The 54773-nt window shown below is 68.3% G+C and carries 55 protein-coding genes and 1 tRNA gene (1 of these 56 running past the window's edge); 23 read left to right on the top strand and 33 right to left on the bottom strand.

Going from position 1 to position 54773, the window contains the following annotated elements:
• The 3 genes from B0E52_RS09270 to B0E52_RS09260 all read left to right on the top strand — a co-directional run.
• Nucleotides 1–547, top strand: the 3' portion of a protein-coding gene (locus B0E52_RS09270) for a transporter (RefSeq protein WP_077483548.1). The gene continues 242 nt to the left of window position 1, outside the view; only the last 547 of its 789 coding nucleotides appear in the window; its start codon lies off the left edge, out of view; its stop codon occupies nt 545–547.
• 91 nt (nt 548–638) lie between these two features.
• Entirely contained in the window at nt 639–1799 is a 1161-nt protein-coding gene (locus B0E52_RS09265; RefSeq protein ID WP_077483547.1) for a glycosyltransferase family 1 protein, read from the top strand.
• The gene (locus B0E52_RS09260; RefSeq protein ID WP_077483546.1) at nt 1768–2325 is read left to right on the top strand and encodes a phosphatase PAP2 family protein; all 558 of its coding nucleotides are present in this window, start codon (nt 1768–1770) and stop codon (nt 2323–2325) included. Before B0E52_RS09265 ends, B0E52_RS09260 begins: the two co-directional genes overlap by 32 nt.
• Before the next feature lie 278 nt (nt 2326–2603).
• Here B0E52_RS09260 and accD read toward each other — a convergent pair whose 3' ends face one another.
• From accD to trpB, 3 genes are all read right to left on the bottom strand, one after another.
• On the bottom strand, nt 2604–3473 hold the full coding sequence (gene accD, locus B0E52_RS09255) for an acetyl-CoA carboxylase, carboxyltransferase subunit beta (protein ID WP_077483545.1): 870 nt from the start codon (nt 3471–3473) through the stop codon (nt 2604–2606).
• An 85-nt stretch (nt 3474–3558) separates the two neighbouring features.
• Nucleotides 3559–4359 carry a tryptophan synthase subunit alpha gene (gene trpA, locus B0E52_RS09250; RefSeq protein WP_077483544.1) on the bottom strand — a complete coding sequence of 267 codons (801 nt, stop codon included), beginning with the start codon at nt 4357–4359 and terminating at the stop codon, nt 3559–3561.
• Nucleotides 4356–5567, bottom strand: a complete 1212-nt coding sequence (gene trpB, locus B0E52_RS09245) for a tryptophan synthase subunit beta (RefSeq protein ID WP_077483543.1) — start codon at nt 5565–5567, stop codon at nt 4356–4358. Before trpB ends, trpA begins: the two co-directional genes overlap by 4 nt.
• Before the next feature lie 103 nt (nt 5568–5670).
• Between trpB and B0E52_RS09240 the strand changes: the two genes are divergently transcribed.
• Nucleotides 5671–6567: a LysR family transcriptional regulator gene (locus tag B0E52_RS09240; protein ID WP_077483542.1), complete on the top strand. Its 897-nt coding sequence runs from the start codon at nt 5671–5673 to the stop codon at nt 6565–6567.
• Here the strand turns inward: B0E52_RS09240 and B0E52_RS09235 are convergent.
• The 11 genes from B0E52_RS09235 to prmB form a co-directional block, all read right to left on the bottom strand.
• Nucleotides 6558–7562: a cupin-like domain-containing protein gene (locus tag B0E52_RS09235; protein WP_077483541.1), complete on the bottom strand. Its 1005-nt coding sequence runs from the start codon at nt 7560–7562 to the stop codon at nt 6558–6560. The genes B0E52_RS09240 and B0E52_RS09235 overlap by 10 nt on opposite strands.
• Nucleotides 7559–8182, bottom strand: coding sequence for a phosphoribosylanthranilate isomerase (locus B0E52_RS09230; RefSeq protein ID WP_077483540.1), 624 nt, complete (start codon nt 8180–8182; stop codon nt 7559–7561). Before B0E52_RS09230 ends, B0E52_RS09235 begins: the two co-directional genes overlap by 4 nt.
• Nucleotides 8179–8949, bottom strand: coding sequence for a tRNA pseudouridine(38-40) synthase TruA (truA, locus tag B0E52_RS09225; RefSeq protein WP_077483539.1), 771 nt, complete (start codon nt 8947–8949; stop codon nt 8179–8181). Before truA ends, B0E52_RS09230 begins: the two co-directional genes overlap by 4 nt.
• A 262-nt stretch (nt 8950–9211) precedes the next feature.
• Nucleotides 9212–11509, bottom strand: coding sequence for a FimV/HubP family polar landmark protein (locus tag B0E52_RS09220; RefSeq protein ID WP_077483538.1), 2298 nt, complete (start codon nt 11507–11509; stop codon nt 9212–9214).
• A gap of 184 nt (nt 11510–11693) precedes the next feature.
• Nucleotides 11694–11990, bottom strand: coding sequence for a hypothetical protein (locus tag B0E52_RS09215; protein ID WP_077483537.1), 297 nt, complete (start codon nt 11988–11990; stop codon nt 11694–11696).
• Nucleotides 11987–13015, bottom strand: coding sequence for an aspartate-semialdehyde dehydrogenase (locus B0E52_RS09210; protein WP_077483536.1), 1029 nt, complete (start codon nt 13013–13015; stop codon nt 11987–11989). The genes B0E52_RS09215 and B0E52_RS09210 overlap by 4 nt, the downstream gene beginning before the upstream one ends.
• Nucleotides 13016–13030: 15 nt before the next feature.
• Nucleotides 13031–14062 (bottom strand): D-glycerate dehydrogenase, encoded by a 1032-nt coding sequence (locus tag B0E52_RS09205; protein WP_077483535.1) that lies wholly within the window; start codon nt 14060–14062, stop codon nt 13031–13033.
• Between the two features lie 3 nt (nt 14063–14065).
• Nucleotides 14066–14452, bottom strand: coding sequence for a hypothetical protein (locus B0E52_RS09200; protein WP_077483534.1), 387 nt, complete (start codon nt 14450–14452; stop codon nt 14066–14068).
• A 20-nt stretch (nt 14453–14472) separates the two neighbouring features.
• A complete protein-coding gene (gene aroC, locus B0E52_RS09195; RefSeq protein WP_077483533.1) occupies nt 14473–15561 on the bottom strand; it encodes a chorismate synthase in 1089 nt (362 codons plus the stop codon).
• A 60-nt stretch (nt 15562–15621) separates the two neighbouring features.
• Complete coding sequence (locus B0E52_RS09190; RefSeq protein WP_077483653.1) at nt 15622–16158, bottom strand: GNAT family protein; 537 nt, start codon at nt 16156–16158, stop codon at nt 15622–15624.
• Nucleotides 16159–16162: 4 nt separating this feature from the next.
• A complete protein-coding gene (gene prmB / locus B0E52_RS09185; protein ID WP_077483532.1) occupies nt 16163–17083 on the bottom strand; it encodes a 50S ribosomal protein L3 N(5)-glutamine methyltransferase in 921 nt (306 codons plus the stop codon).
• Between the two features lie 268 nt (nt 17084–17351).
• Between prmB and asd the strand changes: the two genes are divergently transcribed.
• Nucleotides 17352–18200, top strand: coding sequence for an archaetidylserine decarboxylase (asd, locus tag B0E52_RS09180; protein WP_077483531.1), 849 nt, complete (start codon nt 17352–17354; stop codon nt 18198–18200).
• A 103-nt stretch (nt 18201–18303) separates the two neighbouring features.
• A complete protein-coding gene (locus tag B0E52_RS09175; protein WP_077483530.1) occupies nt 18304–18741 on the top strand; it encodes a hypothetical protein in 438 nt (145 codons plus the stop codon).
• Between the two features lie 23 nt (nt 18742–18764).
• Here B0E52_RS09175 and B0E52_RS09170 read toward each other — a convergent pair whose 3' ends face one another.
• A complete protein-coding gene (locus B0E52_RS09170) occupies nt 18765–20234 on the bottom strand; it encodes a transglycosylase SLT domain-containing protein (RefSeq protein WP_077483529.1) in 1470 nt (489 codons plus the stop codon).
• A gap of 117 nt (nt 20235–20351) precedes the next feature.
• Between B0E52_RS09170 and B0E52_RS09165 the strand changes: the two genes are divergently transcribed.
• From B0E52_RS09165 to greB, 4 genes are read left to right on the top strand one after another with little or no spacing between them, the layout of a single operon-like run.
• Entirely contained in the window at nt 20352–21854 is a 1503-nt protein-coding gene (locus B0E52_RS09165; RefSeq protein WP_077483528.1) for a helicase HerA-like domain-containing protein, read from the top strand.
• 31 nt (nt 21855–21885) lie between these two features.
• Nucleotides 21886–23133 (top strand): hypothetical protein, encoded by a 1248-nt coding sequence (locus B0E52_RS09160; protein WP_077483527.1) that lies wholly within the window; start codon nt 21886–21888, stop codon nt 23131–23133.
• Entirely contained in the window at nt 23130–23747 is a 618-nt protein-coding gene (locus B0E52_RS09155; protein WP_254426754.1) for a DUF998 domain-containing protein, read from the top strand. The genes B0E52_RS09160 and B0E52_RS09155 overlap by 4 nt, the downstream gene beginning before the upstream one ends.
• Nucleotides 23744–24247 (top strand): transcription elongation factor GreB, encoded by a 504-nt coding sequence (gene greB / locus B0E52_RS09150; protein ID WP_077483526.1) that lies wholly within the window; start codon nt 23744–23746, stop codon nt 24245–24247. The genes B0E52_RS09155 and greB overlap by 4 nt, the downstream gene beginning before the upstream one ends.
• A 7-nt stretch (nt 24248–24254) precedes the next feature.
• On the opposite strand, the gene B0E52_RS09145 is transcribed toward greB, so the two are convergent.
• From B0E52_RS09145 to rimO, 5 genes are all read right to left on the bottom strand, one after another.
• Complete coding sequence (locus B0E52_RS09145; protein WP_174575551.1) at nt 24255–25283, bottom strand: ADP-ribosylglycohydrolase family protein; 1029 nt, start codon at nt 25281–25283, stop codon at nt 24255–24257.
• Between the two features lie 168 nt (nt 25284–25451).
• On the bottom strand, nt 25452–25961 hold the full coding sequence (locus B0E52_RS09140) for an RDD family protein (RefSeq protein WP_077483525.1): 510 nt from the start codon (nt 25959–25961) through the stop codon (nt 25452–25454).
• 105 nt (nt 25962–26066) lie between these two features.
• A complete protein-coding gene (locus B0E52_RS09135; protein ID WP_077483524.1) occupies nt 26067–26450 on the bottom strand; it encodes a DUF202 domain-containing protein in 384 nt (127 codons plus the stop codon).
• Between the two features lie 56 nt (nt 26451–26506).
• The gene (locus tag B0E52_RS09130; protein ID WP_077483650.1) at nt 26507–27337 is read right to left on the bottom strand and encodes a DUF3025 domain-containing protein; all 831 of its coding nucleotides are present in this window, start codon (nt 27335–27337) and stop codon (nt 26507–26509) included.
• 94 nt (nt 27338–27431) lie between these two features.
• Nucleotides 27432–28799, bottom strand: a complete 1368-nt coding sequence (gene rimO / locus B0E52_RS09125; protein WP_077483523.1) for a 30S ribosomal protein S12 methylthiotransferase RimO — start codon at nt 28797–28799, stop codon at nt 27432–27434.
• 196 nt (nt 28800–28995) lie between these two features.
• Between rimO and B0E52_RS09120 the strand changes: the two genes are divergently transcribed.
• Together B0E52_RS09120 and B0E52_RS09115 are read left to right on the top strand one after the other, a co-directional pair.
• Nucleotides 28996–29673 carry a dienelactone hydrolase family protein gene (locus B0E52_RS09120; protein ID WP_077483649.1) on the top strand — a complete coding sequence of 226 codons (678 nt, stop codon included), beginning with the start codon at nt 28996–28998 and terminating at the stop codon, nt 29671–29673.
• Nucleotides 29670–30095 (top strand): HIT family protein, encoded by a 426-nt coding sequence (locus tag B0E52_RS09115; RefSeq protein ID WP_077483522.1) that lies wholly within the window; start codon nt 29670–29672, stop codon nt 30093–30095. Before B0E52_RS09120 ends, B0E52_RS09115 begins: the two co-directional genes overlap by 4 nt.
• A gap of 135 nt (nt 30096–30230) precedes the next feature.
• On the opposite strand, the gene B0E52_RS09110 is transcribed toward B0E52_RS09115, so the two are convergent.
• The 4 genes from B0E52_RS09110 to apbC all read right to left on the bottom strand — a co-directional run bounded on the left by B0E52_RS09110 (nt 30231) and on the right by apbC (nt 33127).
• Entirely contained in the window at nt 30231–30740 is a 510-nt protein-coding gene (locus tag B0E52_RS09110) for a hypothetical protein (RefSeq protein ID WP_077483521.1), read from the bottom strand.
• 95 nt (nt 30741–30835) lie between these two features.
• The gene (dcd, locus tag B0E52_RS09105; protein WP_077483648.1) at nt 30836–31405 is read right to left on the bottom strand and encodes a dCTP deaminase; all 570 of its coding nucleotides are present in this window, start codon (nt 31403–31405) and stop codon (nt 30836–30838) included.
• A gap of 94 nt (nt 31406–31499) precedes the next feature.
• Complete coding sequence (locus B0E52_RS09100) at nt 31500–32036, bottom strand: NADPH-dependent FMN reductase (RefSeq protein ID WP_077483520.1); 537 nt, start codon at nt 32034–32036, stop codon at nt 31500–31502.
• Nucleotides 32033–33127 carry an iron-sulfur cluster carrier protein ApbC gene (gene apbC / locus B0E52_RS09095; protein ID WP_077483519.1) on the bottom strand — a complete coding sequence of 365 codons (1095 nt, stop codon included), beginning with the start codon at nt 33125–33127 and terminating at the stop codon, nt 32033–32035. The genes B0E52_RS09100 and apbC overlap by 4 nt, the downstream gene beginning before the upstream one ends.
• Nucleotides 33128–33278: 151 nt before the next feature.
• Here apbC and B0E52_RS09090 point away from each other — a divergent pair, with 151 nt between their 5' ends.
• Nucleotides 33279–33746 carry a DUF2147 domain-containing protein gene (locus B0E52_RS09090; protein ID WP_077483518.1) on the top strand — a complete coding sequence of 156 codons (468 nt, stop codon included), beginning with the start codon at nt 33279–33281 and terminating at the stop codon, nt 33744–33746.
• A 63-nt stretch (nt 33747–33809) separates the two neighbouring features.
• Here the strand turns inward: B0E52_RS09090 and B0E52_RS09085 are convergent, their stop codons facing one another.
• The 4 genes from B0E52_RS09085 to galA all read right to left on the bottom strand — a co-directional run bounded on the left by B0E52_RS09085 (nt 33810) and on the right by galA (nt 39016).
• The gene (locus B0E52_RS09085) at nt 33810–34622 is read right to left on the bottom strand and encodes a DeoR/GlpR family DNA-binding transcription regulator (protein ID WP_077483517.1); all 813 of its coding nucleotides are present in this window, start codon (nt 34620–34622) and stop codon (nt 33810–33812) included.
• Nucleotides 34619–35251 (bottom strand): HAD family phosphatase, encoded by a 633-nt coding sequence (locus B0E52_RS09080; protein ID WP_077483516.1) that lies wholly within the window; start codon nt 35249–35251, stop codon nt 34619–34621. Before B0E52_RS09080 ends, B0E52_RS09085 begins: the two co-directional genes overlap by 4 nt.
• Complete coding sequence (locus tag B0E52_RS09075) at nt 35248–36405, bottom strand: MFS transporter (protein WP_077483515.1); 1158 nt, start codon at nt 36403–36405, stop codon at nt 35248–35250. The genes B0E52_RS09080 and B0E52_RS09075 overlap by 4 nt, the downstream gene beginning before the upstream one ends.
• A gap of 184 nt (nt 36406–36589) precedes the next feature.
• Nucleotides 36590–39016 (bottom strand): beta-galactosidase GalA, encoded by a 2427-nt coding sequence (gene galA, locus B0E52_RS09070; RefSeq protein WP_217316675.1) that lies wholly within the window; start codon nt 39014–39016, stop codon nt 36590–36592.
• Here galA and metG point away from each other — a divergent pair.
• From metG to nth, 3 genes are all read left to right on the top strand, one after another.
• Entirely contained in the window at nt 39002–41383 is a 2382-nt protein-coding gene (gene metG / locus B0E52_RS09065) for a methionine--tRNA ligase (RefSeq protein ID WP_343124496.1), read from the top strand. The genes galA and metG overlap by 15 nt on opposite strands.
• 97 nt (nt 41384–41480) lie before the next feature.
• On the top strand, nt 41481–42083 hold the full coding sequence (locus B0E52_RS09060) for an RnfABCDGE type electron transport complex subunit B (protein WP_077483647.1): 603 nt from the start codon (nt 41481–41483) through the stop codon (nt 42081–42083).
• Nucleotides 42084–42216: 133 nt separating this feature from the next.
• On the top strand, nt 42217–42855 hold the full coding sequence (gene nth / locus B0E52_RS09055; protein WP_077483512.1) for an endonuclease III: 639 nt from the start codon (nt 42217–42219) through the stop codon (nt 42853–42855).
• Between the two features lie 221 nt (nt 42856–43076).
• On the opposite strand, the gene B0E52_RS09050 is transcribed toward nth, so the two are convergent.
• Complete coding sequence (locus B0E52_RS09050) at nt 43077–44375, bottom strand: porin (RefSeq protein ID WP_077483511.1); 1299 nt, start codon at nt 44373–44375, stop codon at nt 43077–43079.
• Between the two features lie 357 nt (nt 44376–44732).
• Between B0E52_RS09050 and rnt the strand changes: the two genes are divergently transcribed.
• The 6 genes from rnt (at nt 44733) to phoU (ending at nt 50271) form a co-directional block, all read left to right on the top strand.
• Nucleotides 44733–45392 carry a ribonuclease T gene (gene rnt, locus B0E52_RS09045; RefSeq protein WP_077483510.1) on the top strand — a complete coding sequence of 220 codons (660 nt, stop codon included), beginning with the start codon at nt 44733–44735 and terminating at the stop codon, nt 45390–45392.
• A gap of 137 nt (nt 45393–45529) precedes the next feature.
• Nucleotides 45530–46543, top strand: coding sequence for a phosphate ABC transporter substrate-binding protein PstS (gene pstS / locus B0E52_RS09040; protein ID WP_077483509.1), 1014 nt, complete (start codon nt 45530–45532; stop codon nt 46541–46543).
• Between the two features lie 160 nt (nt 46544–46703).
• Nucleotides 46704–47675, top strand: a complete 972-nt coding sequence (gene pstC / locus B0E52_RS09035; protein ID WP_077483508.1) for a phosphate ABC transporter permease subunit PstC — start codon at nt 46704–46706, stop codon at nt 47673–47675.
• Nucleotides 47675–48544, top strand: coding sequence for a phosphate ABC transporter permease PstA (gene pstA / locus B0E52_RS09030; RefSeq protein WP_077483507.1), 870 nt, complete (start codon nt 47675–47677; stop codon nt 48542–48544). Before pstC ends, pstA begins: the two co-directional genes overlap by 1 nt.
• Nucleotides 48537–49361, top strand: coding sequence for a phosphate ABC transporter ATP-binding protein PstB (gene pstB / locus B0E52_RS09025; protein WP_077483506.1), 825 nt, complete (start codon nt 48537–48539; stop codon nt 49359–49361). The genes pstA and pstB overlap by 8 nt, the downstream gene beginning before the upstream one ends.
• 178 nt (nt 49362–49539) lie before the next feature.
• Nucleotides 49540–50271 carry a phosphate signaling complex protein PhoU gene (phoU, locus tag B0E52_RS09020; RefSeq protein WP_077483505.1) on the top strand — a complete coding sequence of 244 codons (732 nt, stop codon included), beginning with the start codon at nt 49540–49542 and terminating at the stop codon, nt 50269–50271.
• A gap of 49 nt (nt 50272–50320) precedes the next feature.
• On the opposite strand, the gene sugE is transcribed toward phoU, so the two are convergent.
• The 4 genes from sugE to rnr form a co-directional block, all read right to left on the bottom strand.
• Nucleotides 50321–50644 carry a quaternary ammonium compound efflux SMR transporter SugE gene (gene sugE, locus B0E52_RS09015; protein ID WP_077483504.1) on the bottom strand — a complete coding sequence of 108 codons (324 nt, stop codon included), beginning with the start codon at nt 50642–50644 and terminating at the stop codon, nt 50321–50323.
• An 84-nt stretch (nt 50645–50728) separates the two neighbouring features.
• The gene (locus B0E52_RS09010; protein WP_077483503.1) at nt 50729–50995 is read right to left on the bottom strand and encodes a hypothetical protein; all 267 of its coding nucleotides are present in this window, start codon (nt 50993–50995) and stop codon (nt 50729–50731) included.
• A complete protein-coding gene (gene rlmB / locus B0E52_RS09005; protein ID WP_077483502.1) occupies nt 50992–51738 on the bottom strand; it encodes a 23S rRNA (guanosine(2251)-2'-O)-methyltransferase RlmB in 747 nt (248 codons plus the stop codon). Before rlmB ends, B0E52_RS09010 begins: the two co-directional genes overlap by 4 nt.
• The gene (gene rnr / locus B0E52_RS09000; RefSeq protein WP_254426756.1) at nt 51735–54185 is read right to left on the bottom strand and encodes a ribonuclease R; all 2451 of its coding nucleotides are present in this window, start codon (nt 54183–54185) and stop codon (nt 51735–51737) included. Before rnr ends, rlmB begins: the two co-directional genes overlap by 4 nt.
• 301 nt (nt 54186–54486) lie before the next feature.
• Here rnr and B0E52_RS08995 point away from each other — a divergent pair.
• Nucleotides 54487–54571 (top strand) — tRNA-Leu (locus tag B0E52_RS08995).
• The last annotated feature ends 202 nt before the right edge of the window (nt 54572–54773 follow it).

Here is a 54773-nt window from a genome sequence, read left to right as displayed (position 1 = left end):
GTTGCGCGTGGGCCTGGGCGGCCCGCTGGAACTGCAACTGGGCAGTTCGTGGAATCGCCTGCGCCAGAGTGGCGGGGGCACGGACCTTCACAGCGACGGCCGCGGCGACAGCACGCTGGGCGTGAAATTCGCCCTGCCCGCTACCGGCGCCTTCAGCTGGGGCCTGCTGGGCAGCGTGGAGTTCACCGACGGTGCGCGCGCGTTCCGCAATCCGCAGCGGCAATACCTGCTCGGCGCCGACTTCAACTGGCAATGGAACGCGCGCAACACCGCGGCGCTGTACCTGCAGGATGTGCGGGCCGGCGGCCGCGACAGCTCATTGCTGGCGTTGAACGAAGGCTACGCGCTCACGTCCACGCTGAACGTCTACGCCGAAGCGGCGCTGCTGCACGACGCCACGACGGGCCACGGCGGCCTGGCCGGTGCCGGCGTGGCCTGGCAGGCCACACCGCGCGTGCAACTGGACGCCAGCGCGCGTCATCGCCTGTCCGGCCATGCCGACGAATGGCAGGCCGGGCTCGGCGTATCGGTGTACTTCGGCCGCTGAGCCGGCCGCGTCATCGGCGCGTCATGCGGCCGCCACGCCCGCGCAAACCGGTGCCACGACACTGCAGGCAATCCACGCGAGGGCCGCCGTCATGCGCATCGGGATCGTCAGCGAAACCTGGCCACCGGAGATCAACGGCGTGGCGCTCACCGTGCACGGACTCGCCGCCGGGCTCGCCGCACGGGGCCATTCCATCGACGTGGTACGGCCGCGCCAGATGCGGCAAAGCGCTGCCGAGCCGGGCTTCGACACCTTGCTCACGCGCGGCGTGGCGCTGCCGCGCTACCCCGGCCTGCGTTTCGGGCTGCCGGCCGGCAAGGCCCTGCATGACCGCTGGACGCTGGAGCGTCCGGACGCGATCTACGTCGCCACCGAAGGCCCGCTGGGCTGGTCGGCGTTGCGCGTGGCCGGCGCGCTCGGCATCCCGGCAGCGACCGGCTTCCACACGCGCTTCGACAGCTACGCCGGCCACTACGGCTTGCGCTGGCTCACGCCGCTGGTGCGCGCTCACCTGCGCCGCTTCCATCGCCGCGCCGCCGCCACCCTGGTGCCCACCGATGCGTTGGCGCAGGAACTGGCCGAGCTGGGCGTGGACAATGCACGCCTGCTGCGCCGCGCAGTGGACACGCGCCTGTTCCATCCCGGCCGGCGCGATCCGGCGCTGCGCGCGCAATGGCGCGTAGTCGCCGGCACGCCGGTGATGCTGTACGTGGGCCGCGTCGCGCCGGAGAAGAACCTCGAACTGGCGGTAGAGGCCTTCCGCGCCGCACAGCAAAACTTGCCAAGCATGCGCTACGTGTGGGTCGGCGACGGCCCGGCGCGCGCCGCGCTGCAGGCCGCGCATCCGGACTTCATCTTCGCCGGCGTGCAGCGCGGCGAGGCACTGGCGCGGTACATCGCCAGCGCGGACCTCTTCCCCTTCCCCAGCCTCAGCGAGACCTTCGGCAACGTGATCCTGGAGGCGCTGGCCTGCGGCCTGCCGGTGGTGGCCTACCGCGAAGGCGCGGCGCGCGACCACCTGCGTAGCAACTACAACGGCTACTGCATCGCCACCGGCGAAGCGGCCGCCTTCGTCGAGGCGACGATCAGGCTGGCGGGCAACCCCGGCCTGATCCGCCACATGGGCCGGGCCGCGCACGAGAGCATGGCGCGGCTGTCGCCGGAAATGGTGATACGCGAATTCGAAACCCTGCTGCGCGAACTGGCCGAGGAGCGCGACCATGGGCACGCTACCGTCGGCATCCATGCTTAGAAGCCTCGCCTTCGATCGCCGCGTGTGCGTGGCGGCGAACCGCTGGGGCGAGCGGCGCGCGGTGGGCGTGTTCTTCGGTGCGATCAGCCGGCTCGGCAACGGCCTGTTCTGGTATGCGCTGATGCTGGCGCTGGTCGCGCTGGATGGCTGGCGCGGGCTGCTCGCCGCTGCGCACATGGCCGCCACCGGGCTGGCCGCCCTGCTGCTCTACCGCCTGCTGAAACAGCACACGCGTCGGCCGCGCCCGTTCCACACCTGCCCCGGCGTGATCGCGCACGTGCCCCCGCTGGACGAGTTCAGCTTTCCCTCCGGCCACACCTTGCAGGCGGTGGGCTTCACCGTGGTGGCACTGGCCTGGTATCCGCTGCTCGCGCCGCCGCTGCTGGCGTTCACCGCGCTGGTCGCCGCGTCGCGGGTGATCCTCGGTCTGCACTATCCCAGCGATGTGCTGGCCGCGGTCGGCATCGGTGGCGCGCTGGGCGCGCTGTCGCTGTGGCTGGTGCACGCCGTGTCCGCGTTCGCCTGAGCAACTCCTGCGCAACGCGTCGCGTGGTGTTGCGCGATCAGGCACTTGCGACACCTGTCCACAGGCTGTGCCCAGGCGCTTCCACAATCGCTGTGGAAAACGCGCAACGCACTGCGCAGAAATTCACCAATGCGTGCCAAGTGCCTGTCGCCAAAGCGGTGAATGCGGCTTGTCCACAGCTTTGTCCGGCAGGCATCCACACCGGCTGTGGAAAACACGGATGCGGAAACGACGATGCCGCCTCGCGGCGGCATCGTGCAACCAGCATCCGGCAAACCTCATGCCGCGCGCGGCGCCTTCTGCATCAGGTTGAGCAGGTCGGCCAGCTTGTCGCGCATCTCGCGGCGGTCGACGATCATGTCGATGGCACCGTGCTCGACCAGGAACTCGGAGCGCTGGAAGCCTTCGGGCAAGGTCTCGCGCACGGTCTGCTCGATCACGCGCGGGCCGGCAAAGCCGATCAGTGCCTTGGGCTCGCCGATGTTGATGTCGCCCAGCATGCCCATGCTGGCGGAAACGCCGCCGGTGGACGGGTTGGTCAGCACGCTGATGTAGGGCACGCCGGCATCGCGCAGCCTCGCCAGCACCGCCGAGGTCTTGGCCATCTGCATCAGCGAGTACAGGCCTTCCTGCATGCGCATGCCGCCGCTGGCGGCGAAGCACACCAGTGCGCTCTTCTCGGCCAGCGCGCGCTCGCCGGCGCGGGCGAACTTCTCGCCGCCCACCGAGCCCATCGAACCGCCGACGAAACCGAACTCGAACGCGGTGGCGACCAGCGGGCGGCCTTTCAGCTTGCCGCTCATCGCGACCAGCGAATCCTTCTCGCCGCTGGACTTCTGCGAGGCCACGATGCGGTCACGGTACTTCTTGGAGTCGCGGAACTTCAGCGGGTCGGTGGCCTCCATGCTGGGCCACAGTTCCTGCGTGGAACCCTCGTCGAGCAACGCGAGCAACCGGGTGCGGGCGCGGATGGCGTGATGGTGGCCGCACTTCGCGCAGACCATCAGGTTGCGCTCCAGCTCCGGCTTGTACAGCACCGAACCACAGCCCGCGCACTTCTCCCACACGCCCTCGGGCACCTTGCCCTTGCCGGCGGAAGCACCCTGCGTGTGCGTGCGCGGGGTCATGATTTTCTGCAACCAGTTCATAGCGGCGCCTCTGGTGAAGCGCGCATTCTAGCCGAGAACGAAGGGGCGCTCCGGACGCCGGCGTGTGGTGTCGCGCACCGTCCGATCAGCCGGCATCCAGCGCGCTGCGGATCGGCGCCAGGAAGCCCAGCACGCGATCCGCGACCTCGGTCGCCGACGCCACACCCTCCAGCCGCTCCACCAGCGCGCTGCCGATCACCACCGCATCGGCGAAGCCGGCGATGGCCTTCGCGCTACCGGCATCGCGCACGCCGAAGCCCACCGCCACCGGCGCGTTCGCATGGCTGCGGATATCGGCCACGCGTGCGGCGATGTCCGTCGTGCTCAAGCGTGCAGCGCCGGTGATGCCGGCGAAGGAGACGTAGTAGAGGAAGCCCTCGGCCGCCTTGCACAGATTCGCCAGGCGTTCCGGTGCCGTGGTCGGCGCGGCGAGCAGGATCTGCCGCAGCCCCGCGTCGCGCAGCGGCGCCAGCACCGCCGATTCCTCCAGCGGGCAGTCCACCAGCAGCACGCCGTCCACGCCGGCCTGCACGGCCTCTTCGCCGAAACGCACGTAGCCATGGATCTCGATCGGATTCAGATAGCCCATCAACACCACCGGCGTGTCCACATCGCGGCGGCGGAACTCGGCCACCCAGCCCAACACGTCGGCCAGGCCCACGCCTTTCGCGATCGCCCGCTCGCTGGCATGCTGGATCACCGGACCGTCGGCCATCGGATCGGAGAACGGCACGCCCAGTTCGATCAGGTCGGCACCGGACTCGACCAGCGCGTGCATCAGCGCCACGGCGTGCTCGGGCGCGGGATCGCCCGCGGTGACGAACGGAATCAGGCCGGTGCGGCCGGCGGACTTCAACGCGGCGAAGCGGCGGTCGATGCGGTTCATACCGTCACTCCTTCGCGCGCAGCAATCGTGTGCACATCCTTGTCGCCACGGCCGGAGAGGTTGCACAACACGATGCCGTCCTTCGGGTATTCGCGCGCCAGCTTGATCGCCTGCGCCACCGCGTGGCTGGATTCCAGCGCGGGCAGGATGCCCTCGGTGCGACACAGCAGGTGGAAGGCTGCCAGCGCCTCGTCGTCGGTGACGCCCACATATTCGGCACGGCCGGCGTCCTTGAGGAAGGCGTGCTCGGGGCCGACGCCGGGGTAGTCGAGGCCCGCCGAAATCGAGTGCGTCTCGGTGATCTGGCCGTCGTCGTCGCACAGCACGTAGGTGCGGTTGCCGTGCAGCACGCCGGGGCGCCCCGCGGCCAGCGAGGCCGCGTGATGACCGGTGGCGATGCCCTCACCCGCCGCCTCGGCGCCCACGATGCGCACGCCACGGTCGTTGAGGAAGGCATGGAACAGGCCCATCGCGTTGGAGCCGCCGCCCACGCAAGCGGTGAGCACGTCGGGCAGGCGGCCGTATTGATCGAGCAGTTGCGCGCGCGCCTCGCGACCCACGATGGCGTTGAAGTCGCGCACCATCAGCGGATAAGGGTGCGGGCCGGCCACGGTGCCGATGATGTAGAAGGTGTCGGCCACGTTGGTGACCCAGTCGCGCATCGCCTCGTTCAGCGCGTCCTTCAGCGTCTTCGAGCCGGAAGTCACCGGCACCACCTCGGCACCGAGCAGCTTCATGCGGTAGACGTTGATCTTCTGCCGCTCGATGTCCACCGCGCCCATGTAGACCACGCATTGCAGGCCCAGCCGCGCCGCGACGGTGGCGCTGGCCACGCCATGCTGGCCCGCGCCGGTCTCGGCGATGATGCGGGTCTTGCCCATGTGCCGCGCCACCAGCGCCTGGCCCACGGTGTTGTTGATCTTGTGCGCACCGGTGTGGTTCAGGTCCTCGCGCTTGAGCAGGATGCGCGCGCCGCCCACGTGCCGGGTCAGCCGTTCGGCGAAGTAGACCGGGCTGGGCCGGCCTACATAGTTCGTGAGGTCGCGGTCGAGCTCGGCGATGAAGGCCGGATCGTCGCGCAGGCGCAGGTAGGCCTCGGTGAGTTCGGCCAGTGGCGCCATCAGGGTCTCGGCCACGTAGCTGCCACCGAACTGGCCGAAGCGGCCTTGGGCGTCGGGAAAGGCGTGGAAATCCCGGATTTCTTGCATGACGATTCCAGCGAAAAAAGCGGCGACAGGCTCACACCTTAGTGCCGACCCTGCGTGCGGAAAAGCGAAAAGATCGCCACGAGACTTGAGCTAAACTCACAGCATGTCGGATCGTGACCTGCCCTCGCTGAATGCCTTGCGTGCCTTCGAGGCCGCTGCGCGGCTGGGCAGCATGAGCCTCGCCGCGCAGGAGCTGCACGTGACACACGGCGCGGTAAGCCGCCAGGTGCGCGCGCTGGAAGAGGCGCTGGGCCAGCCGCTGTTCGTGCGCCAGGGACGCGGCGTGGCGCTCACCGTGATCGGGCAACAATTGCGCGAACAATGCAGCATCGCGTTCGGACAGCTGCGCGAAGCGTGGCTGCAGCTGCGCCATGCCCGCGCTACTGCGGCCTTCGTGCTGGGCTGCTCCGGCAGCGTGCTGGCACGCTGGATGATTCCGCGGCTGGAACGCCTGCGCCACGAATTGCCCGCGCTGACTCTGCACCTCGCCGTGCAGGAGGAACCGGTCGCCGGGCATCTGGCCGACGTCGATGCCGCGCTGTTGCTGGCCGCGCCGCCTTGGCCCGTGGGCTGGCAGGTGCACGAACTGGCGCCGGAGCGCATCGGCCCGGTGCTCAGCCCGCGCTATCCCGGCGCCGAGCGCCTGCGCGAACTGCCCGCCAGCGCGCTGTGCGACGAGCCGCTGCTGCACACCGCCTCGCGCCCGCAAGCCTGGCCGGAGTGGGCGCGCGCGATGGAGTTGCCGCCCGAGTCGCTGCAGCAGACCCAGGCCCTGCCCCACCTCTATTTCCTGCTCGAAGCCGCCGCCGCCGGGCTGGGCGTGGCGATCGCGCCGCAGCCGCTGGTGGCCGACGACCTCGCCAGCGGCCGCCTGCTCGCGCCTTGGGGTTTCCGCGAGACTTCGGCGCGCTGGGTGCTGGCAAGTTCGCGGCACGCCGACGACAGCCGCATCACGGCGCTGGCCGCCTGGCTGCGCACGGAACTCTCGGATCAGAGATAGCGCCGGATGCGCTGGCGCAGCTGCTCCACCTGCTCGGGCGTCATGGAACCGAGCATGCCGCGGCGTTCTGCCGGAATGTGCGCGGCGGCATCGCCGTCGCCGAACACGTAATGGTCGAGCAGGTTCTTCCAGCCCGCCTTTTCGCCGGGCGTGAGCGCGCCGAAACCGAGGATGCAGTGGAACAGCGCGCCCAGCGCGAGATCCGAGGAACGGCCCGCCGCCGTGGTGGGCTGCCACCAGTAGTTCACCAGCGCGTTGAGCCGTTCCAGCGATTCGACGTGATGCCACCACATCGGCGGGATGTAGATCGCGTCGCCGGGATGCAGCTCCGCTACCTGCGCCGCGGCCAGCGCCAGCGGCAGGCGCGGATAGCGCGGGTCGTCCGGTCTATCCAGCCGGGCCATGCCGATCGCCGCGCCGGTGGGCGCGAAATCCAGCGGGCCGATGTACAGGTTCGGCAACTGCTCGGGCGGCAACAGCGTGAAACGCCGCGCGCCGCACACCACGCAGGCGATGTTGGAATAGGCGTCGAAGTGCGCCGGCGTGGTGACCCGGTTGCCGATCCACAGCCGCGGCTGCACGCTGGCATCGATGAACGGCAACGCGTGCTCCTCGCGGAAGCCCGGCAGGCAGGCGTCGATGAGCGCACTCTGGATCGCCAGCCCCGGCGCGTGTTCCTGCCGGCTGTACTGTGCCAGCCGCTGCAGTCCCTGGGTCAGCGTGACGCGGTGGTGCGCGTAGTTGAACGCACCGAGGTCAGGCGTGTAACCCACGATGCCGTCGTACTGCGGCGGAATCAGCAAGGTGTCCACCGGCGTGCCGTTGTCCAGTTCGGCCAGCCGCTGCGCGAATGCCGTGTCCGACTGCCGCGCCAACTGCACGACGGGCCAGTCGCGCGCCAGGCCACGGATCACCAGCGGGCGCTCGCGATCGACGAGGTCCGCCGCACCGAAGCTGCCGCTGTCCGCCGGGTATTCGTCGATGGCAGCGGTCACGGCGGGGCCTCCGCACGCACGGCGCGGACGAATGCCTCGAGCTTCGCCGCATCCTTGATGCCGGGCGCCGATTCCACGCCGCTGGCCACGTCCACCGCCCACGGCCGGGCCGCACGGATCGCCGCGCCCACGTTGCCCGCGTGCAGGCCGCCGGCGAGGATCACCGGCTGCGCGAGGTCGCGCGACAGCAGTGACCAGTCGAAGGCCTTGCCGCTGCCGCCGGCCTCGCCCGCAGCGTGGCCGTCCAGCAGCAATCCGGCGGCGCGCGGGTAATCGTGCAACCGCGGCAGTGCCCTTGCGCCCTCGCCCATCGCGATGGCCTTGAGGTAGCGCTGGCCGAACTGCGCGCACCAGTCGTCGGTTTCGCCGCCATGGAACTGCAGCAGGTCCGGCTGCACGGCCGCGACCATCTCAGCGACGAAGTCCGCCTCGTCGTCCATGAACAGCGCCACCGCGTCCACGAACGGCGGCAGCGCGTAACGGATCGCCTGCGCCTGTTCCAGCGACACCCGCCGTCTGCTGCGCGCGGTGAACACCAGGCCGATCGCGTCGGCGCCGAGGCGCGCGGCCAGCAGCGCATCCTCGACGCGGGTCATGCCGCAGCACTTGATGCGGGTCATGACTGGCTCACCTCGGCGGGCAGGCCCCAGTGCACCTCGTAGCGCGGGCCGATGAAAGTGAGCCCGGTCGATGGCGCGGTGGGCCCGGCCACTTCGCGATTGCGTCCCGCCAACAGTTCGGCCATCCATGCCATCGGTTGCTCGCCACGCCCCACCGGCAGCAGCGAACCCACGATGTTGCGCACCATGTGGTGCAGGAAGGCGTTCGCCTCGATCTCCACGATCACCTGCTCGCCCTCTCGACGCACGCCCACCGCCAGCACGCAGCGGCGCGGATGCGCGGCCTGGCAGGACACCGCGCGGAACGCGGAAAAGTCGTTCTCGCCCACGAGTGCCTGCGCAGCGGCATGCATGCGCGCGGCGTCCAGCGGCTGGCGCTCCCAGGTGACGTAACGTGCATCCAGCGCCGCGCGCATCGGCCGGTTGAGGATGGTGTAACGATAGCGCCGGCTGCGCGCGGAAAAGCGCGCGTGGAATTCGTCGGCCACCGGCTGCGCCCACAGCACCGCCACGCTGCGCGGCAGGTTGGAGGTAGCGCCCTGCAGCCAACCGCGCATCTCGCGCTCCACCGGCACATCGAAATGCACCACCTGGCAGCGGCCGTGCACGCCGGCATCGGTGCGTCCCGCGCAGGTCACCTCGACCGGCTGCGCAGCCACCTTCGACAGGGCAGCTTCCAGCGCGCCCTGCACCGTGTTCCCATGGCTCAGGCGCTGCCAGCCGAGGAAGTCGGTGCCGTCGTATTCGATGCCCAGGGCAATGCGCATGGATCAGGAGAATGCGGAAAGTGCGCAGCGTAGCAGGCATCTTCCTTGCGATCGTCCCTGATCGCGAAAATCAAATGGGCGGCCGTCCATGGCCACACTCCTCGAACCTTGCGATCGTCCTTGGTCGCGAAAAAATCGCCCGGAGCGATTTTTGACATCGCGCCAGCGATGGCCCGAAGGGAAACCGCCAAGGACGGTTGTCGCAAAATCAAACGGGCCGGCATGGCCGGCCCGTTCGGGATTCAAGCGTATGGCACGCCGATCAATGCAGATCGTCGAGCATGCGCTTGGCCACGTCGCGCTGCGTCTGGCTGCCCTCGTGCAGCACCTCTTCGAGCATGGCGCGGGCACCGTCCGGATCGCCCATGTCGAGGTAGGCGCGCGCCAGATCGAGCTTGGTGTCCGCCGGGTCGTCGCTGAACTCGCGCGGTTCGATGTCGTGACCGGCCGCCTGCACTTCCGGCTCATCGAAGTGCCAGTTCGACGCCGTCTCGCGCAATACCGTCGCATCCTCGTCGGCGGCGTGATGCGTCGCGGTCGGCTCGGCACCGTCGGTCCGCTTCGACGCCGATTCGTGCGCCGGCGTCAGGTCGAAGTTGAAGTTGTACTCGCTCACCTTCACCGGATTCGCGGGCAGCGGCGGCGGGCCGGCTGATGCGGGCGCGGACACCGGTGCGGCGACGGGTTCGGCGGCGTACCGGTCGATGTCGAAGCCATGGTGCGCCTCGACCTCGTCCGACGACAGGCTGTCGTGGCCGGCGAACAGCGGATGGCCGGGCACAAGGTCCTCGCCCATGTGCACCACGTCCTGCCACTCTTCCTGCTGCGGGTCGGTGACGTGGGCATGCATGGCCTCGGCGGCCGCCTCGAAGCGCTCGACGTCGCGGCGGCCGTAATACAGGCTCACCAGTTCCAGGTGCAGGCCGATGTCGTCGGGATGCTCGGCCAGCTGGTCGAGCAGCATGTTCTGGTCGACATCGTCGCCACCGTCGGCAGGCGCCGCATCGCCGAAGCGATCGGCCAGCGACGGCGCCAGCTTCGACGAGGCGGCCGCGGGCTTCGCCTTGCGGCGGCGGCCCAGCAGCGCGCCCAACAACAGCAGCACGATGACGGCGGCACCCAGCGCCTGCGCCCACAGCTGGGTATACCAGGGTTCCTCGCCGGCGACCGGTGCCGCCGGCTTGATGACCGTCGGCTTGATCGGCGTGGTGCTGGCCGGCGTGGCGGCCGGCTTGCTCGCGGCAGGAGCGGTCGACGCGGCGGCCGGCGCTTCCGCCTTGGCGGTCGAGGCCGCGGTGGCAGCCGCAGCCTCGCTGCCGGCAGCCGGGGCCGAGGCGGCGCTGGCCGGCTGTTCCGCCGGTTTCGATGCGTTCGCACCGGCCGCGGCGGCCGCCATCGAAACGCCCGCCGTGGCCGCATGCGCCGGCTCCGCCGGCTGGCCGGCGGCCTTGCGTGCCGCGGCCAACTTCTGCTGCAGCTCGGCGATCTCGTTGTCCTTGAGCGCCAGCAGACGTTCGTTCTTGCTGTTGATGTCGTTGAGGTCCTTCAGTCGCGACTTCAGGTCCTCGCCCTGCTGTTGCAGGTTGGCCATGGCTTCCTGGTTGCGCAGCAGGTCCTGGCGCAAGGCATTGCTCTTGTCCGATCCGGACGCCGTCGGGGCAGCCTTGCCGCCCTGCTTCGCGGGCACCAGGGCCAAGTGGTCGCCGGCGCTGGCCGCGGCCCCCGAGGGCGAACTGGACGTGGTGGCACGCGTGCCGGCGTCGGCCACGCTCACCGGCGAGCTGCTCACCGTGCCGCTGCGCCAGTCGCCGTTCTGGCGACGCACTTCCGCGGCGGCGGCGGCCACCGCGACCGCTTCGGCGGCGGCCTTGTCGGGAATGCGCAGCACTGCGCCGGCCTTCAGCGCATTGATGTTGTCGCGGTAGAACGCGTCGGGGTTGGCCTGCTTCAGAGCGAGCAGCATCTGGTTGAGGTCGACGCCGGCCGGCGCCGTCTGGTGGGCCACCACGGACAGGGTCTGGCCACGCTCGACCGGCCCGAAGCGGCCGTTGGCCACCTGCTCGCCCGAACCCGCGTGGGTGGCCTCGCGCGCAGCCGGCGCGGCAGCCGCCGAGCGGCCCGCGCGTGCGGACGGACGCGATGCGACCCGCGTCGGCGCGGAACTGTTGCCCGGCGGATCGAGCAGGATGGTGTACTCGCGCACGCTCTTGCCGCTGCCACCATGGATCTCGATCAGCAGGTCGAGGAAGGGGTCGTTGACTGCCGCATCGCTGGTGATGCGGATGACCTTGTGGCCGTTGCCGCCATCGACCACGTCGAAACGCAGCGGAATCGTGGGTCGCCCCCCGGCGACCCCGGCGCGTGCGAATTCCTCGCCCGACGCCAGCTGCACGTTGAGCTGCTGCAACTCGGCCGGCGTGGCCTTCTGCACCGGGATCTCCGCCAGCAGGGGCTGGCCCAGCGCCGACTTGACCTGGATCTGGCCCAGGTCCAGTGCCAGCGCATGGCCGCTGCCAAGGGCCAATGCCACCAGCAGCGGCAGTTTCAACGAACGATTCATCACGCGTTCCCCCGAACAAGCCGTGGCCTCTGGTGAGGCCGCCACGATGGCGGCGCTTCGCCCGACCGAGGCGCCACTTTAGTTAGATGCGGACGGATCAACAATAGCCGGATCGCAGACTTGCGACGTATTGCTGTCGCGCATTCCAGAACCTGCCGCGGGCCCGGCGGACGCTCGGCGACCCTCAGCGCCCCTTGCCGGCGGCCGCCCCGGACTGCTGCGCCGTCTGCAGCTGTCGCTGCAGTTCGGCGATTTCCGCGTCCTGCTGCTTGAGCCGCCCGGCGGCCACGCGACTGCCGGACTCCTGTGCGGCGACGTCGCGCTGCAGGCGCTGCACCTCGGCACGCTGCCGGGCCACCGCAGCCGTCTGCTTGCGTACGGCCTTGGAGGCGAGGGTGTCGGCGGACTGCTGCGCGCGCGCCCAAAGCGGCGTGACCGCCAGCGCCCCGGCCAGCGCCAGCCAGTACAGGCCGCGCCTCACAGGTAGTCCTCGATCAGCAGTTCGGCGATCTGCACCGCGTTCAGCGCCGCGCCCTTGCGGATGTTGTCCGACACCACCCACAGGTCGAGGCCATGTTCGTGCGAGATGTCCTCGCGGATGCGACCCACGAACACGGGGTCCTTGCCGGCCACGTCGCCCACCGGGGTGGGATAGCCGCCGGCTTTGCGCTCGTCCATCACCACCACGCCCTCGGCCTGCTCCAGCAGTTCGCGGGCCTGCTCCGCGGTGATCTTGTCGCGGGTCTCGATGTGCACCGCCTCGGAATGGCCGTAGAACACCGGCACGCGTACCGCGGTGGGGTTCACGGCGATGGACTCGTCCTCCAGGATCTTGCGCGTCTCCCACACCATCTTCATCTCTTCCTTGGTGTAGCCGTTGGGCTGGAAGTCGTCGATGTGCGGGATCACGTTGAACGCGATCTGCTTGGGGAACTTCTTCGACTCCACGTCCTGGAAGTTGAGCAGGGCCGCGGTCTGCTTGCCCAGCTCCTCCATGCCCGAACGACCCGCGCCGGAGACCGACTGGTAGGTAGCCACGTTGATGCGCTCGATGCCCACCGCACGATGGATCGGCGCCAGCACCACCAGCATGCCCATGGTCGAGCAGTTGGGGTTGGCGATGATGCCGCGGGTGGTGTATTGGGCGATGGCGTGCGGGTTCACCTCGCTGACCACCAGCGGGATGTCGTCCTGGTAGCGGAACTCGGAGGTGTTGTCGATCACCACCGCACCGGCGGCGGCCGCACGCGGCGCATGCACCCTGCTCACCGAACCGCCGGCCGAGAAGAAAGCGATGTCCACCCCGGCAAAATCGTAGGTGTCCAGCAACTTCACCGTCACCTGTTTGCCGCCGAACGAAACCTGGCTGCCGGCGGTGCGCTCGCTGGCCAGCGGCACCAGCTCGCTGACCGGGAAATTGCGCTCGGCGAGGATGGCGAGCAGGGTCTCGCCCACGGCGCCGGTGGCGCCGACCATCGCAACCTTGTAACTGCTCTTCTTGCTCATCGGGTGCGGCTCTACTCAGGTAAGTTTTGGGTGGATGGGGAAGATCACGCCGGCCGCGGCCAGCGCTTCGGGGTTCAACAGGTTCGGCGGGGGCCCTGCGTGCGGGCCGTGGCCGAAACACGCCAGCACATTGTCCACCGCCACCGCGGTCATCGCGCGGCGGGTATCGGTCGTGGCGCTGGCGATATGCGGGCTGAGCAGCACGTTGTCGAGCGCCAGCAGATCCGGATGCACCCGCGGCTCGCCCTCGAACACGTCCAGCCCGGCTGCGGCGAGGCGGCCTTCGCGCAGCGCAGCGGCCAGCGCTGCGTCGTCCACGATACCGCCGCGCGCCACGTTCACCAGCACCGCGGTGGGCTTCATATGCGCCAGCTCGGCGGCGCCGATGGCATGGCGGGTGGCCGGCGTCAGCGGCAGCACCAGCATGAGGCAGTCTGACTCGCGCAGCAGGGTGCCCTTGTCCACAAGGCGGGCGCGGCAATCGCGTTCGACGGCCTCGGGCAGGCGCGAGCGGTTGTGGTAGAGCACCGGCATGCCGAAGCCCTGCGCACGCCGCGCGATCGCCTGGCCGATGCGGCCCATGCCGAGGATGCCCAGCGTGCGGCCGCGCACGTCGGTGCCCAGCCAGCCCTTGAATTCGGTGGCGCGCCACTCGCCAGCGCGCAGCCAGCGCTCGGCGGCGCCCATGCGCCGCGACGCGCCCAGCAGCAGTGCCCAGGCGTAGTCGGCCACACTCTCGTTGAGCACGTCCGCGGTGTTGCTGGCGGCGATGCCGGCGGCGCCAAGCGCGGCGAGATCGAGGTTGTCGTAACCCACGCCAAGGTTGGCCACGATGCGCAGCCGCTTCGCGCCGGCCAGCTCGGCCGTGCCGACGCGCTCCTTCAGTCCCACGATGGCGGCATCGCAATCAGCCAGCTTCGCGGCCAACTCGGTCGGGCCGAACTTTGTCTCCTTCGGCTCGGCCGTCACCTCGAAATGCGGCTCCAACCGGGCGATCACGTCGTCGAAGGTGGGGCGCGAGACCCATACGCGCGGCCGTGTCGGCATCGGTCACGCCCCCGCCATCGTGCGGACGGCGGGATAGATCTCGTCGGCCATCCAGTAATAGGCCAAGGCCATCGCGAACAAGGTGCCGAACGTCCACAGCATCCAGCGCCGGCGGCGCCAGGTCGCCCGGTACGCTGAACACTGCATCGGCAAGTCGGCCAGGTAGGCCGCGCAGTAACAGGCATTGGCCAGCACCGCCAGCACGACCAAGGGCAGCACCGATTCGAACGTCAGCGCGCCGCGGAAATACGGCCATGCGGCAACGATCCATCCGACGACGACGACGGCCAGCAGCAGATTGAAGGCGATGCGGCGCGACTCCCAGTAACGGATCGCGTCGCTGAGGGCATCCCGCAACGGGGCGTGCTCAAGCTTCGACAATGTCACCATGACCCATCCTCCGGCTGCCTTCAGACGATGCGCGGCTGCATCACGCCCACGTCGCCGCACTGCGCGCGATGGCGCAAGGCATGGTCCACCAGCACCAGCGCCATCATCGCCTCCGCGATCGGCGTGGCGCGGATGCCGACGCAGGGGTCGTGGCGACCCTTGGTGACCACGTCCACCGCCTCGCCAGCCAGGTTCACGCTGCGGCCAGGGATCAGGATGCTGGACGTGGGCTTCAGCACGATCGAGGCGACCACCGCCTGCCCCGTGCTGATGCCGCCAAGGATGCCACCGGCATGATTGGACGTAAAGCCGTCCAAACGCATTTCGTCGCGATGCTCGCTGCCATGCTGAACCACGGCGGCGAAGCCGTCGCCGATCTCCACGCCCTTTACCGCGTTGATCGACATCAGCGCGCTGGCGAGATCTCCGTCCAGCTTGCCATAGACCGGCTCGCCCCAGCCCGGCGGCACGCCCTCCGCCACCACACTGACGCGCGCGCCCACCGAGTCGCCGGACTTGCGCAAGGCGTCCATGGCCTTTTCCAGCGCCGGCACCTGTTCGGTGCAGGGCCAGAAGAACGGGTTCTGCTCGACCGCCTCCCAATCGAAACCGGCCGGTGCGATGTCACCCAGCTGCGCCAGGTAGCCGCGCACGCGCACGCCGTGATGTTCGAGCAACCATTTCTTCGCGACTACCGCGGCGGCCACGCGCATGGTGGTTTCGCGCGCCGAGGAGCGCCCGCCGCCCCGCGGGTCGCGGATGCCGTATTTCTGCCAGTAGGTGTAGTCGGCATGGCCAGGACGGAAGGTCGAGGCGATGTCGCCGTAGTCCTTGCTGCGCTGGTCCGTGTTGCGGATCAAGAGCGCGATCGGCGTGCCGGTGGTCCTGCCCTCGTACACCCCGGAGAGGATCTCCACTTCGTCCGCCTCGCGTCGCTGCGACGTGTGGCGGCTCTTGCCGGTGGCGCGGCGATCGAGGTCGTGGCGGAATTCTTCCTCGCCGATCGGCAGGCCCGGCGGGCAGCCATCGATCACGCAGCCGATGGCCGGCCCGTGGCTTTCGCCGAAGGTGGTGACGGTGAAGAGCTTGCCAAAGGAGTTGCTGGACACGGGTTTGGACGTCCAAAGAAAACCGCTACAGCTTACCGCAATGCAGCAATCCCTGCGCCCTTACCCGGCGATGCCGGACCACTCGCTCGCCAGCAGCCCGAAAACGACATCGTCGACCCATGTGCCATGGAACCGCAGGCTTTCGCGGAAATGGGCCTCCTTGCGCATGCCGATCGCCTGCAGCAAGGCCATGCTCGGTGCGTTGCGTGGATCGACCGACGCATGCACGCGATGGATGCCCAGCTCGCCGAACAGCCAGCCGAACAGCGCATGCAGCGCCTCGCGGGCGTAACCGTTGCCTTGGGCAGCGGGCGCCAGCGTGATGCCGAATTCGGCTTGTGCGTCGGCAAGGCAGAAGCCGAGGTCACCGATCAACGCACCGTCGTCGCGATGGCGGATGGCGCGCTGCAACCACTGGCCTTGCGATGGCGCGGCCATCACCGACTGGTCCCTGATGAAACGCTCGACATCGGCCAGTACGGCCGGCCGCCAACCCTGGTAACGGCAAACCTCGGGATCGGCGCGATAGCGGAACAAGGCCTCGGCGTCGCCCTCCCGCAGCGCATCCAGCCGCAAGCGCGCCGTCGCCAGTTCCATGATCTCAGCGCCGCGCGGCCGCGGCGGCATGGATCGCCGCCTTGTGCTCGATCAGGTCGCGCCGCTCCAGCGCAAACACGCCCATCTGCCCCACCTTGAACTCGATCCAAACGAACGGCAATTCAGGCAGCAGCAGCGCCAGCGCGTGCTCGCTCTCGCCCACTTCGACGATCAGCAAGCCATCGTCGGTCAGCAGGCCGGCGGCCTCGTCGAGGATACGCAGGCAGATGTCCAGTCCGTCCGCGCCCGAGGTGAGGCCCAGCTTGGGCTCGTGCACGTACTCGCCGGGCAGCGCGGCGTACTCGTCCTCGGTGACGTAGGGCGGATTGGAGACGATCAGGTCGTACCTGCGCCCGCGCACACCCTCGAAGAGGTCGGACTTCACCGCCTCGACGCGCGACTCGACGTGCTGGAACACGATGTTCTCGCGCGCCAACGACAGCGCCTCGTCGCTGATGTCGACGATGTCGACCTGCCAGTCGGGGTTGTACTCGGCCATCGCGATGCCGATGCAGCCCGAGCCCGTGCACAGGTCGAGCGCGCGCTCCACGTGGCGCTCGTCCAGCCACGGCGCGAAGCCCGACTCGATCAGCTCGGCGATCGGCGAGCGCGGCACCAGGGCGCGGCGGTCGCTCTTGAACTTCAGGCCCGCGAACCAGGTTTCACCCACTAGGTAGGCCACCGGCAGGCGCTCGCTGACGCGGCGCTCGATCAGGGCAAGCACGTTCGCGCGCTCCTCGGTGGTGAGCCGGCCCGCGCCATAGGCCGGCGGGATGTCCGGCGGCAGGTGCAGGCTGGCCAGCACCAGGTGGGTAGCCTCGTCGATCGGGTTGTCGTGGCTGTGGCCGAAGGTCAGCCCGGCGGCCGAGAAGCGGCTGGCACCGTAGCGGATGAAGTCGATGATGGTGGCGAGTTCGGCGGTCACGGCGATTCGATGGCGGCAAGTTGGCCGGCGATTATAAGCCCCGGGAACCGACCCCGTTCACACCCGGATCGAGTCCGGGGTAGGCTCTGGGCGTAAGCCCGCAGGACCGACGCGGGGAGCCGCCAAGGAGGCCGCGCCTTGAGCAGCGAGGAAGTCGAAGGGCTCGTTGCGGAAGCGCCCCTTCGACTCCGCTTCGCCACGCTCAGGGCGAACGGCGCGCGCGGGAAGTTGGAGTGAATCGCTCCGGCAGCCCCGTATACTTCGCCGGATGACTTTCAAGATCCTGCTGCAATACATCCTTCCGCATCGCCTCCTGTCGCGCCTGGTCTACTGGGGCACGCGCTGGACTTTCGTGCCGTGGAAGAACTGGCTGATCGGCACCATCGTGCGCAACTACGGCGTGAACATGGCCGAGGCCGCGCAGCCCGATCCGCTGGCGTACCAGCACTTCAATGCCTTCTTCACCCGCAAGCTGAAGCCCGGCGCACGCACAGCCGATGCCGACCCGGCCGCCCTGCTCTCCCCCGCCGATGGCCGCATCAGCCAGGCTGGCCGGATCGTGGACGGGCGCATCTTCCAGGCCAAGGGGCAGGACTACAGCGCTGCCGAACTGCTGGGCAACGAGACCGCCGCCGCGCCCTACCGCAACGGCCGCTTCGTCACCGTCTACCTGTCGCCGCGCGACTACCACCGCGTGCACATGCCGCTGGCCGGCACGCTGAAGGAAACCGTGCACGTGCCGGGGCGCATCTTCAGCGTGGCGCCGTTCGCGGTGGCGGCGATCCCGCGGCTGTTCGCGCGCAATGAGCGGCTGGTCTGCCACTTCGAGGGCGAACACGGCCCGTTCGTAGTGGTGATGGTGGGCGCGATCCTGGTGTCCTCGGTGGCCACGGTGTGGGACGGGCTGGTGATCCCGCCCTACGCGCCCGCGATCCGGCGCAAGTCCTTTGCCGGCCAGAACGTCACGCTGGCGCGCTTCGCCGAGATGGCACGCTTCAACATGGGCTCCACCGTGATCGTGCTGTTGCCCGAAGGCACGGCCAAACTGGATGCGCTCGAACCGCAGCAGGCGGTGCAGGTGGGCCAGCGATTGGGGCAACTCGCGCGCACAAACTGACGCGAGACGTCATTTTGTGACGCATTGGGCGCCTCGTGCATTGGCCGCCCACTATCCTCCCGCCATTGCCGCACCTGTCGCGGTGTCAGGGGACGAGGATTCCATGCAGCTGCTCAGCCCGGCCATCGCCTTCCTCCGTGCACACCAGCTCACCCGCCAGTTGCGCGAGATCGAGCGCAGCGTGCGCGCCCTGCCCCAGCGCACCCGGGCCCAGCTGAGCCTGCTGACCCTGCGCGAGATCGGCCAGGCCTCGCGCAGCGAATTCCCGCACCTGTACGGCACGCCGCCGGAGGCGCGCTACCTGCCCTGGGGCCAAGGCACCGGGGCCGGCTACGAGCGGGCGCGCTCGGACAATCCCGAGGTGGCGCTGCGCGGCATCGCACTGTGGCTGGCGGTGGCCTACCACGAGACCAAGCACTCGCCGCAGGATCGCCTGCTGCCCCAGCACCGCCAGGTGCTGCAGCTGCTGGGCGAGTTGAAGCGCCTGCATCGCCCGGCCGACCCGGTCAAGGACTGGATGCGCGCCAGCGCCACCGCCTGATCGTCAGCCTCCGGGCGACGGCTTCAGCGGCACTCCGGCACCTTCAACTCCTGCCCCACCGAGATGTGGTGGTGGCGCAGGTGGTTCATCTCGGCGATCTCCTGCACGCTGGAGCAGCGCAGCTTGCGCACGATGCCGACCAGGGTGTCGCCGTGGCGCACCTTGTAGCGCCGGATCTTCGCAGGGCTCGGCGGTGGCGGCGGCGGCTCGGCCACCACCGGCGCGGCGGCATTGTGCAGGTCGGCGGCCAGGATCGGCCACGGCCCGTCCACGCAGCGCGCGGCATAGGAATGCTCCAGCAGCTTCGGCACCTGCAGCATCGCGCCCGCGGGCTGCTCCTGCTGCGGGTCCAGCCGCGGATTGAGGTTGCGCAAGGTGCGGAACCAGCCTTCCTCCATGCCGCCGGCCGAACCAAGGCAGACGGTGAGCTCGCTCAGCGAGGCCGGCCGCTTCAGCGTGATGCTGCCGGGCACGCCGTCGATCTTCGGGAAACGCAGGTTGTAGCTGTCCGGGTGCAGGAACAACCATGCCGCCGCCAGCACCGAAGGAACGTAATCGCGGGTCTCCTGCGATAGCTGGTCGTAGATGCGCGGGTCGTAGAAACTCACCGAGGTGTCCGGCCCCACCAGCCGCTTCATGCGTCCCTCGCCGCCGTTGTAGGCCGCCAGCGTCAGCTCCAGGTTGTCGTTGAACACCTTGAGCTGCTCGTTCATGTACTCGGCGTTCGCGCGCGCCGACGCGGCCGGATCGAAGCGCAGGTCGAAGCCGTTGTAATTGGTGAGGCCGAAACGCATGCCGGTGGCGTACATGAACTGCAGCGGGCCGGCCGCGCCGGAGCGCGACACCGCATGCACCTTGCCGCCGGATTCCTTGGCCATGATGCCGAACAACAGCGCCTCGGGCAGGTCGGCCTGCTTGTACTGCGGCCACATCTCGCTGCGCAGGTACTGGTAGTTGATCCAGGCATCGATCAGGTTCGGCCGCCACTGGGTCAGCCACATCTGCAGCGCGGCCTTCACCGCGCCGTTCATCGCGATCAGCTCGGAGAGCTTCTGGCCGTGCAGCAGGGTCACGCTGCGCTGCGCCTCGGGCAGGGCCGCGGCGCTGCGCTGGTCCAGCGCCATGCCGGTCTGCGGTTCGTCGTCGGGAGTCTCGTCGCCGATGAAGCTGCCGTCCTTGAGGCGCAACATGCGGTCGTAGGCGGAAAAGAAGCGTTGCGGGTCGCAACCGGCGGTGCTGCCGCACTGCACCGAGGCGCTCTTCAACGTGTCCAGCGCCTGTCCCAACGTCTGCTGTCCCGCCGCGTCGTTGCCGGCGCGGACCTGCTGCAGCGCGGTCTGGTAACCCTGGGTGGCCTGGTCGAGCCGGGTGTACAGCGCAGCCACCGTCGCTGGCGGTTTGCTGCCGCCCGTGCCCGCGCAGGCGGCCAGCAAGCCGAAGACCGCCGCCAGCGGCGCCAGGCGCAGGGATCGAACGACACGAGCAGACCGCATGAGCAAAACCATCCGACGAAAAGCGGACACCATAGCCCGCGCTGTCGGCAGACTCAATGAACCGGCGCGACGAACGCTCTGGCTACAATCACACCCGAATCCGACGAAGGGACTCCCATGACCGACATCCTGATCGGCCGCAATGACCACGCCAGCGTCGTGCTCGAACCGCGCTACGGCAACCGCCACGGCATGATCGCCGGCGCCACCGGCACCGGCAAATCCGTGTCGCTGATGGTGCTGGCCGAAGGCTATTCGAAGCTGGGCGTGCCCTGCTTCCTCGCCGACGCCAAGGGGGATCTTGCCGGCCTGGCGATGGCCGCGGGCGAGCCGGGCGACAAGCTCAAGGCGCGGTTTGCCAAGCTGCAGCTCGCCGACTGGAAGCCGCAGGCCAACCCGGTGATCTTCTGGGATCTCTACGGCAAGCTCGGTCACCCGGTGCGCGCCACGGTGAGCGAGATGGGGCCCGCCCTGCTCGGCCGGGTGCTGGAGTTGAACGACACCCAGCAAGGCGTGCTGGAGATCGTGTTCAAGCTGGCCGACGACAACGGCTGGCTGCTGCTGGACCTGGACGACCTGCGCGCCCTGCTCGCCTTCGCCGCCGAGAACAGCAAGGACATCTCCGCCCACTACGGCCTGATCAGCAAGACCAGCCTCGCCGCCGTGCAGCGCGCCCTGCTGCAGCTGGCGCAGGATGGCGCCAACGCTTTCTTCGGCGAGCCCGCGCTGGAACTGGCCGACCTGATGCGCCAGGACATGAGCGGCCGCGGTGTCATCAACATACTCGCCGCCGACCAGCTGATCCTGAAACCCCGGCTCTACTCCACCTTCCTGCTGTGGCTGCTGTCGGAGCTGTTCGAGCAGTTGCCCGAGGTGGGCGATCTCGACCAGCCGAAACTGGTGTTTTTCTTCGACGAGGCGCACCTGCTGTTCGACGATGCGCCGCCCGCGCTGCTGCAGCGCGTGGAGCAGGTGGTGCGGCTGATCCGCTCCAAGGGCGTGGGCGTGTACTTCTGCTCGCAGAACCCCGACGACGTGCCCGCGAACATCCTGGGCCAGCTAGGCAACCGCGTGCAGCACGCGCTGCGCGCGTTCACCCCGCGCGACCAGAAGGCGGTGAAGGCGGCGGCGCAGACCTTCGTGCCGAATCCGCCACTCGACGTCACCGCGGCGATCGGCCAGCTGGGCGTGGGCGAGGTGCTGGCCTCCACCCTGCGCGACGGCGGCGTGCCTTCGCCGGTGGAGCAGGTGCTGGTGACCTCGCCATGCTGCCGCATCGGCGCGATCGCCGACGCCGAACGCGCCACCGTGCGCCAGCGCTCGCCGGTGGGCGGCAAATACGACACCGCCGTCAACCGCGAATCCGCCGCCGAGATCCTCGCCAAACGCGCGGACGACAAGGCCGCCGATGCGAACGCCGTCGCCGCCGGAACGCCAGCGAAAGACGACAACGGCGACTCGGCCTGGGGCGGCGCCGTGCACGACGCGCTGTTCGGCACCAAGCGCCGCCAAGGCATGATCGAGACCATGGGCAAGCAGGTGGTGCGCACCATGGGCAACCAGTTGGGCCGGCAGATCCTGCGCGGCGTGCTGGGCGGCATCTTCGGCGGCAAACGCTGAGCGCCTGTCCAATGTCTCCGAGGACACGCCGATGCCACGTATAGAAGTGGTTCCTGCCGACACGCCGTTTGGCGAACGCCTGCAGTCCGGCTTCGGCTATCCGCTGCGCGGCGCCGGGCTGGCCACCTGCACCGCGCTGACGCTGGCGCACTACGCGGGCTTCCTGCCCGTCGTCGGCGCGCTGGCGAGCCTGCTGGTGTGGGCCGCCACCTGGCGCTACGCCGCCGACTGCCTGCTGCATACCGCCCACGGCTACGCCGACCCGCCGGATGTGGGCAGCGAGGGCAACGGCGCCAGTGGCTGGGGGCTCACCGCAATCCACCTGCTGCTGGTGGCGCTGTGCGTGCTGGCGGTGGTGTTCTTTCCGCGCGCGCTGTGGCCGGTGCTGGTGGTGGCCGCGCTGGCGCTGCCGGCGGTGGACATGTCGCTGGCCTTCGACGGCAACCTGGCGCTGGCGCTCAACCCGTTGAACTGGGTGCGTGTGGTCAACACCTTCGGCCCGGTCTATCTGGTGCCGGTGGCGATCAACCTGCTGCTCGGCCTGCTGATCGTGCTGGCCTCGCTAGGCTCGCACCTGCTGCCGCGCTTCCTCGCGCTGCCGCTGTTCGCCTTCGCCTGCACGTACCTGATCGTGCTGGCCTTCCACCTGATGGGCGCGCTGGTCCACCTGCATCACGAGCGCCTCGGCCTGGTGCCCGAGGCGCCGCGACTGGCCCAAGCCTCGGGTCAGGACGAGGACAGCCGCCTCGTCGACGAGGCGCGCGCGCGCGCCGCGAACGATCCGCTCGCCGCGCTGCACCAGCTGGCCGAGCGCCTGCGCCAGCACAACGCGCCGGCGCCGGTACACCAGCTCTACCGCGAGCTGCTGCGCCATCAGGGACTGCGCGACGACCTGCTGGTGCACGGCCAGATCTGGATCGCCGCGCTGATCGCGCAGAACGAGGCGCGCCGCGCGCTGGGCGTGCTGCAGGAGTGCTGCGGCATCGATCCCGCCTTCGTCCCCGACGATCCGCGCACCTGCGGCGAACTGGCCGACCTCGCCGCGCGGCTGGGCATGACGCGCCTCGCCATCCATCTCGGCCGCGGCTACCTCGCGCACTGGCCGCGCGACCGGCAGGCGCCGCATTACGGCCTGCTGGTCGCACGCCTGCTGGCCACGCAACCCGAGCGGCGTGCCGAAGCGATCGTCCTGCTGCAGAAGCTCGCCGCCGCCTGGCCCGACCACCCGCAGCGCGACGACATCGCCGCCCTGCAGCGGCAACTGGCGGGCACCGCATGAACACGCCCCGGATCGCCGCCGCGATCGCCCTCGCCGGCATGCTCGTCTTCCTCGCCACCGGCATCGCCGCGCAAGGCCTGCGCCCCGAGCTCGACTGGACGCGGGTGCCGAACAGCTACTACCTGATCGGCCCGTGGGGTGGCATGGTGCGCACGGGCTACTACGCGATGGCGCTCGCCCTCATACTGCTCGGCGTGGGCGCGTATCGAACGCTGTCACCCGCGACGCGCAGCGCGGCACCGCTGCTGCTGTTCGTGGCGGGCGGCATCGCACTGGCCGTCACCGCGCTCGCCCACACCGACACCTGGAACCGGCCACCCACGCTGCACGGCTATGTGCACGGCGTGGCGGCGCAGGCCGCGTTCCTGTGCACCGCCACCGCGATGCTGCTGCAAAGCTGGCGACTGCGCGGCGACGCCCACTGGCGAGGCTGGTTCCGTCCCGCCTTCGCCTGGGCCGCGATGTGCTTCGTGCTGCTGTGGGTGCAGGCGTTCTGGCGCGCGCTGCCGCGCGGGCTCAGCCAGAAGCTGTTGATCCTGCTGATTCTGGCCTGGCTGCTCGCCGCCGCGTGGCGGCTGCTGCGCGGCCCCGGCCGCGACGAGGCCGGCCCATGAGCCGCTGGCGCCCACCTGCTCCCCGCTCCACCGCGATCATCACTCGCGCCGGCTTCGAGAAACTCAAGGCGGAGCTGGATCACCTGTGGCACACCTTGCGCCCCGAAGTAGTGAAGGCGCTGGCCGCAGCAGCCGCCGAAGGCGATCGTTCCGAGAACGCGGAATACACCTACCGCAAGAAGCAGCTCGGCGAGATCGATCGCCGCGTACGCTACCTCAGCAAACGCATCCCCTCGCTCAAGGTGGCCGAAGGCGCGCCAGCCGACCGCGAGGCGGTGTTCTTCGGCGCCACCATCACGCTGGAAAACCTCGCCAGCGGCGAGGAAGTCCGCTACCACATCGTCGGCCCCGACGAGACCGACGCGAAGCTGGGCTGGATCAGCATCGATTCGCCGCTGGCCCGCGCGGTGCTGAAGAAGCGCCTCGACGACGAGTTCGAGGCGGAGCTGCCCGGCGGGCGCACGCGGTTCCTGATCGTGGACGTGCGCTACGCGGCGTGAGCCGCCGTTACCCGACCTGTTCCGCCAATGCCTTCGCCAGCGCCAGGTATTCCGCGCCTTTCTCCAGCCCCGCGATGAAACGCGGGGGAATCGCCTCCAACCCACCGATAGCGCCGCACAGCGCTCCGGTGAGCATGGCGCGCGCCTGGTTCTGGCCACCCGCGTTCACCGCGTTGAGCACGCCGAGCTCCACGTCACCCCGGAAACGCGCCGCGAGGTAATAGGCCGCCGGAAACTGGTGGTACACCGCGCACGGCAGGCCGTAGACCAGGCCCACCCTCGACGCGGGCTCGATCGCGACGCCGGGATCGTGCGCTGCCCGTGCGATGGACGACACCGTGAGCAAGGCATCGGGCGAGGCGAACTGTCCCGCGTGCAAGGGCGCCTCTGAACCTTGCGGCACGTCCAGCGCGCCACTGGTCACGGTATGGAACGGCAGGGCGCCGGACTTCACCATGCCCATCAGCCGACCGGACAAGTCACCGTCCAGCGGCACGCCGTTGGCCAGCTGCCCCAGCACCGCGGCAAACGCCAGCGTCATCGCGCCCACCGTGGGATCGCGTTGGGTCAGCGCCACGTTGCCGCTGACGTGCCGCGCCAGCTGCGCCGGCTCGCCCGCGTAGCGCAAGGCGATGGCCAGCACCCGCTCCGCTGCCTCGGTGTTGTCCGCCAGCCCCGCCACCTGTCCCCACGGCAGGCCGGCGCGGCGCTTGCGCCACGCCTCGCGGACCGACTGGCTGGTGTAGCCGCCCGGCCCCGCCATCGGCGTGCCGTCGATCACCGCGAACAGGTCGCGATCCATCCGCGCACAGAAATCCGCCTCGTCGTAACCACCGCGCTCCACCAGCGAGCGCGTCGTCAGCGCCAGGACGAAACCCGCCTGCGACGACGCCCCTGCCGGCAAACCCTCGTGGTAGCGCCCCGGCCTCGGCGCCGTGTAATCGCTGACCCAGTCACCGTAGTCGCGCTTGAGTGCACCCAGGTCGTAATACCAGTGCGGGCCCAGGGCCAGCGCATCACCGATGAAAGCGCCCATGAGTGCGCCCACGATACGGCTCTTTCTCGAAACCGGTTGAGCAAGCTTCGGCATCATCGTCACCTCGTCGTTCGCAGCCCGTCAGGCTCGCGACGGCAACCGCAGTCGACGGCACCAGCCCGTGTTGCCTGACACTCTCCCGCACGTACCCGAAAGCTGCCGCTGGCGTCAGGCGCCGCGCTCCAAAACCACGATGGTCTCGGCTATCCGGTCGTGAACAGTCTGCGCGTTCGGATGGATGAAGTACTGCAGGAAACCGAAGCCCAGCTCAAGGGCTGACGCCGCATAGCCAAGCGCCCGTTCGATGCTTTGCCAGAGACTGATGCGGTCGTGTACGAGCGACACGACACGAATTCCCAGGAGGCGCTTGCCCGGAGTCTGGCCACGGCCAAAGTAGGTCAGGACGCCGAAGTACGCCACGACAATTGCCAGCGCCCACCACGTATCCAGGCCGACAACCCTTACCTTTGCGCCCAGGACAGCCCCCGGATGAGAGGCCGCGATGCGCCAAAGAACAGTTCCCGCGGCCGCGGCGAGGTTGAAGATGACGAGGTCTACCGCAAAGGCGATCGCACGACGCTGAAAGGACGCGAGGCGACAACCTTGGAGCGACAGCTGCCGAGGAGCGCTGTGCGCTTTGAAGCGCTTCGCTGCAAACACTTGCTTGAGCGTAGCCATGTCGAGCAACCTTGTGGTCTAAGGATGGTCCGATCTATTCCCGCCTGATGCATCTGGATCAGGCGGCTCCGAGTCAACCGATTCGGGCTGATACGCGGTCTGACGTCATGCGAATGCCACCAGCTCCTGCCCCACGTACACCACCAGGAACAGGCCCATCACCACCAGGATTGCGGCCAACAGCTTCTCGCTCAACGTGCCGCCATACGGAATCACCTGGTCGTCGGCGATGCTCCGGCGGTAACGCAGGAAGCGCAGGGTGGACAGCAGGATGATCAGCGCGCCGAAGACGATCAGCATCAGTCCGGCCCATTCGGTGGCGCGCATGTGCAGGCCCGTCACCGGCCTGGACGCGGCATGGATCGCGTAGGCCAGGAACAGGTCGAAGCGCTCGAGCAGGAAGCCGAACGCCATGATGGCGATCGCGGTGCGCACCCAGGCAAGGTAGGTGCGCTCGTTGGCGGCATGATCGCTGAAATGAGGTATCACGCGCGGGGCCTCCGGCGACGACGGTCGCGAGCGGGCATTCTCGCCCAAGTGCCGTATTACACCAACGCCGCGCGACCGAGGTGCCCAAGCCGCACGGCCGGTGGATAGCTGCGTCCCGTGCGCCGTGGCTGGTAACAGGCCGCATGACGATGAAACGCCTCGTCGTCGCTGTGCGGATGCCAGCCGGGCAGGCCCGACAACGGCAGCGGGCGCAGCTCCAGTGGGTCGCACAGCAGTTCACCGTGCGCGATCGCCGCGGCGGCGTGCGCCAGCACGACTTCCATCGCTTGCGTCGAATGGAATACCAGCGCCTTGCCCACCAGCAGCTTGCCGGGCGTCAGCGCATGCTCCAGCAGGGCGTGGCCGAACACCTCCAGTTGGGCGCGACCGTCCTGCCATGCCGTGCGCTCGCGCCAAAACAGGCGGTGCCAGTCGTGTGCATCCCATGGCGCGATCAGCGCCGGATCGCTCGCCACCACGATCACGCCGGCCTCGTCGAAATGGGTGAGCGCACATTGCGCCCGTGAACGGGTCTTCGGCCCCATGCGGGCGACCTCGGCCGCCTGCCGTGCGTTCAGCGCACGCTTGAGCGCGGGATGGCGCAGCCACACCAGGGCGTTGAACAGGTCGTGCCAATTGCGCTCGCGGGTGGCGATCTCGCCGCGCTCGGCGATGCGCCGTTCGTAGTGCAGGCCGTCGGCCAGCAACTCGCGGGTTTGCGCCACGAAGCATTCGCGCGCGGCGGCAGGCAGGTGCGCGTTGAGTGCTTCAATGCTCGGCCAGTCGCGGCCTTCGATCAGGCCGGCATGATCGCGCCACGCCGCGAGCGGCATCCGCGAAAACACCTGCGGATCGACCGCGTCACGGGGCGGCGCGATGTACTTCATGCGCACGTCCATGCGCGCGGCGATCCACGGATCATCATGGCAAGCGCTCCACGTTTCACACCGACGTCAGAAGCGGCCATCCATGGCCGCACTCTCATATCATCTTCAGCGTGGAATGCTCCAGGCGCGCATGCAAGTCGTGCTCGCTGGCGCCTTCCACCACCACGTCGACGAACTGGCCGGGCTTGAGGCCCTGCCCGTCGGCGATCAGCACCGTGCCGTCGATCTCCGGCGCGTCGGCGGCGGAGCGCGCCACGGCACCCTCGGCGTTCGCCTCGTCCACCAGCACCTTGAGCGTGCGACCGATCTTGCGCTGCAGCTTGGCGGCCGAGATTTCCGCCTGCACAGCCATGAACTGTTCGAGGCGGTCTTCCTTCAGCTCCTCGGAGACGGCGCCGGGCAATTCGTTGGCCTTGGCGCCGTCCACCGGCGAGTAGGCGAACGCGCCCACGCGGTCGAGTTCGGCTTCGCGCAGGAAGTCGAGCAGTTCCTCGAACTCGGCGTCGGTCTCGCCGGGGAAGCCGACGATGAAGGTGCTGCGGATGGTGAGGTCGGGTACCAGCTTGCGCCAGTTCTGGATGCGCTCCAGCGTCTTGTCGATGTTGCCGGGGCGCTTCATCAATTTCAGGATGCGCGGGCTGGCGTGCTGGAACGGGATGTCGAGGTACGGCAGCAGCTTGCCCGACGCCATCAGCGGCATCACCTCGTCCACGTGCGGGTACGGGTAGACATAGTGCAGCCGCGTCCACGCGCCCAGCTCGGACAGGCCTTCGCACAGCTCGGTCATGCGCGTGCGCCAAGCCTTGCCGCGCCATTCGCGTTCGGCGTATTTCAGGTCGACGCCGTAGGCGCTGGTGTCCTGCGAGATCACCAGCAGTTCCTTCACGCCGCCCTTGACCAGCTTCTCGGCCTCGACCAGCACCTCGTCCACCGGGCGCGAGACCAGGTTGCCGCGCATCGAGGGGATGATGCAGAAGCTGCAGCGGTGATTGCAGCCTTCGGAGATCTTGAGGTACGCGTAGTGCTTGGGCGTCAGCTTCACGCCCACCGAGTTGTCATCTCGGGCATCAAGATGCCCGAGGGGCCCGATGTCGAGGAACTTGTTGCGCACCGGCGGCAATGCCTCGTGCACTGCGTGCATCACGCTGGCGTAGTCCTGCGGGCCGCTGATCGACAGCACGCCGGGGTAGGCCTCGCGGATCAGTTCGGCGCGTTTGCCGAGGCAGCCGGTGACGATCACCTTGCCGTTCTCGTTGAGCGCGGTGCCGATCGAATCCAGCGACTCCTGCACCGCCGCGTCGATGAAGCCGCAGGTATTCACCACCACCGCATCGGCTTCGCCGTAGCTGGGCACGATCTGGTAGCCCTCGACCTTGAGCTGGGTGAGGATGCGCTCGGAATCCACCAGCGCCTTGGGGCAGCCGAGGCTGACGAATCCGATCTTCTGCGTGGCCTGCGACATGACGGCGGCAACCGTTGGGCAATAGGGAAACGGTGAATTATACGGGTATGCGGCCGGGGCCAAGGCCCGGAACTCAAGTTCGCCATTCCGGCGCAGGCCGGAATGGCGAGCGAAAAGCCGGGACATCGCGCCTTCACCCGCCGCCAGCACCCGCGCCCGCTAGAATCCGCGCACAGCCGCAACGGAGATGCCCGCCATGGGCCAGCACATCAACATCCCCACCTCGCGCACCCAGTGCATCGGCGGCTACCTCGCCCAGCCCGCGGGCAAGCCGAAGGGCGGCATCGTGGTGGTGCAGGAGATCTTCGGCGTCACCGCGCACATCCGCAGCGTGGCGGACCGCTTTGCCGCCGCCGGCTACACCGCGATCGCGCCGGCCTTCTTCGACCACCTCGAAGCGTGGCTGGAACTGGATTACGACGAAGTGGGCATGGCGCGCGGCAAGGCGCTGGTGGGCGAGCTGGGGCTGGATCGCCCGCTGGAGGACGTGGCCAGCGCCGCCGAATCGATTGCCTCGTCCGGCAAGGTCGGCGTGGTGGGCTACTGCTGGGGTGGCACCATCGCGCTGCTCTCCGCGCTGCGGCTGGGCCTGCCCGCGGTGAGCTACTACGGCGCGCGCAACGTGCCGTTCCTCGGCGAGAAGCCGAAGACGCCGGTGATGTTCCACTTCGGCGAGGACGATCCCTCGATCCCGCCCGAGGCGGTGGCGCAGCATCGCGAGCTGCTGCCGCAGATGGAGGTGTTCAGCTACCCCGGCGCGGGTCACGCGTTCAATCGCGACGTGCCGGGCGACAAGCATTACCACGGGGCCAGCGCGATGCTGGCGTGGCAGCGCACGCTGGAATTCTTCGACCGGCAACTGGCCGGCGCATGAGCGAGGCCGCGTTCGCGCTCGACCCGCGGCTGCACGCCGACACCCGCTTTGTCGCCATGCTGCCGCTGTGCGAGCTGCGGCTGATGGATGACGCGCGCTACCCGTGGCTGATCCTGGTGCCGCGCCGCGCCGGCGTGACGGAGATCGCCGACCTCGCCGAATCAGAACAGGCGCAGCTATGGCGCGAGGCGAACCAGGCCGCCGCCGCTCTGCGTGCCATCGCGCCTTGCGACAAGCTCAACTTCGGCGCACTGGGCAATATCGTGCGCCAGCTGCACTTGCACGTGGTGGCGCGCACCGAGGGCGACGCCGCGTGGCCCGGCCCGGTCTGGGGCAGCGGCGCCGCCGTGCCGTACGCGACCGACGCGCTGGCCGCGCGGCTGGATGCGTTGCGGCAAAAGCTCGAACGCGATCGAGGGTGATTGCAAGCTTTTTTGAAGAGTGCGGCCATGGATGGCCGCCCGTTTGACCTTCGCGTTCACGGACGAATGCACAAACAAACTCAAAAAAAAGCCCGCGGATCGCTCCGCGGGCTTTTGCCGGTCATGCGGTACGGCTTACCGCTGCTGCTGCGCGGCTTGGTCGACGGAATCGCAACCGGCGGCGGTCTTGCACTGCTGGCCGTCGTCGATCTTCACCGGCGCGTGGTGGTCTTCCAGCTGGCGCGCCTTGGTGTTGATCGCATTGATCTCGGTGAGCTGGCCGCCGTTGTCGTAGTACGCGGTGAAGCCGTAGTCGATCGACATGCGCGCCAGGTACTGCAGGTGCACCTTGCGGATCTTGGAATCGTCGCTGGGCAGCAACAGTACGGTCTTGGGCAGCTTGCCGGTGTCCTTGAGGTAGGCGAAGTGGCTGCCGGCATCGACTGCCGACAACACCGCGCCGTCGATCACGAACTGGCCTTCCTTGTAGGCCTGGATGGTGGTGTCGAACTTGCCCTTCATCTGGGCCGTGCTCACCGTACCCTTGGTGCCACCGCCGAACATGTGGCAGCCGCCGAGCAGGAAGACGCTGCCGAGCACCAGCACCGCGGCGGCGCGGGTCAACAGGGTGGAAAAACGGGTCATCGGGTTCTCCTGCGTAAAGCGGTCGTGATGGCTTGGCGAGTTTAGCGCGGCGCCTTGCGCCGGGCTGCGGTGGTGGATGGCTGTCGAGCGCCGGTTCAGGTACGCGGCAGGGTCACGCCCTGCTGGCCCTGGTATTTGCCGCCGCGGTCCTTGTAGCTGGTCTCGCAGGGCTCGTCGGATTCGAAGAACAGCATCTGCGCCACGCCTTCGTTGGCGTAGATCTTCGCCGGCAGCGGCGTAGTGTTGGAGAACTCCAGCGTCACGTGGCCCTCCCACTCCGGCTCCAGCGGGGTGACGTTGACGATGATGCCGCAGCGCGCGTAGGTGCTCTTGCCCAGGCACACCACCAGCACGTCGCGGGGGATGCGGAAGTACTCCACCGTGCGCGCCAGCGCGAACGAGTTCGGCGGGATGATGCACACGTCCGACACCACGTCCACGAAACTGTTCGGGTCGAACGCCTTCGGGTCGACGATGGTGGAGTTGATGTTCGTGAACACCTTGAATTCGCGCGCGCAGCGCACGTCGTAGCCGTAGCTGGAGGTGCCCCAGGACACCGCGCGGCCGCCATCGGCGCCCAGTTTCATCTGGCCCGGCTCGAACGGCTCGATCATGCCGTGGCTCGCGGCCATGCGGCGGATCCACTTGTCGGACTTGATGCTCACGTGCGCTCCGCAGTCGGCGTGGCGCCCGGCCGGGCCGGGCGAAAACGGCAAAAATACATGGTAGCGGCGCCTGCGCGCCAGCACGGCGGCCGGTTCAGGCCAGCTCGGCGGCCAGGCAAGCCAGCGCCGCACGCAGCTCGGCACAGCGCTCCGCGCTGGCGAGCAGCTGCTCCACCGTGCAGCCCGCACCGGGCAGCGCCACCGGCATGGGTAGCGTCGTCAGCACCTCGGCAGACATGGTGCGCAGGATCTCGGCCAGCGCGTCCTGCGCGTGGTAGGAGCCGCGCGCCGAGGCGTTCAGCAGCAGCACCGGCTTGCCGGGAAATTCCAGGCTGCCGACCAGCCAGTCCAGCAGGTTCTTGAACGCGCCGGGCACGCCGTGGGCGTATTCGGGACAGGCGATCAGCAGCGCATCGGCCTGCCCCACGGCTTCGCGCAACGCCAGCGCGGAAGGCGGCAGCGGGTCGTGTTCGTCGTCGGGGTTGAACAGCGGCAGCGCGGCGAGGCCGTCGTACAGCGCCAGTTCCAGCGACGCGGGCGCGAGTTGCCGGGCGGCCTCCAGCGCGGCGCGATTGGACGAGACCCGACGCAGGCTGCCGCAGAGGCACAGCACGCGCCGTGGCGCACTCATGCCGCGGGCGCGCCCTGCACCACGATCTTCCCCAGCCCCAGCGACTTGTTGCGCGGCTGGCGCGACAGCCGCCCCGCCGTGTTGCGGGCGATCTCGCGGTAGCGTGCGGCCAAGTCGGACTCCGGCATCGCCACCACGGTGGGCGTGCCGCCGTCGGCCTGCTCGCGGATGCGGATGTCCAGCGGCAGCGAGCCGAGGTAGGGCACGTGGTACTGCTCGGCCATGCGCGCGCCGCCGCCTTCGCCGAAGATATGTTCCTCGTGGCCGCAGTTCGAGCAGACGTGGGTGGCCATGTTCTCCACCACGCCGAGCACCGGCACCTCCACCTTCTCGAACATCTTGAGCGCCTTGCGCGCGTCCAGCAGGGCGATGTCCTGCGGCGTGGTGACGATCACCGCGCCGGCCACCGGCACCTTCTGCGCCAGCGTGAGCTGGATGTCGCCGGTGCCGGGCGGCAGGTCGATCACCAGATAATCGAGCATCTCCCAGCGCGAGTCGGTGAGCAGTTGCATCATCGCCTGCGTCACCATCGGGCCGCGCCAGATCATCGGCGTCTCCTCGTCGACAAGGAATCCGATCGACATCGCCTGCAGGCCGTGTGCCCGCATCGGCGTGATGCTCTTGCCGTCGGGCGATTCCGGCTTGCCGCTGATGCCGAGCATGCGCGGCTGGCTGGGACCGTAGATGTCGGCATCGAGCACGCCCACCTTGGCGCCTTCGGCCAGCAGCGCCAGCGCGAGATTCGCCGCTACCGTGGACTTGCCTACGCCGCCCTTGCCCGAGGCCACCACGATGATGTTCTTCACGTTCGGCAGCGGCCCCAGCGCGCCCTGTACCTTGTGCGACTGGATGCGGCTGGTGACCGACACCGCGGCCGCCGCGATCGCCGGATCGGCCTCCAGCGCCTGCCTCGCCTGTGCGGCCAGCGCCTCGGTGGCGCTGGCGGCGGGATATCCCAGTTGCAGGTCCACCGACACCTTGGTGCCGTCCACGCCCACCGCGCGCACGGCCTCGGCCAGTGGCGCGCCGGTATGGGGATCGATGGTTTCGCCGAGAAGGCGGCGGACCAGGGCTTCGTTCGCCTGCGTCATGTCGTGTCGGAATGCTTCAATGGGGACAGCGCATTATGCCAGCCGCAAGCAGCGTCCCGGCTGATATGGATCAGCATGGCGCGATGCAGCTTGACGGCCTCGTCGGCCATCGGCAGGCTCCGACCATACTGTTTCGTACGGGAGTGTCACCATGAAGCACGCTGTTCGTCTTGCCCTCGCCCTCGGCCTGCTGCTGGGCGCCGGCGCCGTATCCGCCACCGACACGAGCACCCCGGTCGGCACCTGGAAACAGGTGGACGACGTCACCGGCAAGGTGAAGTCCATCGTCCAGATCAGCGAGACGAACGGCACGCTGGAAGGCAAGGTGATGCAGCTGCTCAACCGCAGCCCGGAGGCCATCGCCCGCGACGGCGAGCATCCGAAATGCACGAAGTGCGATGGCGAGCGCAAGGACCAGCCGATCGAAGGCATGACCATCATGTGGGGCGTCAGCAAGGATGGCGACGTGTGGGACGGCGGCAAGATCCTCGACCCCAAGAGCGGCAAGGTCTACAAGGTCAAGCTCACGCTGGAGGATGGTGGGCAAAAGCTCGACGTGCACGGCTACATCGGCTTCGCCCTGCTGGGCCGCAGCCAGGTCTGGGAACGCCAGCAGTAAGCGCCCGCGGCCAAGCTTGAGCGATGACGGAACGCGGGCCGCCGGCCCGCGTTCTTCGTTGCCCTAATCGACAGCCACGTCGGCCCGGTGCACCGCCACGTCACGCGCCGCATAGGCATTGCGCGTGGCCTTGTCCACGTCGTGTTCCACCACCAGGTGCTGCACTTCCGCCAGCCCGGCCACCCGGTGCGTGGCGACTGTCCCCAGCTTGTCGCTGGTGACCACCACGGCGGTTTCGCCGCTGACCTCCACCATCGCGCGCTTGAACAGCGATTCCTCGCTGTCGAAGCCCCACAGGCCGCCCTCCAGGTCCAATGCGCACGCGCCAGGGAAACACAGGTCGGCGCGGATCCGCTGCAACTCCTTCACCGCCTGCGCGCCCACCGCACCGCCGATGCGCGGATCGACGCGGCCGCCGATCAGCTGGATCTCGAAACCCTCGCGATCCAGCAACGCCAGCACGACATCCGGCGCGTTGGTAACCACGGTCAAGCCGCATCGCTCGGGCAAGGCCGCGGCGATCGCGGCATTGGTGGAGCCGGCATCGATCAGCAGGACCTGCCCCTGGCGCACCAGCGTCGCCGCCTTGCGTGCCAGCGCCTGCTTGCGGGCGGTGTGCTCGACGCGCCGCTGTTTCAGCGGCGACACCGCCACCGGCAGCGGCAAGGCGCCGCCATAGACGCGCTTGCACAGCCCCTGCCCCGCCAGTTCGCGGAGATCACGGCGGATGGAATCCTCGGACACCTCGAACTCCGCCGCCAGTTCCGCCGCCACCACGCGACCGTGGCTGCGCAGCCGCTGCACTATCCACTGTTGCCGCTCCTGCGGCATCGCCTCGCCGGGGGGGATCGGCGCCGCCGCGCGTGGCTTGTTCATGCCGACACCAGGCCGTGCGTGGCGAGCCACTCGCGCAAGCCCTCGGGGCCGCGGAACCACCACGCATGCATCCCCTGCGCCGCCGCCGCGTCGACGTTGCGCCGCGCATCGTCGATGTAGGCCGTGCGCCTGGGGTCGATCGCATAACGCTCGAACAATCGCCGGTAGATGCGCGAATCCGGCTTGATCAGCCGCTCCTCGCCGGAAACGACGATGCCCTCGAACCAGTGCAGGAAACCGAACATCTCGATCTCCTTCGCGCGCGGGAAAGTCTCGTGCGACCAGTTGGTCAGCGCGTACAGGCGCACGCCGCGCGCCTTCAGCTCGGCGAGCAGGTCCACGCTGCCCTGGATCACGCCGCCCAGCATCTCCCGCCAGCCGTCGCGATACGCCGCGATCAGGCGGGCGTGCTCGGGAAACTGCGCCGTGAGGCTGGCCACCGCCTCGTGCCAGGAACGGCCCGCGTCCTGCTGCTCGTTCCACGCGCCGGTACAGACCTCGGCGAGGAAGCGCTCCATCGTCGCCTCGTCGTCGAACAACCGGCGATAGAGGTAGCGCGGGTTCCAGTCGATCAGCACGCCGCCCAGGTCGAACACCACGGTATCGATCATGTCGCGTTTCCCGTTCATCGCCGCACGATCCTTGCGGAGGCGGCCACCAGCAGCAGCAACCCCGCCACCACGGCCAGCGCCAGCGGCAAGCCGGCCAGCCTGGAGATGAAACCGATCAGCGCCGGTCCGCTGAGCAGGCCCGCATAGCCGAGCATGGTGACCGCCGCGATGGCGATCGCCGGCGAAGCACCCGGCAAGCGCCCGGCCGTGCTGAACATCACCGGCACGATGTTGGAGGCGCCCAAGCCGATCAGCACGAACCCGGCCAGCGACGCCCCCGACCACGGTACGCTGGCCGCCAGCGCGAAGCCCGTCGCGGCGAGGCCGGCGCCCACGCGCACGGCCCACACCGGCCCGATCCGCTGGATCAGCCGATCGCCGGTGAGCCGGCCGAGCGCCATGGCGACCGAGAAACAGGCGTAGCCGATCCCTGCCGTGCTCGGCGCAAAACCGCGGAAATCGCGCAGGAACACCGCACTCCAGTCCAGCATCGAGCCTTCGGCCATGAAGCTCACGAAGCACAGCAGGCCGAGCAGCAGCACCACGCCGTGCGGCATGCGGAACGGCGCGTGCCCGGCCGCAGCGCCGTCCACGTTCGGCAGCAGGCCGCCACGCAGGTACAGCACGAGGGCGGCCAGCAAGGCGGATACCGCCAGCGCGGCCAGCGGCAACGGCAGGCCGAGCGCGAGCAAGGCGCTCATGCCCGCCGCACCGCCGAGGCCACCCAGGCTGAACAAGCCGTGGAAACCCGACATCAGCACGCGGCCGTCGCGCCGCTCCACTTCGACCGCGTGCGCGTTCATGGCCACGTCCACCGCACCCAGCATCACGCCGAAGTACAGCAGTGCCGCGGCCAGCACGGCGACGTTCGGCGCCAGCGCCAGCACGGGCAACGCCAGGCACAGCAGCCATCCCGACGCCACGATCACCCGGCGGTTGCCGAAGCGATGGCTCAACCAGCCCACGAACGGCATCGAGGCCATGGAACCGCCGCCGAACGCCAGCAGCAGCAGTCCCAGCTGCGCGTCGTCCAGCACCAGCCGCGCCTTGGCGTAAGGGACCATCGGCGCCCACGCCGCCATGCCGATGCCCGACACCAGGAAGATCAGCCGCGTGGAACGCGTGGCGGCGGCAAGCCGGTCGCGCGCGGCCGGCACGGGTTGGGAAAACATGTCCACAGGCAATCACGCACGCTCGATATAACAGGCGACATCGTATACAAACATGCATAAACGTGCAAATGAGTGCATGCCCATGCGCCGTCGGAATACGGAAACCGGCAGGACCGGTTCTCCCGCGACAGTGCGTCGCCGCGGGAAGGCTGTCCAGGGATTCCGGGGCGCAGGGCGAGCGGAGCTATGCGACAACCAGCCGTGGCGCGCCTTTCCGCGTCGTGATGGCCAACGAAGCTGGGGCCAGCGGCCGACCCGCCGCACCCTCTTCTACCGCCTCGACGTGGATCGTGCCGACGCTGTCGGTGGCCTGGACGATGACCTGCGCCAGTCCGTTGAACAGCGAGCGCCGGGGTGCCTTGTCGCTTTCGTGGCAGTTGGGATCGCCATTGCCCACGCCGATCAGCCGGCCCGCGCCGGAAACGCGGAAAGCGAGCTTGTGGTCCGCCGTGGGCACCGGGCGACCGTGGTCGTCGAGCACGTCGACCGTGAGCACGGCGACGTCCTGGCCGTCGGCGGCGATCTCGGAACGATCGGCCGTCAACCGCAGCTTGCGCGCGATGCCGGTGGTTTCGCGACGCTCGGTCAGTACGACTTCGCCGTTCCTGCGGCCGCGCGCCTCGAGCACGCCGGGGGCGTAGACGACCTTCCACTGCGCGTGGCCGTAGCGCGGCACTTTCCGGATGCCCAGGCTCTTGCCGTTGAGCAGCAGCTCGACCTCGTCCAGGTTGGTGTAGACCCACACCGGAACCTCCTGGCCCTCCTTGCCCGCCCAGTTCCAGTGCGGGAACACATGCAGGCTGGGCGCCTTCGTCCACCAGGCCTTGTAGTAGTAGTAGTAGTCCTTGGGGAAACCGCACAAGTCGACGATGCCGAACTGCGAACTCACCGAAGGCCAGCCATACGGCGTCGGCTCGCCGCGGTAGTCGAAGCCCGTCCACGCGAAGCCGCCGGCCAGCCAGTCGCGCGTGGCGTAGAAGCTCCACCATTGCTCCGGCGTCTCGCCCCAGGGCACCACGCCGTCGTAGCTGTTGACCGTGTTCTTCTTCGGGTCGGTGACGTATTCACCACGCGTGGCGATGGCGCTGGAGGTTTCCGATCCGTACACCGCGCGCCCAGGGTGTTCCTTGTGGAACTTGTCCGGGTACTTCAGGTTGTAGTTGAAGCCGAGGACGTCCAGCGCGTCCGACACGCCCTGCTCGTTGTCGCCATTGACCGCCGCCGACACGACGCGGGTGGGGTCGAGTTCGTGGCAGCGTGCGACCATCGCCGCGCCGATGCGCTCGCCCTGCTGCTCCAGTGCACCCTTTTGCAGCCGCCATTCCTCGTTGCCGATCGACCAGAGGATGATCGAAGGCGAGTTGCGGTAGCGCTTCACCATGACGTCGAGCTGCTGCATGCCGCTCGCGCTGGAGCTCATGTGCCGCGTCTCGCACATCATCAGCATGCCCATGCGGTCGCAGGCTTCGACCCATTCGGGCGTCGGCATGTTGTGCGAGGTGCGCACCGCGTTGCAGCCCATGCCCTGCAGCACACCCACGCGGAACGCCTGCAGCCGATCCGGCAGGGCCGCGCCCACGCCTGCGTGGTCCTGGTGGTTGCAGGTGCCCTGGATCTTCAGCGGCTTGCCGTTGAGGAAGAAGCCGCGGTCGGGATCGAACGACGCCGTGCGGATGCCGAACGGGAACTGCTCGGCATCGCGCGTGGCGCCATCGACGACCACCTTGACCAGCGCGGTGTAGAGATGCGGTTCGTCGGGCGACCAGAGCGAAGGTGCATCGATGCGTGCGGTCGCCTTGCAGTCTGCCGATGCACCGGGCGCAATTGCCTGTGCAGGTGTCGTCGCCTGCGCGACCACGCGACCGGAGGCGTCGGTGATGAGCCATTCCAGCGCGGCATGCACGGCGTGCTCGCTTTCGTTCTGGACGACGGAGGCCAGGTCGAGCTTTGCCGCATTGCCCTCGACGGTCGACCGCACCACGCTTTCCCAGCGCCCGAGATGCACGTGGTCCAGCTTGGTCAGCCAGACATGGCGGTAGATGCCGGCGCCTTCGTAGAACCAGCCGTCGCCGAAGCTGGCATCGACGCGGAGAGCGATGACGTTCTTGCCTCCGTAGTTGAGGAAGTCGGTGAGGTCGAAGCGGAACGGCGTGTAGCCATCGTCGTGCCGGCCGATGAAGCAGCCGTTGACGAACAGCACGACGTCGCGCATCGCGCCGTCGAACTCGATCCAGATGCGACGGCCGCGGTCGCTGGCGGGAAGCTCGAACGTGCGCCGGTACCAGCCCACGCTGGTCGCCGGATAGCGGCGCCCGAGCGGCTTGTAGCCGTGCGAGGTCAGGCGGGTGTCGTCGTCGCCGCTGTCGTCGTGCACGGGCGCCAATTCCACGGCCCAGTCGTGCGGCAGGTCCAGCGCACGCCAGCCGGCGTCGTTGAATTCGGACGTGGCGATCTTGAAGTCGCCGGTCTTGGAAAAATCGCCCTGGCCGAATCCGTAGCCGAAATCCTTGGCCGGATCGCAGCCATTGCCGAACGCGAAGCGCCAGTCGAAGTCGAGCAACCATTGCTCGCGCGGCGCCACGGGCGACTCGCCACCATGCGTGGGAAGCATCGGCCTTCCGTCGGCTCCGCTGCCGATGCCCGTAGCCCACAAGGCACGCGGCAACAGGCAGGAACCCGCCAATCCGATGCCCGACAGGAGGAAGGTGCGGCGCGTGGTGTCGACCATGGGCAGGTTCCGAGCAGCATGTGGTTCCGCGAAAACTACACGCTGCACAGCCGGTTTCCAAGGTTGCAGCGAGCACACGCGTGGCGGTCCGTGGATGCCATAATGCGCAGTCCCACGGAGTGCCAGTCCACCATGAGTCGCCGCCTGCTCGTCACCAACGCCCTGCCTTACGCCAACGGTCCGCTGCACATGGGCCATCTGCTGGGTTATATCCAGGCCGACATCTGGGTGCGGGCGCAGCGCATGATGGGCAACCAAGTGGCCTACGTTTGCGCCGACGATGCGCATGGCACGCCAATCATGCTGGCCGCTGAAAAGGCCGGCATGACGCCGGAGGCGTTCATCGCCGGCATCCGCGTCAGCCACGCGGCCGACTTCATCGCCTTCGGCGTGGAATTCGACCACTACCACTCCACGCATTCGGACGAGAACCGCGAGCTGTCCGCGCTGATCTACACACGCCTGCGCGACGGCGCCCAGCCTGGCAGTGCGGAAAATGAGACCTACATCGCCAAGCGCAGCATCCAGCAGCTGTACGACCCCGAAAAGCAGATGTTCCTGCCGGACCGCTACATCAAGGGCGTGTGCCCGAAGTGCGGCACGCCCGACCAATACGGCGACAACTGCGAGAACTGCGGCGCCACCTACGCGCCCACCGACCTGATCAACCCGTATTCGGTGGTCTCTGGCGCCACGCCAGTGCTGAAGGATTCGGAGCACTACTTCTTCGAACTCTCCAAGTTCGAGGGTCTGCTGCGCGACTGGTTCGCCGGCAAATACACCGACGGCAAGCCGGTGGCGAACAGCGGCGTGGCCGCCAAGCTGCGCGAATGGCTGGACGGCGGACTGAAGGACTGGGACATCTCCCGCGACGCGCCCTACTTCGGCTTCCCCATCCCCGACGCGCCGGGCAAGTTCTTCTACGTGTGGCTGGACGCGCCGGTCGGCTACCTCGCCAGTTTCAAGGCGCTGTGCGAGCGCACCGGGCTGAAGTTCGACGACTTCCTAGCCGCCGGCAGCAGCGCGGAGATGCACCACTTCATCGGCAAGGACATCATCAACTTCCACGGCCTGTTCTGGCCGGCGATGCTGCACGGCGCGCAGATGCGCGTGCCCACCGCGTTGCACGTCAACGGCTACCTGACGGTGAACGGCGCGAAGATGTCCAAGTCGCGCGGCACCTTCATCCAGGCGCGCACCTACCTCGACGCCGGGCTCAACCCCGAGTACCTGCGCTACTACTTCGCCAGCCTGCTCAACGACACGCCGGTGGACGTGGACCTCGACCTCAAGGCATTCGAGGAGCGCGTCAACTCGCACCTGGTCGGCAAGTGGGTGAACATCGCCAGCCGCACCGCGGGCTTCGTGCACAAGTTCTTCGATGGACGGCTTGTTGAACGATTTGACGAGCAAGAGTCCGAACTCTGGCGCGTACTCCAGTCGCACTACGACGATATATCCGAACTCTATGAAGATGGCGAGTTCGCCGAGGTCACACGCAAATTTGTGCTGATGGCTGACCTAGTGAACGGCTACATCGCTGACAAAGCTCCTTGGATACTTGCCAAAGACGAATCGCGTCGACACGAACTACATCAAGTTTGCTCACTCGCGCTGGCCGCGTTCCGCCTCCTCGCAGGCCTGCTGAAACCTATCCTCCCAGCCACCGTCGCCGCTGCCGAACAATTCCTCGCTGCTCCCGTCGCCGGCTTTGCCGACGCGTGCGATGCGCTGCACGGCCACAGCATCAATGCCTTCGAACCCTTGCTCGCGCGCCTCGACCCCAAGCGCATCGAGGCGATGGTCGACGCCTCGAAGGAATCGCTGGGAGCTCCCGCCCCCGCCCCTGAAACCGCAAAGAAGAAGCCCGTGAACGACACCGCCAAGCCCGCCGCTCCCGCCGCCACCGAAGTACCGGCCACCATCGCCATCGACGATTTCGCCAAGCTCGACCTGCGCATCGGCAAGGTCGTCGCCTGCGAGTTCGTGGACGGCTCGGACAAGCTGCTGCGCTTCGAACTGGACGCCGGCGCGCTGGGCAAGCGACAGATCTTCTCCGGCATCCGCGCCGCCTACGGCGAGCCGGGAAAGCTGCTCGGCCGCAACGTGGTGTTCATCGCCAACCTCGCGCCGCGCAAGATGCGCTTCGGCCTGTCCGAAGGCATGATCCTCTCCGCCGGCGACGGCGGCGCGGACCTGTTCCTGCTGGACGCCGACCAGGGCGCCCAGCCGGGCGCCACGGTGCGCTGAAACGCACCTCGTAGGAGCGGCTTCAGCCGCGATGCTTCTTGGCAATCGTGATCGCGGCTGAAGCCGCTCCTACCGCCCGATGACCGCAGCCGAAGCCATGCATAGTCTCGCCGACCGCATCGACGCCCTGCTGCCACAGACGCAGTGCGAACAATGCGGCTACCACGGCTGCCGGCCTTACGCCGAAGCGATCGCCCGCGGCGAGGCGGCGATCAACCAGTGCCCGCCCGGCGGCGCGGCCGGCATCGCGAAACTGGCAGCGCTGCTGGACCGCCCGGTGCTGCCGCTGAATCCCGCCAACGGTACGGAGAAACCGCGCACGCTGGCGCGGGTGATCGAGGACGAGTGCATCGGCTGCACCAAGTGCATCCAGGCCTGCCCGGTGGACGCCATCGTGGGCGCGGCCAAGCTGATGCACACCGTGCTGGCCGACGACTGCACCGGCTGCGAACTGTGCGTGCCGGCCTGCCCGGTGGACTGCATCGTGCTGGAGCCGATGCCCACGGGACAGATCGACCCGGCGCATGCCGATGCGGCGCGCGAACATTTCCGGAAACGCGAAGCGCGGCTGGCACGCGAGGCGGCCGAGCGCGAGGCGGAGCTGGCCGCGCGCAAGGTGGCGGTCGACGCCGCCGCCTCGACCAACCCGGTGCTGGCCGCGCTGGCACGGGCCCGCGCGAAACAGGGCAAGACGCCATGAAACGACCTCACCTCACGCCGTCACTCCGGCGAAGGCCGGAGTCCAGCGTCTCCCGTGCTTCGACAGCTGCGAGTCACTGGATCCCGGCTTTCGCCGGGATGACGAGCGTGATGCGGGACGTTTCGCCATGCCCATGAAGCGCGCCGACGTGGTCGAGCTGTTCACCCGCCTGCGCGACCTGAACCCGCAACCCACCACCGAACTGGAATACCGCACGCCGTTCGAGCTGCTGGTGGCCGTGGTGCTGTCCGCGCAGGCCACCGACGTGGGCGTGAACAAGGCCACGCGCAAGCTCTACCCGGTGGCGAATACGCCGCAGGCGATCCTCGCGCTGGGCGAGGACGGGCTGAAGAAGTACATCTCCACGATCGGCCTGTTCAACGCGAAGGCGAAGAACGTGATCGCGCTGTGCGGCATCTTGATCGAACAACACGGCGGCGAGGTGCCGCGCACGCGCGAAGCGCTGGAGGCGCTGCCTGGCGTGGGCCGCAAGACCGCGAACGTGGTGCTCAATACCGCATTCGGCGAACCCACCATTGCGGTCGACACGCACATCTTCCGCGTCGCCAACCGCACCGGCCTCGCACCGGGCAAGGACGTGCGCGCGGTGGAGGACAAGCTGGAGAAGGCGGTACCCGCGGAGTTCAAGCGCGATGCCCACCACTGGCTGATCCTGCACGGCCGCTACGTGTGCAAGGCGCGCAAGCCGGATTGCCCGCAATGCGTGATCCGCGACCTGTGCCGCTACAAGGACAAGACGCAAGCGGCCTGAGGCGCACCGTTACTGCAAAAGCAAACGGCGGGCATCGTGCCCGCCGTTTTCCGTCCTTGGGTCGAACTCCCTTGCGATAAACCTGCGTGCGCGTTGCGGCGAGCCCCCGCCCCTCGTCCCAGCCTTCTCCCCGGAGGGGAGAAGGAGCAAACGGGCCGCGCGGGTTCGCCTCCTGCACGCCACCTCGCGCTTGAACCACGCAAGGTCCTGGACTTCTGGACTTAAAAGGCCACTTCGCCGAACACGCCGATCTCGTTGGTCTTCACGTTCTGCACGTGCGGCGGCAGCGGCGTGGTCACCGACTTGTCGCCCTTCTCGTGCTTCCACACACCGGCCAGCTTGAAGCCCTTGGTCACCTGGTACTGCAGGCCGACGTTGTAGTAGGTGTCCTTGGCGTTGTTGTCCAGGTCCTTGCTCAGCTTCGCTTCGTCGTAACGGGCGAACAGGGCGAGGTCGTCGGTCAGCGCCACGCTGCCCCACACCGACCAACCGTCGGCCTTGTCGGCCTGCGGCGTCATCACGTTGTTCCAGTTCTTCGCGGAGAAGTACTCGCCACCCACGCGGAACTGCTGGTTGACGTAGGCGATCAGGAAGTCGCCGCGCTGCGCGGTGTGGTCGGCACCCGCGGTCTGGGTCTCCTGGCCGCGGTGGCCGGAATAGCCGCCCAGCGCCACGGTGAGGCCGTCGAACGGCACGAAGCCCACGCGCGCTTCCACGTCCACGCCCTTGCTGCGGCTGGGGTTTTTGTAGCCGGCACCGTTCACCACCGACACCGCGTAGTTGAACATGTTGTTGGCGCCCACGTCGCCGAACGCATGCAGGCCCCAGTCCGCCGAGTTCGCGTACTTCAGGCGATCCGTCACGGTCGGTTCCACGTAACGGAAGCCATAGACGTTCTCGACGAACGGGATCCACGGCATGTCGGCCGAACCGATGCGGAAGATCGCCGCCTTGTCGAACTTGCCCTGCACGTAGGCCTTCTTCACGAACAGGTTGGTTTCGCCGTCGCTGCTGACGTAGTTGAAGTCGGTGGTCAGGTTGGCCGACCAGATGTCGTTGAACTTGTGGTCGATGCCCAGGTAGAAGCGCTTCACGTCCAGCCCGACGCCGTTGGCGGCGGTCTTGCCGGTATCGCTGTTCTTCTGGTCGATGTTGCTGAAGTCGAAGTACATCTTGCCCGACACCTTGGTGTCGTTGACCAGCTTGTCCAGCGCGTCCACGCGCTTGCTCAGCGCATCGCTGGGCGCGGCGGCGATGGTTTCCTGCTTCGCCTGCACCTGCTGCACGGTCTGGGCGGTCTGGCTCTGCGCCTCCGTCTGCGCGCTGGACTGCGCCTGCAGTTCGTCCACCTTCTCCTGCAGGGCGGCGAGCTGGGCCTTGAGCTGGGCCACCTCGTCGGCACTGACGGTGGCCGTGGCGGCCTTGCGATGCGTCGTCTTCTGGGCCGGGGCGGCGCTGGCCGCGAAACTGGTCAGGCCCAGACCGGCGGCGATCGCGAGCGCGAGCGTCTTCGAGTGCATGCATTTCTCCACTGTAGTGATGGCGGGATCCGCCTCGACCGTCCCTCGGGAGCCTGGGCGGCAGAAATCATTCGGGCTGCAAAGGCCGCCGTGCGGTGCATCTTTCCGCCGCTTCTTGCCCCATAGAACCACTATGGGGCGGCGAATCGTCGAAAACCTGCCCTCGCACAGCAGTCTTTTCGCCTCGAATATTCCTGCCGCCCAGGCTCCTGGCTGACGCCGGCCGGCAAGGCTCGAACGGGTCGCAGCATGCTGTCCGATCTTTGCGCTTGCATGCACATCACATGACAGAATGAAGACATGCCGCAGGATCATGCCGCCTGCCGGAAGCCGGGCGGCGGCTGATATGCTTCGCCGATGGACGTTTCGAACAACAGCATGGCGGGCCGCATGGCCACGCGCTTCCGCGGCTTCCTGCCGGTGATCGTGGACGTGGAAACCGGCGGTTTCGACGCCGAACGCGATGCCTTGCTGGAGATCGCCGCGATCACCGTGGGCATGGACGCGCACGGCTTCCTGTACCCGCAGGCCACCGCGCATGCCCACGTGGGGCCCTTCCCCGGCGCCAACCTCGACCCGCGCGCGCTGGAGATCACCGGCATCGACCCGGACAACCCGCTGCGCGGCGCCCTGGACGAGCGCCTCGCGCTGGAGCACGTGTTCCAGGCGGTGCGCACCGCCGTGCGCGACCACGGCTGCCAGCGTGCGATCCTGGTGGGCCACAACGCCGCGTTCGATCTCGGTTTCATCAATGCCGCTGTGCGCCGTACCGGCAACAAGCGCAACCCGTTCCACCCCTTCAGCTGCTTCGATACCGCCACCCTGGGCGGCCTCGCCTACGGCCAGACCGTGCTGGGCAAGGCGGTGCAGGCCTCCGGTCGCGCGTTCGACACCCGCGAGGCGCACTCTGCGATCTACGATGCCGAATCCACCGCCATGCTGTTCTGCGACATCGTCAACCGCTGGCGCCAGCTGGAAATGTTCGAGCGCGAGCGGGTGGGCCAGGACGTCGGCTGAAGCGCTCTTGCGCCAACCCTGTCATCCGCCTGCAACATTCATCTCATTTCATTGCAACACGCCACCGCTGCAATGGCGGGCACCGGGCACCGCCCCGTGCACCCCAAGGAGCCAACGTGTTGACCTCATCCCGTTCCATGTTCCGCCTCGGCGCGCTCGCCGTGTTCATCGCCGCCTCGCTGGGCGCCGTATCCGTGCAGGCCACCGACATCACCGGCGCAGGTTCGAGCTTCGTCTATCCCGTGATCTCGAAGTGGTCGGCCAGCTATGCCGAGAAAACCGGCAACCGCGTCAACTACCAGTCGATCGGCTCCGGCGGCGGCATCGCCCAGATCAAGGCCGGCACGGTGGACTTCGGCGCCAGCGACATGCCGCTGGACGAGGCCACGCTGACCAAGTTCGGCCTGGGCCAGTTCCCCGACGTGATCGGCGGCATCGTGCCGGCGTTCAACGTGGCGGGCGTGGCGCCGGGCAAGCTGGTGCTGGACGGCTCCACCCTGGCCGGCATCTTCCTCGGCAGCATCGCCAAGTGGAACGACCCGGCGATCGCCGCGCTGAACCCGGGCGTGAAGCTGCCCGACTCCAGGATCACCGTGGTGCATCGCTCCGACGGTTCGGGCACCAGCTTCAACTTCACCAACTACCTGTCCAAGGTCAGCGCCGACTGGAAGGCCAAGGTGGGCGAAGGCACGGCGGTGAACTGGCCGACCGGCATCGGCGGCAAGGGCAACGAAGGCGTTTCGGCCTACATCCGCCAGATCCCGAACTCGATCGGCTACGTCGAGTACGCCTACGCGCTGAAGAACCACATCGGCTACGCGCTGATGAAGAACGCCGCCGGCAAGGTGGTGGAGCCGAAGACCTCCAGCTTCCAGGCCGCCGCCGCCACCGCCGACTGGGCGCACGCGAAGAACTTCAACCTGCTGATGACCAATGCGCCCGGCGCCGACGCCTGGCCGATCACCGCCACCTCGTGGGTGATCATGTACAAGCAGCCTAAGAACGCCGCCAACAGCAAGGTCGCCTTCGACTTCTTCAAGTTCGCCTACGAGCACGGCCAGGAGCAGGCGCGCTCGCTGGACTACGTGCCGCTGCCCGCCTCGCTGGTGAGCCAGATCGAGAGCTACTGGAAAACCGAGTTCAAGCAGTAAGCATCGCCATGAAGCCCCTCCCCCTCCGGGGGAGGGGGTTGGGGAGAGGGTTCGGTTGACGCCAGAGCCTCCCCCTCACCCCAACCTTCTCCCCCGACGGCATGCCGTCGGGGGAGAGGGAGTCTTGGCATCATCGAACCTCAAGGCATTCGCCGGCCCCATGCCATCGTCCATTGCCACCAGCACGCCCATCGACGCCGACCAGCGCAGCCGCATCGACGCACGCCATGACGCATGGTTCCGCGGGCTGCTGAAGTTCTGCGCGCTGCTGGTGCTGGCGGCGCTGCTGGGCGCGGCGCTGTCCACGCTGTGGGGCGGCCGCGAGGTGCTGTTCAAGGATGGCTTCCATTTCCTGACCAGCGACACCTGGAACCCGGTCACCGACGACTACGGTGCGCTGGCGCCGATCTTCGGCACCCTGGTCACGTCTCTGATCGCCCTGGTCCTCGCGGTACCGGTGAGCTTCGGCATCGCACTGTTCCTTACCGAGATCGCACCGACCTGGCTGCGCGGCCCGGTCGCCACGGCGATCGAACTCTTGGCCAGCATCCCGTCGATCATCTACGGCATGTGGGGCTTGTTCGTGTTCGTGCCGTTCATGGCGGGCATCGAACCCGCGCTCAGCGACACGCTGGGCAGGCTGCCGCTGGTCGGCAAGCTGTTCGAGGGCCCGCCGCTGGGGCTGGGCCTGCTCACCGCGGGCATCGTGCTGGCGGTGATGATCCTGCCCTTCATCTGTTCGGTGATGCGCGAGGTGTTCCAGACCGTGCCGGTGCGGCTCAAGGAATCCTCCTACGCGCTGGGTTCGACGACGTGGGAAGTGGTGTGGGACATCGTGCTGCCCTACACCCGCTCGGCGGTGATCGGCGGCATCTTCCTGGGCCTTGGCCGCGCGCTGGGCGAGACGATGGCGGTGACCTTCGTGCTCGGCAATGCCTACAGCATCACCAGCTCGCTGTTGATGCCGGGCACCTCGATCTCCTCCGCCATCGCCAACGAGTTCAACGAGGCGGTGGGCATCCACCGCTCGGCGCTGATCGCGCTGGGCTTCCTGCTGTTCGTGGTGACCTTCATCGTGCTGCTGATCGCGCGCCTGATGCTGCGCCGGCTGGCGCGACGGGAGGGCAATTGATGGCCGCCTCCGTCTACCTGCGCCGCCGCATCGTCAATGTGCTGGCGCTGGCCCTGAGCGCCTGCGCCACCCTGCTCGGCCTGGTGTTCCTGGCCTGGATCCTGTGGGTGACGCTGAAGAACGGCTTCGGCGCGATCACCCCGCGCCTGTTCACCAAGATCACCGCCTACGCCGAGCAGGGCGGCCTGTCCAACGCCATCGTGGGCAGCCTGATCATGGACCTGATGGCGCTGCTGATCTGCGCGCCGATCGGCGTGCTCGCCGGCACCTTCCTCGCCGAATACGCGAACCGCACCAAGCTCGGCGCCACGATCCGCTTCCTCAACGACATCCTGCTGTCGGCGCCATCGATCGTGCTGGGCCTGTTCGTGTACGTGATCGTGGTGCTGCCGATGTCCAACCTCACCCACGGCAACGTGTCGTTCTCCGGTTTCGCCGGCGCAGTGGCGCTGGCGCTGATCGGCCTGCCGGTGATCGTGCGCACCACCGACGAGATGCTGCAGCTGGTACCCGGAACGCTGCGCGAAGCCACGCTGTCGCTGGGCATCCCGCAATGGAAGATGACCGTGCAGGTGCTGATGCGCGCCGCCACCTCCGGCATCGTCACCGGCGTGCTGCTGGCGCTCGCGCGCCTCGCCGGTGAGACCGCGCCGCTGCTGTTCACCGCCTTCGGCAACAATTTCATGACCGTGCACCCGCTGGACAAGATGGAAAGCCTGCCGGTGGCGATCTACCAGTACACCAACGACCCCAGCCCCGACCTGCACGCGATCGCCTGGGCTGGCGCATTGCTGATCACGCTGTTCGTGCTCGCGCTCAGCCTGCTGACCCGAATGCTGTTCCTCCGTCACAAGGTGCGTTATGACTGACCCCGCCGCGAGTGCTGCGAAAACCACCGCGGACTTCACGGCTGCCGCGGAAGCCTCCACGACGCGCACCAAGATCACGGTGCGCGACCTGCACTTCCACTACGCCGGCTCCCATGCGCTGAAAGGCATCGCCATGGACATCCCGGAGAAGCAGGTCACCGCGATCATCGGCCCTTCCGGCTGCGGCAAGTCCACCCTGCTGCGCATCTTCAATCGCATCTACGCGATCTACCCGAAGCTGGTGGCCAGCGGCGAAGTGCTGCTGGACGGCGAGAACATCCTCGACCCGAAGTATTCGCTGAACCGCCTGCGCAGCAAGGTCGGCATGGTGTTCCAGAAGCCGGTGCCGTTCCCGATGACGATCTTCGAGAACGTGGCCTACGGCATCCGCCACCACGAAAAGCTCGGCAAGGCCGACATGGCCGATCGCGTGGAGCAGGCGCTGCGTCGCGCCGCGCTGTGGGACGAGGTGAAGGACAAGCTCAAGCAGAGCGCGCTCGGCCTCTCCGGCGGCCAGCAGCAGCGCCTGTGCATCGCCCGCGGCATCGCGCTCAAGCCCGAGGTGCTGCTGCTGGACGAGCCCACCTCGGCGCTCGATCCGATCGCCACCGGCCGCATCGAGCAGCTGGTGGAAGAGCTCAAGCACGACTACACCATCGTGATGGTCACCCACAACATGCAGCAGGCCGCGCGCGTCTCCGACCGCACCGCCTTCATGTACCTGGGCGAACTGATCGAGTTCGACGTCACCGAGAAGATCTTCACCAAGCCCTCGAAGAAGCAGACCGAGGATTACATCACCGGACGGTTCGGCTGATCCATTGATGCCCCTCTCCCGCTCGCGGACGCGAAGAAGGGCCATGGATGGCCCTGCGTTGATGAGCGAGGAAGAGGGGTTGGGGAGAGGGCATGCTTTTCGCTCCGCCCGTTCCCTCTCCCGCCCTTCGGGCACCCTCTCCCGCAAGCGGGAGAGGGAACAAGACACGAGGCACACCATGAGCACCGGCAAAGAACACATCATCAAGAGCTACGACGACGAGCTGACCCGCCTCACCGGCGAGCTGGTGCGCATGGGCGAGCTGGCGGTGAGCCAGCTGGAGGCCGCGATCGACGTGGTGGAACGCCGCGACGAGCGCGCCGCCCAGCACGTGGTGGGCAACGACGACGCGATCGACCAGCTCGAACAGGAAATCAGCCACGACGTGGTGCGCCTGCTGGCGCTGCGCGCGCCGATGGCCGGCGACCTGCGCAACGTGTTCGCCGCGCTGCGCATCGCCGCCGACATCGAGCGCATCGGGGACTACGCCGCGAACGTGGCCAAGCGCTCGATCCCGCTGTCGATGGCCGCGCCGATCCACCCCACCAGCGGCCTGGCCCACCTCGCCGAACTGGCCGCCGCCGAGGTGCGCGAAGTGCTGCGCGCCTACCGCGACCGCGACGCCGAGCGCGCCTACCAGGTGTGGAAGGACGACGTGGAGCTGGACGACGCCTACACCGGCTACTTCCGCCAGCTGCTCACCTACATGATGGAAGACCCGCGCAACATCACGCCGTGCACGCACCTGCTGTTCATGGCGAAGAACATCGAGCGCATCGGCGACCACGCCACCAACATCGCCGAGAACGTGTGGTACCAGGTCACCGGCGAACCGCTCACCGCGCAGCGCGCCAAGCGCGACCTAACCGCGAACCCCGAGCTGCCGAAGCTGGGCGACCGCGACAACTGACACGTCGGCTCCCTCCCCTGCCTACAGGGGAGGGCCGAGTCGGGTGCTCTCAGTGCGCCCCGCCGGCCAGCTTCAGTCCCACGATGCCGATCAGGATCAGCGCCACGCAGGCCAGCCGCAGCAGCGTGGCCGGGTCGTGGAACAGCACGATGCCGAGGATCACCGCGCCCACCGCGCCGATGCCGGTCCACACCGCGTACGCGGTGCCGATCGGCAGCGATTTCGCCGCCAGCGCCAGCAGCACCACGCTCACCGCCATCGCCGCCAGCGTGCCCACGCTGGGCCACAGCCGGGTGAAGCCGTCGCTGTATTTCAATCCGATCGCCCAGCCGATCTCGAACAGTCCGGCCAGCATCAGCAATATCCAGGGCATGAGGAAACTCCTTGCAGACACGCAGGGTCGTCCCCGCGGGACCGGAAGCGCGACGGGTCGTCCCGCCGCGCCATGCGCGAGCCCTCAGTCCTCGCGCACCTCGCGCCGCCGCTGCGCACCGCGCGCGATGCCGTAGATGCCGATCAGCAGCCAGGCCAGCTGCATGATGAAGGCAGGCCAGTTGAAGCTGCCGAACAGCAGCGACAGCATCACGCCCACCGCGCCCAGCACGTTCATGAGCTGGTAGACGAGCCTGTTGCCGTGCAGCTTGTGGGCCTGCAGCAGGAAGTACGCCAGCAGCACCAGCAGCACGCCGATGTAGCCGGCCCAGTCGTACCAGTGGAAGGTCATCGCGATCCGCTCCTTTGACGCAGCGCCTCGAACAACACGACACCGGTTGCCACGGAAACGTTGAGGCTTTCCATCGCACCCGGCATCGGGATCTTCGCCGTGAAATCGCAGGTCTCGCGGGTGAGCCGGCGCATGCCCTCGCCCTCGCTGCCCATCACCACGGCCACCGGCCCCTTCAGGTCGATGCCGTAGATCGACTGCTCGGTGTCGCCGGCCAGGCCGGTGACCCACACGCCGGCATCCTTGAGCACTTTCAGCGTGCGCGCGAGGTTGGTCACCGCGATCAGCGGCACGCGGTCGGCGCCACCGGCCGAAGCGCGGCGCACCACCGGGGTGAGGCCCACCGCGCGATCCTTGGGCACGATCACCGCGGTCGCATTCGCCGCCGCCGCGCTGCGCAGGCAGGCGCCGAGGTTGTGCGGGTCGGTGACGCCGTCCAGCACCAGCACCAGCGCCGCGCTGCCAGCCTGCTCCAGCAACTCCGGCAGGTCGCCTTCCGTCGCCATCGCGGGGGCTTCGTACAACGCGGCCACGCCCTGGTGGCGCGCCTCGCCGGCGAGCTTGTCGAGTTGCTCGCGCGGGCGATGGTGCACCGGGATCTTCAATGCCTTGGCGCGCTCGGCCAGCTCATGCACGCGCGGGTTGCGCTGGCCGTTCTCGACCAGCAGCTCGCACACGCGCGCGGCGTCGTTGTTGAGGGCGCCGTCGACCGGGTTGATGCCGACGATCCAGTGTTCGTTCATCGCTTGCCTTTGGGTTTCGGTGGGCGCGCGGCCGGTTGCTTCGCGGCACGCGGCGCCTTCGGCGTGTTCATGTGCTGCTTGCCGTCGCTCTTCTTCGCGGCCTTCTTCGCCACCGGCCCGGACGGATGCGCGGCGGCAGGCGGCGGATTATCGCGCGGCGACGGCACCGTGGGCGACACCGGCTGCTCGCGCCGGCCGAACATGCGGCCGATCGCCTGCGCCGCCTTGCCCACCATGCCCGGTGCCTTTGCCTTGCTGCCGGGCAGCGAATAGCGCTCGCCCGTCGCTGCATAGTCGTAGGCGTTGCCAGTGCGCGCCGGCGCCGCCGCGGAGGCACGCGGCGCCACCAGCCGGAAGTCGATCTTGCGATCCTCCAGGCTGGCGCGCAGCACCTGCACGCGCACGTGGTCGCCGAGCCGGAACTGCGCCCCGGTGCGCTCGCCCTTCAAGAGGTGCCGCTGCGGATCGAAGTGGTAGTAGTCGTTGCTGAGCTGGCTGATGTGCACCAGACCCGACACCTTGGACTCGTCCAGTTCCACGAACAGGCCGAACGAAGTGACGCCGGTGACCAGTCCCGCGAACTCCTCGCCCACGTGCTTGGCCATCCACGCGCACTTGTAGCGCTCGTCCACGTCGCGCTCGGCTTCCTCGGCACGGCGCTCGCGCTGCGAGCAGTGCACCGCCATCGTGGCCATCTGCGCCGGCGTGTACTCGTAGCCGGAAGGCTTGCCGCCGGTGAGCGCGTAGCGGATCGCGCGATGCACCAGCAGGTCCGGATAGCGGCGGATCGGCGAGGTGAAGTGCGCGTAAGCCGACAACGCCAGACCGAAGTGGCCGCGGTTGTCGGGCTGATAGGCCGCCATGCTCTGCGCGCGCAGCAGCACGCTCTGGATCAGCTCGCGCTCGGGGCGCTCCTGCATCATGCGCAGCACGTCGGCGAAGTCGGCCGGGGTCACCTCCTCCACCGGCGGCATGCGCAGCTTGAACTCGCGAAGGAACTGCTGCAGGTCCTCGTACTTCTCCGCCGGCGGCGGCTCGTGGGCGCGGAACAGCGCCGGGATCTTCTTCTTTTCCAGGAACAGCGCAGCCTGCACGTTCGCCGCGATCATGCATTCCTCGATCAGCTTGTGCGCGTCGTTGCGCGCGGTGGCGCCGGCCGACTCCACCTCGCCACGCTGGTCGAGGCGGAACTTCACCTCCGGCGTCTCGAAGTCGATCGCACCACGGCGCTTGCGTTGTGCCGCCATCGCCTGGTACAGCGCGTGCAGGTTTTCCAGCTGCGGCAGCACGTCGTGCACCGCGTCGAGGGCGCCGGATTCGCGCAAACCCACCGCCTGCCACACCTGGTCGTAGGTGAGCCGCGCATGCGAGCGCATCACCGCCGGATAGAACTTCGCCTTCGTCACCTCGCCTTCGGCATCGACCAGCATGTCGCAGACCATGCACAGCCGATCCACCTTCGGGTTCAGCGAGCAGATGCCGTTGGACAGCGTCTCCGGCAGCATCGGCACCACGAAGCCGGGGAAGTAGGTGGAGGTGCTGCGCTCGAACGCTTCCTTGTCCAGCGCGCTGCCCACCGGCACGTAATGCGAGACGTCGGCGATCGCGACGACCAACCGCCAGCCGCCGCCGCGCTTCGGTTCGGCGTACACGGCGTCGTCGAAATCGCGCGCGTCGGCGCCGTCGATGGTGACCAGCGGCAACTTGCGCAGGTCGATCCGACCCTCGCGCTCGGCCGCGGAGACCACGGGCTCCACCTCGGCCGCCGCGCGCAGCACTTCGGGCGGCCATTCGCGCGGCAGGTCGTGGCTGGCGATCGCCATCTCGATCAGCAGCGAAGGCTGCAGGCGCTCGCCCAGCACGGCACGGATCGCGCCCAGCGGGCCGCGGTGAGGCGTGGGCGGATCGGTGATCTCGGCCACCACGATCTGGCCGGCGCGCGCGCCCTGCGTTTCGCCCGGCGGAATCATCACGTCCTGGTGCAGGCGGCGGTCGTCCGGCGCCACCAGGGTCACGCCGTTCTCGACCACCACGCGGCCCACCAGCCGCGGCGAACGGCGCTGCAGCACTTCGGCGATCGCGCCCTGGCGACGACCGCGCCGATCCACGCCCACCACGCTCGCCAGCACGCGATCGCCGTGCAGCACGCTGCGCATCTGCTGCGGCGAGAGGTACAGGTCCTCGCCGCCCCCGTCCGGGCGCAGGAAGCCGTAGCCTTCGGCATTCGCCAGCACCACGCCGGGAATCAGGTCGAGCTTCTGCACCGGCGCGTAGCCGCCGCGCCGACCCAGCAGCAACTGGCCGTCGCGCACCATCGCGCCCAGGCGCTTGTGCAGCGCGTGGAGATCGTTCGCGTCGTGCAGTTCCAGCGCCTCGGCGATGCGCGCTTCGGTGAGCAGTTCGCCGCGCTCCTCCAGCAGGGTGAGGATGGCCTCGCGGCTGGGGATGGGACGCTCGTAGCGCTGCGCCTCGCGCTCGGCCTGCGGGTCGCGCCCGGCGCCGGCGCGCTTGCGCTGGCCGGCGGCCGCGTCCGCATGCTTGCGGGCGGATGGGGTTTTGCTGGCCGGCGCGCGGCTGTCCGCGCGCTGGCCGTCCTTGTTCTTCTTGGTCACGAAATTGCCTTGTGTGGATGGCCGCGCTGCGCACGGTGCAGCCTGATGAGTGGGGCCGTCGACAAAGTGTTGACAGAACCCGGAGTGATCCCTAATCTACGCGGCTCACGCAGCCCGCAAGGCTCGCGCGACACCTGCCCAGGTGGCGGAATTGGTAGACGCACTAGTTTCAGGTACTAGCGGGTAAAACCGTGGAGGTTCGAGTCCTCTCCTGGGCACCAATTGTAGACGAAGCCCGCAGCGATGCGGGCTTCGTCGTTTCTGGGGATTTGGTCGGGCGCTTGGTCTGCACTTAGGGAAACTCTGATTTTGCCCCGTGGTCGAAGCTCGACCTGAGGACGGATGTTACGCGATGACGCCGAAGCAGATGAGCCTGTCGATGGAGCACGACGCCGGTTTCGAACGGCACCGCAAGGCGACGCG

Source organism: Rhodanobacter sp. C06 (genome assembly GCF_002001105.1).
Classification (GTDB): Bacteria; Pseudomonadota; Gammaproteobacteria; order Xanthomonadales; family Rhodanobacteraceae; genus Rhodanobacter_A.
This window is presented reverse-complemented; position numbering and strand designations above follow the sequence as displayed.

Bases quoted from the DNA above. Each gene is read 5' to 3' on its own strand.
- B0E52_RS09265 (WP_077483547.1), top strand. From the start codon at position 639: ATGCGCATCGGGATCGTCAGCGAAACCTGGCCACCGGAGATCAACGGC.
- B0E52_RS09260 (WP_077483546.1), top strand. From the start codon at position 1,768: ATGGGCACGCTACCGTCGGCATCCATGCTTAGAAGCCTCGCCTTCGAT.
- accD (WP_077483545.1), bottom strand. From the start codon at position 3,473: ATGAACTGGTTGCAGAAAATCATGACCCCGCGCACGCACACGCAGGGT.
- trpA (WP_077483544.1), bottom strand. From the start codon at position 4,359: ATGAACCGCATCGACCGCCGCTTCGCCGCGTTGAAGTCCGCCGGCCGC.
- trpB (WP_077483543.1), bottom strand. From the start codon at position 5,567: ATGCAAGAAATCCGGGATTTCCACGCCTTTCCCGACGCCCAAGGCCGC.
- B0E52_RS09240 (WP_077483542.1), top strand. From the start codon at position 5,671: ATGTCGGATCGTGACCTGCCCTCGCTGAATGCCTTGCGTGCCTTCGAG.
- B0E52_RS09230 (WP_077483540.1), bottom strand. From the start codon at position 8,182: ATGACCCGCATCAAGTGCTGCGGCATGACCCGCGTCGAGGATGCGCTG.
- truA (WP_077483539.1), bottom strand. From the start codon at position 8,949: ATGCGCATTGCCCTGGGCATCGAATACGACGGCACCGACTTCCTCGGC.
- B0E52_RS09220 (WP_077483538.1), bottom strand. From the start codon at position 11,509: ATGAATCGTTCGTTGAAACTGCCGCTGCTGGTGGCATTGGCCCTTGGC.
- B0E52_RS09210 (WP_077483536.1), bottom strand. From the start codon at position 13,015: ATGAGCAAGAAGAGCAGTTACAAGGTTGCGATGGTCGGCGCCACCGGC.
- B0E52_RS09205 (WP_077483535.1), bottom strand. From the start codon at position 14,062: ATGCCGACACGGCCGCGCGTATGGGTCTCGCGCCCCACCTTCGACGAC.
- B0E52_RS09200 (WP_077483534.1), bottom strand. From the start codon at position 14,452: ATGGTGACATTGTCGAAGCTTGAGCACGCCCCGTTGCGGGATGCCCTC.
- B0E52_RS09190 (WP_077483653.1), bottom strand. From the start codon at position 16,158: ATGGAACTGGCGACGGCGCGCTTGCGGCTGGATGCGCTGCGGGAGGGC.
- asd (WP_077483531.1), top strand. From the start codon at position 17,352: ATGACTTTCAAGATCCTGCTGCAATACATCCTTCCGCATCGCCTCCTG.
- B0E52_RS09175 (WP_077483530.1), top strand. From the start codon at position 18,304: ATGCAGCTGCTCAGCCCGGCCATCGCCTTCCTCCGTGCACACCAGCTC.
- B0E52_RS09170 (WP_077483529.1), bottom strand. From the start codon at position 20,234: ATGCGGTCTGCTCGTGTCGTTCGATCCCTGCGCCTGGCGCCGCTGGCG.
- B0E52_RS09165 (WP_077483528.1), top strand. From the start codon at position 20,352: ATGACCGACATCCTGATCGGCCGCAATGACCACGCCAGCGTCGTGCTC.
- B0E52_RS09160 (WP_077483527.1), top strand. From the start codon at position 21,886: ATGCCACGTATAGAAGTGGTTCCTGCCGACACGCCGTTTGGCGAACGC.
- B0E52_RS09155 (WP_254426754.1), top strand. From the start codon at position 23,130: ATGAACACGCCCCGGATCGCCGCCGCGATCGCCCTCGCCGGCATGCTC.
- greB (WP_077483526.1), top strand. From the start codon at position 23,744: ATGAGCCGCTGGCGCCCACCTGCTCCCCGCTCCACCGCGATCATCACT.
- B0E52_RS09145 (WP_174575551.1), bottom strand. From the start codon at position 25,283: ATGGGCGCTTTCATCGGTGATGCGCTGGCCCTGGGCCCGCACTGGTAT.
- B0E52_RS09140 (WP_077483525.1), bottom strand. From the start codon at position 25,961: ATGGCTACGCTCAAGCAAGTGTTTGCAGCGAAGCGCTTCAAAGCGCAC.
- B0E52_RS09130 (WP_077483650.1), bottom strand. From the start codon at position 27,337: ATGAAGTACATCGCGCCGCCCCGTGACGCGGTCGATCCGCAGGTGTTT.
- rimO (WP_077483523.1), bottom strand. From the start codon at position 28,799: ATGTCGCAGGCCACGCAGAAGATCGGATTCGTCAGCCTCGGCTGCCCC.
- B0E52_RS09120 (WP_077483649.1), top strand. From the start codon at position 28,996: ATGGGCCAGCACATCAACATCCCCACCTCGCGCACCCAGTGCATCGGC.
- B0E52_RS09115 (WP_077483522.1), top strand. From the start codon at position 29,670: ATGAGCGAGGCCGCGTTCGCGCTCGACCCGCGGCTGCACGCCGACACC.
- B0E52_RS09110 (WP_077483521.1), bottom strand. From the start codon at position 30,740: ATGACCCGTTTTTCCACCCTGTTGACCCGCGCCGCCGCGGTGCTGGTG.
- B0E52_RS09100 (WP_077483520.1), bottom strand. From the start codon at position 32,036: ATGAGTGCGCCACGGCGCGTGCTGTGCCTCTGCGGCAGCCTGCGTCGG.
- apbC (WP_077483519.1), bottom strand. From the start codon at position 33,127: ATGACGCAGGCGAACGAAGCCCTGGTCCGCCGCCTTCTCGGCGAAACC.
- B0E52_RS09090 (WP_077483518.1), top strand. From the start codon at position 33,279: ATGAAGCACGCTGTTCGTCTTGCCCTCGCCCTCGGCCTGCTGCTGGGC.
- B0E52_RS09085 (WP_077483517.1), bottom strand. From the start codon at position 34,622: ATGAACAAGCCACGCGCGGCGGCGCCGATCCCCCCCGGCGAGGCGATG.
- B0E52_RS09080 (WP_077483516.1), bottom strand. From the start codon at position 35,251: ATGAACGGGAAACGCGACATGATCGATACCGTGGTGTTCGACCTGGGC.
- B0E52_RS09075 (WP_077483515.1), bottom strand. From the start codon at position 36,405: ATGTTTTCCCAACCCGTGCCGGCCGCGCGCGACCGGCTTGCCGCCGCC.
- metG (WP_343124496.1), top strand. From the start codon at position 39,002: ATGCGTGGGAAGCATCGGCCTTCCGTCGGCTCCGCTGCCGATGCCCGT.
- galA (WP_217316675.1), bottom strand. From the start codon at position 39,016: ATGCTTCCCACGCATGGTGGCGAGTCGCCCGTGGCGCCGCGCGAGCAA.
- B0E52_RS09060 (WP_077483647.1), top strand. From the start codon at position 41,481: ATGCATAGTCTCGCCGACCGCATCGACGCCCTGCTGCCACAGACGCAG.
- nth (WP_077483512.1), top strand. From the start codon at position 42,217: ATGAAGCGCGCCGACGTGGTCGAGCTGTTCACCCGCCTGCGCGACCTG.
- B0E52_RS09050 (WP_077483511.1), bottom strand. From the start codon at position 44,375: ATGCACTCGAAGACGCTCGCGCTCGCGATCGCCGCCGGTCTGGGCCTG.
- rnt (WP_077483510.1), top strand. From the start codon at position 44,733: ATGGACGTTTCGAACAACAGCATGGCGGGCCGCATGGCCACGCGCTTC.
- pstS (WP_077483509.1), top strand. From the start codon at position 45,530: ATGTTCCGCCTCGGCGCGCTCGCCGTGTTCATCGCCGCCTCGCTGGGC.
- pstC (WP_077483508.1), top strand. From the start codon at position 46,704: ATGCCATCGTCCATTGCCACCAGCACGCCCATCGACGCCGACCAGCGC.
- pstA (WP_077483507.1), top strand. From the start codon at position 47,675: ATGGCCGCCTCCGTCTACCTGCGCCGCCGCATCGTCAATGTGCTGGCG.
- pstB (WP_077483506.1), top strand. From the start codon at position 48,537: ATGACTGACCCCGCCGCGAGTGCTGCGAAAACCACCGCGGACTTCACG.
- phoU (WP_077483505.1), top strand. From the start codon at position 49,540: ATGAGCACCGGCAAAGAACACATCATCAAGAGCTACGACGACGAGCTG.
- sugE (WP_077483504.1), bottom strand. From the start codon at position 50,644: ATGCCCTGGATATTGCTGATGCTGGCCGGACTGTTCGAGATCGGCTGG.
- B0E52_RS09010 (WP_077483503.1), bottom strand. From the start codon at position 50,995: ATGACCTTCCACTGGTACGACTGGGCCGGCTACATCGGCGTGCTGCTG.
- rlmB (WP_077483502.1), bottom strand. From the start codon at position 51,738: ATGAACGAACACTGGATCGTCGGCATCAACCCGGTCGACGGCGCCCTC.